52 protein-coding genes (2 of these 52 cut by a window edge) are annotated in these 57,671 nt (G+C 39.4%); 39 read left to right on the forward strand and 13 right to left on the reverse strand.

Annotated elements, in window-relative coordinates; translation table 11 throughout:
* Positions 1–196 carry the 5' portion of a catalase/peroxidase HPI gene (gene katG / locus B9A18_RS22365; protein WP_084291784.1) on the reverse strand. The gene continues 2,081 nt to the left of window position 1, outside the view, so only the first 196 of its 2,277 coding nucleotides appear in the window; it begins with the start codon at positions 194–196; its stop codon lies beyond the left edge, outside the window.
* Positions 197–465: 269 nt separating this feature from the next.
* Here katG and B9A18_RS22370 point away from each other — a divergent pair, with 269 nt between their 5' ends.
* The 6 genes from B9A18_RS22370 to B9A18_RS22395 all read left to right on the forward strand — a co-directional run bounded on the left by B9A18_RS22370 (position 466) and on the right by B9A18_RS22395 (position 9,776).
* On the forward strand, positions 466–1,038 hold the full coding sequence (locus tag B9A18_RS22370; RefSeq protein ID WP_084291785.1) for an RNA polymerase sigma factor: 573 nt from the start codon (positions 466–468) through the stop codon (positions 1,036–1,038).
* Positions 1,039–1,119: 81 nt separating this feature from the next.
* Positions 1,120–2,268 carry a FecR family protein gene (locus B9A18_RS22375; RefSeq protein ID WP_084291786.1) on the forward strand — a complete coding sequence of 383 codons (1,149 nt, stop codon included), beginning with the start codon at positions 1,120–1,122 and terminating at the stop codon, positions 2,266–2,268.
* 184 nt (positions 2,269–2,452) lie between these two features.
* The gene (locus tag B9A18_RS22380) at positions 2,453–5,845 is read left to right on the forward strand and encodes a TonB-dependent receptor (protein ID WP_144009591.1); all 3,393 of its coding nucleotides are present in this window, start codon (positions 2,453–2,455) and stop codon (positions 5,843–5,845) included.
* A 17-nt stretch (positions 5,846–5,862) separates the two neighbouring features.
* Positions 5,863–7,692 carry a RagB/SusD family nutrient uptake outer membrane protein gene (locus tag B9A18_RS22385; protein WP_084291787.1) on the forward strand — a complete coding sequence of 610 codons (1,830 nt, stop codon included), beginning with the start codon at positions 5,863–5,865 and terminating at the stop codon, positions 7,690–7,692.
* Positions 7,693–7,709: 17 nt separating this feature from the next.
* Complete coding sequence (locus tag B9A18_RS22390; RefSeq protein WP_144009592.1) at positions 7,710–8,930, forward strand: BT_3987 domain-containing protein; 1,221 nt, start codon at positions 7,710–7,712, stop codon at positions 8,928–8,930.
* 21 nt (positions 8,931–8,951) lie between these two features.
* Positions 8,952–9,776 (forward strand): endonuclease/exonuclease/phosphatase family protein, encoded by an 825-nt coding sequence (locus tag B9A18_RS22395; RefSeq protein WP_084291789.1) that lies wholly within the window; start codon positions 8,952–8,954, stop codon positions 9,774–9,776.
* A gap of 70 nt (positions 9,777–9,846) precedes the next feature.
* Here the strand turns inward: B9A18_RS22395 and B9A18_RS22400 are convergent, their stop codons facing one another.
* The gene (locus B9A18_RS22400; protein ID WP_084291790.1) at positions 9,847–10,167 is read right to left on the reverse strand and encodes a lipoprotein; all 321 of its coding nucleotides are present in this window, start codon (positions 10,165–10,167) and stop codon (positions 9,847–9,849) included.
* A gap of 136 nt (positions 10,168–10,303) precedes the next feature.
* Here B9A18_RS22400 and B9A18_RS22405 point away from each other — a divergent pair, with 136 nt between their 5' ends.
* From B9A18_RS22405 to B9A18_RS22455, 11 genes are all read left to right on the forward strand, one after another.
* Positions 10,304–10,867 (forward strand): RNA polymerase sigma-70 factor, encoded by a 564-nt coding sequence (locus B9A18_RS22405; RefSeq protein ID WP_084291791.1) that lies wholly within the window; start codon positions 10,304–10,306, stop codon positions 10,865–10,867.
* 54 nt (positions 10,868–10,921) lie between these two features.
* Positions 10,922–12,094, forward strand: a complete 1,173-nt coding sequence (locus B9A18_RS22410) for a FecR family protein (RefSeq protein ID WP_084291792.1) — start codon at positions 10,922–10,924, stop codon at positions 12,092–12,094.
* A 36-nt stretch (positions 12,095–12,130) separates the two neighbouring features.
* On the forward strand, positions 12,131–15,709 hold the full coding sequence (locus B9A18_RS22415) for a SusC/RagA family TonB-linked outer membrane protein (protein WP_084291793.1): 3,579 nt from the start codon (positions 12,131–12,133) through the stop codon (positions 15,707–15,709).
* Between the two features lie 10 nt (positions 15,710–15,719).
* Positions 15,720–17,225: a RagB/SusD family nutrient uptake outer membrane protein gene (locus B9A18_RS22420; RefSeq protein WP_084291794.1), complete on the forward strand. Its 1,506-nt coding sequence runs from the start codon at positions 15,720–15,722 to the stop codon at positions 17,223–17,225.
* An 8-nt stretch (positions 17,226–17,233) separates the two neighbouring features.
* On the forward strand, positions 17,234–18,139 hold the full coding sequence (locus tag B9A18_RS22425; RefSeq protein ID WP_084291795.1) for a hypothetical protein: 906 nt from the start codon (positions 17,234–17,236) through the stop codon (positions 18,137–18,139).
* Between the two features lie 17 nt (positions 18,140–18,156).
* On the forward strand, positions 18,157–19,302 hold the full coding sequence (locus B9A18_RS22430) for a TlpA family protein disulfide reductase (RefSeq protein ID WP_084291796.1): 1,146 nt from the start codon (positions 18,157–18,159) through the stop codon (positions 19,300–19,302).
* 28 nt (positions 19,303–19,330) lie between these two features.
* Positions 19,331–20,983, forward strand: coding sequence for a S8 family peptidase (locus tag B9A18_RS22435; protein WP_144009593.1), 1,653 nt, complete (start codon positions 19,331–19,333; stop codon positions 20,981–20,983).
* 5 nt (positions 20,984–20,988) lie between these two features.
* Positions 20,989–22,206 (forward strand): aspartyl protease family protein, encoded by a 1,218-nt coding sequence (locus B9A18_RS22440; protein WP_084291798.1) that lies wholly within the window; start codon positions 20,989–20,991, stop codon positions 22,204–22,206.
* 51 nt (positions 22,207–22,257) lie between these two features.
* A complete protein-coding gene (locus B9A18_RS22445) occupies positions 22,258–22,623 on the forward strand; it encodes a DUF6122 family protein (RefSeq protein WP_084291799.1) in 366 nt (121 codons plus the stop codon).
* A 110-nt stretch (positions 22,624–22,733) separates the two neighbouring features.
* Complete coding sequence (locus B9A18_RS22450; protein WP_084291800.1) at positions 22,734–22,913, forward strand: hypothetical protein; 180 nt, start codon at positions 22,734–22,736, stop codon at positions 22,911–22,913.
* A gap of 13 nt (positions 22,914–22,926) precedes the next feature.
* Complete coding sequence (locus tag B9A18_RS22455) at positions 22,927–23,109, forward strand: DUF6496 domain-containing protein (protein WP_084291801.1); 183 nt, start codon at positions 22,927–22,929, stop codon at positions 23,107–23,109.
* A gap of 65 nt (positions 23,110–23,174) precedes the next feature.
* Here the strand turns inward: B9A18_RS22455 and B9A18_RS22460 are convergent, their stop codons facing one another.
* Together B9A18_RS22460 and nudK are read right to left on the reverse strand one after the other, a co-directional pair.
* The gene (locus B9A18_RS22460; RefSeq protein WP_084291802.1) at positions 23,175–23,537 is read right to left on the reverse strand and encodes an Hsp20/alpha crystallin family protein; all 363 of its coding nucleotides are present in this window, start codon (positions 23,535–23,537) and stop codon (positions 23,175–23,177) included.
* A 278-nt stretch (positions 23,538–23,815) separates the two neighbouring features.
* Complete coding sequence (gene nudK, locus B9A18_RS22465; RefSeq protein WP_084291842.1) at positions 23,816–24,394, reverse strand: GDP-mannose pyrophosphatase NudK; 579 nt, start codon at positions 24,392–24,394, stop codon at positions 23,816–23,818.
* Between the two features lie 72 nt (positions 24,395–24,466).
* Between nudK and B9A18_RS22470 the strand changes: the two genes are divergently transcribed.
* Both B9A18_RS22470 and B9A18_RS22475 read left to right on the forward strand, forming a co-directional pair.
* Entirely contained in the window at positions 24,467–25,210 is a 744-nt protein-coding gene (locus B9A18_RS22470) for a DeoR/GlpR family DNA-binding transcription regulator (protein WP_200816424.1), read from the forward strand.
* 37 nt (positions 25,211–25,247) lie between these two features.
* Complete coding sequence (locus B9A18_RS22475; protein WP_084291804.1) at positions 25,248–25,628, forward strand: RNA recognition motif domain-containing protein; 381 nt, start codon at positions 25,248–25,250, stop codon at positions 25,626–25,628.
* Positions 25,629–25,678: 50 nt separating this feature from the next.
* On the opposite strand, the gene B9A18_RS22480 is transcribed toward B9A18_RS22475, so the two are convergent.
* Positions 25,679–27,130, reverse strand: a complete 1,452-nt coding sequence (locus B9A18_RS22480) for a sulfatase (protein ID WP_084291805.1) — start codon at positions 27,128–27,130, stop codon at positions 25,679–25,681.
* A 357-nt stretch (positions 27,131–27,487) separates the two neighbouring features.
* On the opposite strand from B9A18_RS22480, the gene B9A18_RS22485 reads away from it, so the two are divergent.
* The gene (locus tag B9A18_RS22485; RefSeq protein WP_084291806.1) at positions 27,488–28,660 is read left to right on the forward strand and encodes a FecR family protein; all 1,173 of its coding nucleotides are present in this window, start codon (positions 27,488–27,490) and stop codon (positions 28,658–28,660) included.
* Between the two features lie 77 nt (positions 28,661–28,737).
* Here B9A18_RS22485 and B9A18_RS22490 read toward each other — a convergent pair whose 3' ends face one another.
* Positions 28,738–29,823: an acyltransferase family protein gene (locus B9A18_RS22490; protein ID WP_084291807.1), complete on the reverse strand. Its 1,086-nt coding sequence runs from the start codon at positions 29,821–29,823 to the stop codon at positions 28,738–28,740.
* Between the two features lie 189 nt (positions 29,824–30,012).
* On the opposite strand from B9A18_RS22490, the gene B9A18_RS22495 reads away from it, so the two are divergent.
* Both B9A18_RS22495 and B9A18_RS22500 read left to right on the forward strand, forming a co-directional pair.
* Positions 30,013–30,861, forward strand: a complete 849-nt coding sequence (locus B9A18_RS22495) for a bifunctional helix-turn-helix domain-containing protein/methylated-DNA--[protein]-cysteine S-methyltransferase (RefSeq protein ID WP_084291808.1) — start codon at positions 30,013–30,015, stop codon at positions 30,859–30,861.
* Between the two features lie 42 nt (positions 30,862–30,903).
* Positions 30,904–31,410 carry a GNAT family N-acetyltransferase gene (locus B9A18_RS22500; protein WP_084291809.1) on the forward strand — a complete coding sequence of 169 codons (507 nt, stop codon included), beginning with the start codon at positions 30,904–30,906 and terminating at the stop codon, positions 31,408–31,410.
* A 7-nt stretch (positions 31,411–31,417) separates the two neighbouring features.
* Here B9A18_RS22500 and B9A18_RS22505 read toward each other — a convergent pair whose 3' ends face one another.
* From B9A18_RS22505 to B9A18_RS22520, 4 genes are all read right to left on the reverse strand, one after another.
* A complete protein-coding gene (locus tag B9A18_RS22505) occupies positions 31,418–31,684 on the reverse strand; it encodes a hypothetical protein (RefSeq protein WP_084291810.1) in 267 nt (88 codons plus the stop codon).
* An 18-nt stretch (positions 31,685–31,702) separates the two neighbouring features.
* The gene (locus B9A18_RS22510) at positions 31,703–32,365 is read right to left on the reverse strand and encodes an HAD family hydrolase (RefSeq protein ID WP_084291811.1); all 663 of its coding nucleotides are present in this window, start codon (positions 32,363–32,365) and stop codon (positions 31,703–31,705) included.
* A gap of 251 nt (positions 32,366–32,616) precedes the next feature.
* Entirely contained in the window at positions 32,617–33,423 is an 807-nt protein-coding gene (locus B9A18_RS22515; RefSeq protein ID WP_084291812.1) for a phytanoyl-CoA dioxygenase family protein, read from the reverse strand.
* Between the two features lie 291 nt (positions 33,424–33,714).
* Complete coding sequence (locus B9A18_RS22520; RefSeq protein ID WP_235005415.1) at positions 33,715–34,494, reverse strand: SDR family NAD(P)-dependent oxidoreductase; 780 nt, start codon at positions 34,492–34,494, stop codon at positions 33,715–33,717.
* A gap of 177 nt (positions 34,495–34,671) precedes the next feature.
* Here B9A18_RS22520 and B9A18_RS22525 point away from each other — a divergent pair, with 177 nt between their 5' ends.
* The 7 genes from B9A18_RS22525 to B9A18_RS22555 all read left to right on the forward strand — a co-directional run bounded on the left by B9A18_RS22525 (position 34,672) and on the right by B9A18_RS22555 (position 42,029).
* Positions 34,672–35,178 carry a GbsR/MarR family transcriptional regulator gene (locus B9A18_RS22525; protein WP_084291813.1) on the forward strand — a complete coding sequence of 169 codons (507 nt, stop codon included), beginning with the start codon at positions 34,672–34,674 and terminating at the stop codon, positions 35,176–35,178.
* A gap of 38 nt (positions 35,179–35,216) precedes the next feature.
* A complete protein-coding gene (locus B9A18_RS22530; RefSeq protein WP_084291814.1) occupies positions 35,217–36,038 on the forward strand; it encodes a DCC1-like thiol-disulfide oxidoreductase family protein in 822 nt (273 codons plus the stop codon).
* Positions 36,039–36,040: 2 nt separating this feature from the next.
* Complete coding sequence (locus B9A18_RS22535) at positions 36,041–36,967, forward strand: TIGR01777 family oxidoreductase (RefSeq protein ID WP_084291815.1); 927 nt, start codon at positions 36,041–36,043, stop codon at positions 36,965–36,967.
* Positions 36,968–37,027: 60 nt separating this feature from the next.
* Positions 37,028–37,456: an SRPBCC family protein gene (locus B9A18_RS22540; protein WP_084291816.1), complete on the forward strand. Its 429-nt coding sequence runs from the start codon at positions 37,028–37,030 to the stop codon at positions 37,454–37,456.
* A gap of 120 nt (positions 37,457–37,576) precedes the next feature.
* Entirely contained in the window at positions 37,577–39,922 is a 2,346-nt protein-coding gene (locus tag B9A18_RS22545) for a TonB-dependent receptor (RefSeq protein ID WP_235005416.1), read from the forward strand.
* Between the two features lie 5 nt (positions 39,923–39,927).
* Positions 39,928–41,064 carry a PepSY-associated TM helix domain-containing protein gene (locus tag B9A18_RS22550; RefSeq protein ID WP_084291817.1) on the forward strand — a complete coding sequence of 379 codons (1,137 nt, stop codon included), beginning with the start codon at positions 39,928–39,930 and terminating at the stop codon, positions 41,062–41,064.
* A gap of 263 nt (positions 41,065–41,327) precedes the next feature.
* Complete coding sequence (locus tag B9A18_RS22555; RefSeq protein ID WP_084291818.1) at positions 41,328–42,029, forward strand: GDSL-type esterase/lipase family protein; 702 nt, start codon at positions 41,328–41,330, stop codon at positions 42,027–42,029.
* A 68-nt stretch (positions 42,030–42,097) separates the two neighbouring features.
* Here B9A18_RS22555 and B9A18_RS22560 read toward each other — a convergent pair whose 3' ends face one another.
* The 3 genes from B9A18_RS22560 to B9A18_RS22570 all read right to left on the reverse strand — a co-directional run bounded on the left by B9A18_RS22560 (position 42,098) and on the right by B9A18_RS22570 (position 44,545).
* Positions 42,098–42,529 (reverse strand): GtrA family protein, encoded by a 432-nt coding sequence (locus B9A18_RS22560; RefSeq protein WP_084291819.1) that lies wholly within the window; start codon positions 42,527–42,529, stop codon positions 42,098–42,100.
* On the reverse strand, positions 42,529–43,257 hold the full coding sequence (locus B9A18_RS22565; protein WP_084291820.1) for a CDP-alcohol phosphatidyltransferase family protein: 729 nt from the start codon (positions 43,255–43,257) through the stop codon (positions 42,529–42,531). The genes B9A18_RS22560 and B9A18_RS22565 overlap by 1 nt, the downstream gene beginning before the upstream one ends.
* Before the next feature lie 103 nt (positions 43,258–43,360).
* The gene (locus tag B9A18_RS22570) at positions 43,361–44,545 is read right to left on the reverse strand and encodes a metallophosphoesterase (protein WP_084291821.1); all 1,185 of its coding nucleotides are present in this window, start codon (positions 44,543–44,545) and stop codon (positions 43,361–43,363) included.
* 220 nt (positions 44,546–44,765) lie between these two features.
* Between B9A18_RS22570 and B9A18_RS22575 the strand changes: the two genes are divergently transcribed.
* From B9A18_RS22575 to B9A18_RS22620, 10 genes are all read left to right on the forward strand, one after another.
* Positions 44,766–47,717 (forward strand): endopygalactorunase, encoded by a 2,952-nt coding sequence (locus tag B9A18_RS22575; protein WP_084291822.1) that lies wholly within the window; start codon positions 44,766–44,768, stop codon positions 47,715–47,717.
* 101 nt (positions 47,718–47,818) lie between these two features.
* A complete protein-coding gene (locus B9A18_RS22580; protein WP_084291823.1) occupies positions 47,819–50,047 on the forward strand; it encodes a heavy metal translocating P-type ATPase in 2,229 nt (742 codons plus the stop codon).
* Positions 50,048–50,105: 58 nt separating this feature from the next.
* Positions 50,106–50,318 (forward strand): heavy-metal-associated domain-containing protein, encoded by a 213-nt coding sequence (locus tag B9A18_RS22585; protein WP_084291845.1) that lies wholly within the window; start codon positions 50,106–50,108, stop codon positions 50,316–50,318.
* A 106-nt stretch (positions 50,319–50,424) separates the two neighbouring features.
* Positions 50,425–50,823, forward strand: a complete 399-nt coding sequence (locus tag B9A18_RS22590) for an HYC_CC_PP family protein (RefSeq protein WP_084291824.1) — start codon at positions 50,425–50,427, stop codon at positions 50,821–50,823.
* A gap of 128 nt (positions 50,824–50,951) precedes the next feature.
* Positions 50,952–51,302 (forward strand): heavy-metal-associated domain-containing protein, encoded by a 351-nt coding sequence (locus tag B9A18_RS22595; protein ID WP_084291825.1) that lies wholly within the window; start codon positions 50,952–50,954, stop codon positions 51,300–51,302.
* Positions 51,303–51,334: 32 nt separating this feature from the next.
* The gene (locus B9A18_RS25580; protein ID WP_084291826.1) at positions 51,335–52,633 is read left to right on the forward strand and encodes an efflux RND transporter permease subunit; all 1,299 of its coding nucleotides are present in this window, start codon (positions 51,335–51,337) and stop codon (positions 52,631–52,633) included.
* Positions 52,630–54,567, forward strand: a complete 1,938-nt coding sequence (locus B9A18_RS25585) for an efflux RND transporter permease subunit (protein WP_084291827.1) — start codon at positions 52,630–52,632, stop codon at positions 54,565–54,567. The genes B9A18_RS25580 and B9A18_RS25585 overlap by 4 nt, the downstream gene beginning before the upstream one ends.
* Positions 54,533–55,804, forward strand: coding sequence for a TolC family protein (locus B9A18_RS22610; protein ID WP_235005417.1), 1,272 nt, complete (start codon positions 54,533–54,535; stop codon positions 55,802–55,804). The genes B9A18_RS25585 and B9A18_RS22610 overlap by 35 nt, the downstream gene beginning before the upstream one ends.
* Complete coding sequence (locus B9A18_RS22615; protein WP_084291828.1) at positions 55,782–56,990, forward strand: efflux RND transporter periplasmic adaptor subunit; 1,209 nt, start codon at positions 55,782–55,784, stop codon at positions 56,988–56,990. Before B9A18_RS22610 ends, B9A18_RS22615 begins: the two co-directional genes overlap by 23 nt.
* A gap of 4 nt (positions 56,991–56,994) precedes the next feature.
* Positions 56,995–57,671, forward strand: the 5' portion of a protein-coding gene (locus tag B9A18_RS22620) for an efflux RND transporter periplasmic adaptor subunit (RefSeq protein ID WP_084291829.1). 544 nt of this gene lie beyond the right edge of the window; 677 of the gene's 1,221 nt are visible here — the first part of the coding sequence; it begins with the start codon at positions 56,995–56,997; its stop codon lies off the right edge, out of view.

Here is a 57,671-nt window from a genome sequence, read left to right on the forward strand (position 1 = left end):
CGAGGCTTTTAAAAGCTTCGGTATAGTTGAAATCTTCGGCCATAGGATTGGATAACGAGGAGTGCTGACGCAGAATGTTTAACTTTAACTGGTTAGGCCACCAGTCGCGGTTTTTGGTGCCACCACCGCCAACATTGTGTTTCATACTGCCATTATGAAATGGGCATTTGCTGATATCGTTTGATTCTTTATCCATATTTATAAGTTTAAAGTATTGAACATGTTTATAATAGGTGTTCTGCTTACTTATAAAATTATGGTTTTGGAACTAATAATCACAATCATTTAATTCTATGTTCCGATAGCTAAAATCTATTAATTCATCATTTTGATAACTCCATAGCTTTGAGTTTTATGTTAGCAGTTTTTACTTTATGGAAGTATAACATGAGATAATACTGATATTAATAATATTCTTTTATATTGCCGGCGTATTTCAACAGGAATGCAGTAGTGTAAAAAACGATGTCAGCTAGTAAAACATGTACTGATCTGGAATTGATAGATCTCATTAAGTTGGGAGATGAGCAGTCATTTGCTGAGGTTTTCAATAGATACCAATCTTTATTGTTTAATTTCGCTTATAAAAAGTTACATGATCAGGACAGGGCCAAGGACATTGTTCAGGATCTGTTTATTAAGTTGTGGAGTAACCGCGCAACGCTTAAAATAAAGACAAGCTTGAATAGCTATTTGTACCGCTCGGTATTAAACAACATTCTGAATATCGTTAAACATGATCTTATTAAAGAGGAATATGTCAATTCCTTACAACAAATGATAGATCAATCCGCAGAAGAATCTGACTACAAGATTCGTGAAAAAGACATTGAAAAGCTCATAGAATTGGAGATCGCAGCATTACCACAGAAAATGCGGGAGGTATTTATGATGCGAAGAAACGAGTTCCTAAGCAATAAGGAAGTTGCTGAAAGGTTAGACTTGTCTGAACAAACGGTAGAAACACATATGAAGCGTGCACTTAAAGTCTTGCGCCAGCGGCTAGGTAAACTGAGCTATTTTCTGTCCATTATATAAATTTTTTTTCCTTCGTTACCCACTCGTTCATTTAGGATTGTCATAGTTATAAGGACCATTGATAAAAAACCTTTGCAATGAATGAAAAACGCTAAAGAGATCTTGTCAGCTTATAAAGCCGGCACCTGTACAGAAGAAGAAAAGAAACTTATAGAAAAGTGGTTCCTTTTAAATGGTGCTGGGATAAACAGCGACTTGTCTGACAGGGATTTTTTGCATGCTGGAGATGATATGTGGGAAATGATCAGTCAAAATAAAGGCGAAACACTTGTGCCTGTAAGGAGGAATTTATTTGTGCGAATTAGCATAGCAGCTTCTATTTTGCTGGTAATGAGCTTTTCTGCTTATTATTTTCTTTCAAGTTCCTCAAAAAATGCTAATCAGCAATTGGTAAATAACGTTGTTCCGGGTGGTAATAAGGCGGTGTTGACATTGGCCGACGGAAGAAAAATTAGTTTAACAGATGCCGGTAATGGAGAAGTTGTTGTACAGCAGGGTTTAAGGATTGTAAAAGATACTACCGGAAGAGTAGTTTACGAATTACCTGCGAGTGAAGAAAGTATAGGTTTGCCGGTAAAGTATAATACGATAGCTACTCCAAATGGTGGTAAATACGAGGTGCTTTTGCCTGATGGAAGTAAAGTTTTTCTAAACGCCGCTACTACTATTACTTTTCCAACATCATTTGCTGGTTTGAAGGAACGTAAAGTGAAGTTAAATGGCGAAGCGTATTTTGAAGTTGTACATAATAAGTCCGTCCCGTTTAAGGTGGAAATGAATACTCAGGAAATTGAGGTGTTAGGAACACGATTTAACGCAAATAATTATGCGGATGAACCGTCCGTAAGAACAACCTTACTGGAAGGTGCTGTTAAGGTTTTTGTTTCTGGAGGATTGTCTAAGGAAAAGGGACCAAATGTAATTCTAAAACCTGGACAGCAGGCTCAGTTGATGAAAGGCAATTTAAATGTTAAAGAAGTAAATGCACAAACATTTGTGGATTGGAAAGATAATGTCTTTTCTTTTTATGAAACGGAGTTAGAAGAAGCAATGAGACAGTTGTCCAGATGGTACGATGTAAAGATCGAATATAAAGGTAAAATCCCGAGAGAACATATTACTGGTTATATACCCAGAGCTGTTCCAATTTCAAAAGCCTTTTTGATGCTTGAAGAAGTAAGTGATATGAAATACAGTTTAGAAGGTAAAAAAGTAATTGTTTCTTTTTAATCTAAAAGGCAAACCAAATAAATTAAACCTTAAAATTTAAAGATGATGGAATAGACGACTACAAAAATAGAAGATGGAACAACTTAAATAATCTGCCCCGGTTGCAGCCGGGACAGATGGAATGTTTAAGTCGTTATGGAAAATTGATTCAACCAATAAATACAAACTCAAACAAAACAAATGTATGAAACATGCTTTACATTCCTGCCTGCTATGGGGGAAATTCAGTATTGGCTTTTTAAGCTGGCCAGAACTGCGAAAAATTATTTTCATTATGAAACTTACTGTTTTTATTATTTTGCTCATCAGTCTGAAGGTAAACGCCACTGCCTATTCGCAAGAGGTAACCTTAAATGAACGCAATGAAAAAATCGAGAAAATTTTTCAGCTGATTCGTAAACAGACCGGGTATAATTTTTTATACAAAAATGAAGTGCTAAGCAAGCTGCCGAGGGTAAGCATTGTTAAAAGTGGAACCCTGGAAAATGTACTCGAAGAGTTGCTGAATAAGCAAAGCCTGAATTTTAAAATCATTGAGAAAACGATACTTGTGAGTAAAAGACGTGCCAGTTCAGATAATAAACCGGCACCGTTCAAAGATGTATTGGGTATCGTAAAAGATTCTACGGGTGTAACACTAATCGGGGTAAGTGTAACCATAAAGAATAAACCCGGAAAAGGAACTGGTACTGATGTGAACGGTAAATTTATTCTTAATGTAGAGGATAGCGATATCCTCGTGTTTTCTTATACAGGGTATGTCACTATGGAAGTGCCCGTTAAAGGTAAAACGGTAATAAACGTGGTAATGAAAGAGAACAACTCTGTTTTAGATGAACTGGTGGTAGTTGGTTTCGGTGCTCAAAAGAAAATTAGTGTAGTTGGCGCGCAAGCGAGTATAAAGCCTTCAGATTTGCAAATTCCCGTAAGAAGTTTAAATAATGCGCTAGGTGGACGGGTTGCTGGTATAGTTTCCGTACAGAGAAGCGGCGAACCTGGCGGAGGTGACAATGCGGATATTTGGATTCGGGGAATCTCTACGTTTAGCAATAACCTGAGCAAACCTCTGGTATTGGTTGATGATGTCCCGAGGTCTTTTTCTGATGTTGATCCGGAAGATATTGAAAGCTTTTCTATCCTTAAGGATGCTTCAGCCACTGCCGTGTATGGGGTAAGAGGAGCCAACGGTGTAATTATCGTTAAAACCAAAAGCGGAACACCGGGTAAATCGAAGTTCAATTTCAGGTATAATGAGGCCATTACTTCTTTTACAAAATTGCCGGAATTTGCTGATGGGGTTACCTACATGCGGATGTCTAATGAGGCTTTGGCAAATAATGGTGCTCCTGCAAGGTATTCTGACGATGCTATTCAGTTAACACAGTCAGGTGCCGATCGTTACCTTTATCCTAATGTAAACTGGTATAAAGAGTTGTTTAATGATTTTGGAAGTAACAGAAGAGCAAACCTGAATATTAATGGAGGATCTGAGCGTGCGGTGTATTACGTAGCAACCAGCTATTATGATGAAAAGGGAATGTATAAAACCGACGAGCTGGCGAATTATGATTCTCAGGTAAGGTTAAAAAGGTACAATTTAACTTCAAATATTACGCTAAAACCGAGCAGCACTACTACAATAAAATTGGGTGTTCAAGGCTATCTCTCTAATGTTAATTTTCCAGGATCTAACTCAGAAGATATTTTTGAGAAAGCATTTTTTATGACACCCATTTTGCATCCTACAAAATATGAAGATGGTAAAATTGCTGATGTCGCCACCTCCAGTGTACAAAATCCCTATGCTTTATTAACACAAACAGGATATGCGAATCAATGGAGGAACCAATTGTTCTCTAACCTAAGGTTAACGCAGGAACTGGACTTCTTAGCCAAAGGTTTATCTGTAACCGGCATGTTCTCTTTCGATGCCTATAACTATGTGAGTTTAAGACGAACCAAAACTCCGGATACCTGGCTGGCAAATGGGAGGGATGCGGATGGAAATATCATTTATCAAGCGGTAAGACAGGGAACAGAATACCTTGCTTATGAAAGAGTAAACACCGGGTCGAGAACCTTTTACAATGAGGCTGCATTAAATTACAGCAGAACTTTCGGTAAACATAGTTTGGGGGCCATGACCTTATTTAATCAGAGCGATGAGATTAATACGCAGGCGGGAAGTCTGGAGACTTCTTTACCTTATCGTTTCCGAGGTTTGGCCATGAGAACGACCTATGGTTTTGACAACAAATATTTTGCGGAGTTTAATTTTGGATACAATGGGTCAGAAAACTTTCTTCCTGAAAAAAGGTACGGATTCTTTCCTTCGGTAGGTTTGGGCTATGTGATATCTGAAGAAGGATTTTTTAGCTCAATAAAGGATCATGTTCAGCTGCTAAAAATCCGGGGATCTCATGGTAAGGTGGGAAATAGTAATATAGGAGGCCGAAGATTCGCCTATTTGGGTACGGTAAAAAGTACATCAGGTGTTTACGGGTTTGGACGCACGCCTAAAGCTTTTAATGGTTTGGATATAGATGAATTTGCCGTTGATGTGACCTGGGAAACTTCTACTAAAACAAATCTGGGACTTGATTTAAATACATTCAACAACAATCTTGTTTTACAGTTAGATGTATTTAACGAGCATAGAGAAGGGATATTCCTGCGTAGAAATTCACTTCCTTCCTATGTAGGGATACTAAACAATCCATATGCTAACGTTGGAATAATAGACAATAAGGGGATAGACGGTTCAGTTACCTATAACGGAAAGATAGGTAAGGATTTCAGTTTTCAGCTGATGGGGAATTTTACCTTTAACAGGAATAAAATAATTGAAGATGATCTACCTGATCCTGCTTATCCATGGCTGGCTACAAAGGGCTTAAAAGTAGGACAACGCCAGGGTTACCTGTCACTTGGTTATTTTCAATCTCAGGAGGAAATACAAAATAGCCCAAGACAATCAGGTACGATTGCTCCAGGAGACTTGAAATTTAAAGACCTTAACGGTGACGGGGTAATTGATGCATATGATAAGACTGCTATTGGGTATGGTCAGGTTCCAGAACTGATGTATGGTTTTGGTTTTACATTGGGGTATAAAGCATTTACGATTTCTACGCTATTCCAGGGGGTTGGCAATATGGATATCTGGCTGAATGGTGAGGGACTTGTACCTTTTCAACAGGGTTTATCAAGGGGGAACCTGTTTAACAACATTGATGATAGGTGGACTAAGGAGAACCCAAATCCAAATGCTTTTTATCCGCGTTTAACGCCGGGGACCATTAATGAGAATTATACCAGAAGTACGCACTGGATTGCCAATGGCAGATATATTCGTTTAAAAACCTTACAGCTAAATTATAAACTTCCAAAAAGCTTTGTAAACAGGGTTAAGCTTAAAAATGCTGATATCTTCTTTTCCGGTGTAAACCTGCTTACTTTCTCTCCATTTAAACTTTGGGATGCAGAATTGGGTGATGGAAGTGATGCCGCTTATCCCGGAGGTGCAAAGTATCCTAATACGGCTACCTATAGCATGGGCATAAACGTTAATTTCTAATTGTAAACTATAAAGAGATGAATAAAATCAAATATATATTACTGTTCTGTATTGGATTAACGTGTGTTTCCTGTCAGAAGAACTTTTTAGATCAGGTGCCTGATGATCGTTTGACCATTGAGCAGGTTTTTGAACGGGAAACAACATCGGAAGAATACCTGGCTAATGTTTATGCTTTCATGAAAGATGAGACTTACATTACCGGTAGTTCACCATGGATAGGTTTATCTGATGAAGGGGATGTGACCTATGACAGACCAGGATATTTAACCTTTTTGATGAATGTTGGTAACTGGAATCCTGCATCCGGATACTATGATAATTATTTCAAAGATTTTTACGTGGGCATCCGTTCAGCAACCACTTTTATCAATAATATAGGAAAGAATAAGCAGATGAATGCGAATAAAATTGTGCTCAGGACTGCTGAGGCACGATATGTCCGCGCTTATTTATACTTTTCTTTATTGAGAATGTGGGGACCTGTAACCATCTTAAACGAAGATGTTTTACCACCCGACCTGCAGGCTGGAGATGAGCCTTTAAACTTGCCGAGAAACTCATATGATGAATGTGTAGATTATATTACCAATCAGCTTGATCTGGCAGCCCAGGATTTGCCGTTACATTTTACAGCTCAGGGTGATCCTGAACTTGGACGCGCAACTAAACTGGCTTGTATGGCACTTAAAAGCCGTGTATTGCTATACGCTGCAAGTCCGCTTTTTAATGGTAACATCGAATATTCCAGCTTCAAAAATAAGGATGGGAAGAACCTGGCCAATACACAATACGACCCCACTAAATGGAGTAAAGCAGCAAAGGCTGCTAAAGACATTATAGATTTAAATATTTTAAGCTTATATAAAAAGAACAATGTTTCAGGACAGTTTGATCCACTCTTGTCTTACAGAGATGTTTTTCTTGAGCCATGGAACTCAGAGGTTATTTTTGCAAGGGTAACTAGTAACATCAATGGTTATGAAAGGGCACTTACACCAAGGCTGGCAAGTGGATATGCAAGTACAGGCCCGCCACAGTCTATGGTTGACTCATACCATATGGCGAATGGTTTACGTCCTATTACCGGTTATAATGCTGATGGATCTCCGATAATTAATGCGCAGTCTGGCTATGTAGAAACAGGATTTACGGCAGCTGCAAAACCTCCTTATACTTTGGCTAATACTTACAATATGTATGTAAACAGAGAGCCAAGGTTTTACGCAAGTATAAATTATAACGGTGCACAGTGGATAAATACAACTGAAGGTGTAAAGATTATTCAAACTTATAATACTGGTGAATCTGGGCCTGCAGGATCATGGGATCATCCAAGATCCGGGTATTTCATCCGGAAAAATGTTTCGCCATCTTCAAATCCGAGAACTTCTGTTTGGACACCCCGGCCATACTTGTTGTTCAGATATGCAGAGGTATTGTTGAATTACATAGAGGCGCTGAATGAATCTGATCCGGGGAACACTGATATTTTGAAGTATCTGAATCAGATCAGGGAACGTGCCGGAATACCTCAATTTGGGGTAGGAACGAATCCTTTACCTGTTCCTGCATCACCAGCAGAAGTTAAAGAACTCATCCGTCAGGAACGCAAAATAGAACTTGCTTTTGAACATTTCAGATATTTTGACACCCGCAGGTGGAAAATAGCAGAACAAACTGATGGGGGTAACTTTTATGGGATGAACATCAATGCCAATCCTCCGGAATTTTATAAAAGAGTAGTTTTTGAAAAACGTGTGTTTAGAAAAAGCTATTATTTATTCCCTATACCTCAGTCGGAAATTAACAAGAATAAAAACCTGGTTCAAAACCCTGGTTGGTAACTTTTAAGGCTAATGACATGAAATTAAAATCATATTTATATATAATTGCTATTTTCCTGACAAGTGGATTATTTACGTCTTGTAAATACGATATGGCTATAGCAAATCCTGATGACTATGTTAAAATATATATGTCTCAGGCGGCAGAATCGCCGGCAAGCAGAACTTTTATAATGGCGGATACATTGAACACCATTATTTTTGGTGCCTCTTACGGCGGGCCAGCCGACCTGGAAGAAGATGTGCAGGTATCCTTCAAAGCAAGTCCGGAGTTGGTGGCGGGATATAATCAGGCTAATGAAACCAGTTATGCCGTTTTACCTGCAGACAGCTATACGTTTGAAGGGACCGCCGGTATAATCAAAAAGGGACAAATATCCACGGCTCCACTAAAAATAAAGATCAAAACGAAAGGTGTTTTACAGCAATTTAAGCAATATCTGCTTCCGGTAAGTATTGCTGAGGTTAGTGGTAATAAACCTGTAAACGAAGCGCTGAAAACTACCTTTTTTAGGGTAGAAGCGCAACGTGAGGGGATGTCGTTTAAGGTATTGAGTGTAGGTAAGGGCGGTACCGCATTGGATATGAATGCGGTTGCAAATATTGTTAATGCCCAAGGGCCTGACATTGTATTGGTGAGAGAAATGGATATTAAAACAACCCGCAGTAATGGAATGGATCAGGCTGAAGTGCTTGCAGGATTAATCGGAATGCCTAACTATGTTTTCGCCCCATCTATAGCAGCCTATCAGGGAGGCCAATACGGAGCAACAGTTTTTTCTAAATATCCGATTGTAAAGCAGGAAACATTTATACTCCCAACAGGAAATACGAACGTAGAAAAAGGACCGCTTGCGGTAGTTGAATTGCAGGTTAATGACAGTCAGAAAATAATTTTTGCAGGTACGCATCTTAATGCCACTGTAGCAGTTAGGGATGTACAGCTTGCTGAATTGATCAGAATTACGGAAAACTATAAAGACAAACCAATGATCCTTGCCGGAAATTTTAACGACAGGCCAGTAAATGGACCTTTGTATTTAACTATGGCTGGAAAAAACTGGGAGTATCCTTGTACCACCTGTCCGGCGAATACACCCATTGCAACACCTGTAAATTATTCTGATTTTATCATGTACAGGACATCTCAGGATTTCAAGATTTTGGGGTATACTGTAGGTACTGCATCTACCAGTGCGCACTTGCCGGTAATCACTCAGTTTACCTTATATAAGTAATCAAAACAGCGAATCATAATTATGAAGTTTATTCATTTTACACTATTATTTTTACTGACAGCAGCTTGTGGTAAAAGTAAACAAGAACCGATAGTACCTGTGGATCCGGTAAAAGGAAGTCCTGTGATTAAAGTTATGACCTATAATATTCACATCGGTAATCCTCCGTCTGAAGTCGCTTCGGCAAGGAATCTTCAGGCAATAGCAAATGTGATTAATTTACAGAAACCTGATTTGGTGGCATTGCAGGAGGTAGACGTGAATACGACGAGATCTGGCAAAGACGTAGATCAGGCGAAGGAATTGGCAAAACTTACCGGGATGTACTATTTTTATACAAAAGCAATTGATTACCAGGGTGGGCAATTTGGTGATGCGGTTTTATCACGCTTGCCTATTATTGAAAGTAAAAGGTATGAACTTTCAGTAACCCCAGAACTCGGTGGTGAACTTAGATCTGTAGCTATGATTGTTGTTGAAAAAGAAGGTATAGGATTTAATTTCGCCTCTACGCATCTTGATCATTTAACCTCTGATGCGAATAGAGATCACCAGGCAAAGGAGCTTGTAAATCATATTAAGGTTTTAGATAAGCCTTTGATCATTGCCGGAGATTTGAATGCGCAGCCAACCTCAAATACGATCAAAATATTGCAGCAGCAGTTAACTTATGCATGTGCATCTAATTGTCCGTTTACTTTTCCTTCTGTAAATGCTAATCGGACCATTGATTACATCATGTTGAATAAACCAGAAAAGTTTACTGTGAAAGATTACAGGATTATAAACGAAGGATATGCTTCTGATCACCTTCCGGTATTGGCAACTATTGAACTAAAGAAGTAAATTCTTGATTTAGTATTTCAGGCTCTTTTTATAGGTAGAGCAAGGCCCTGATGACCTCAGGGCCTTTGTATTATTTTACGCCTTCTGACAGGTTTTTCATTTGATCTTGTAATTTTTGAAGTTCAGTACCCATAGATTTCATACTGTCCTGGACAGATTTTAAATCCATCACGACTCTTAGTACGGTATCGCTGTGCATTACGATTACCTTATTATCTGTAGGATACATCCACCATTCGGCAATAAACATTGGCATTTTCTGTTCAGGTTCACCGATCAATTCAATTACTTTATCCTTTGTCATTCCCTTCGAAACAGATTCAAAAGATTTTGTTTTTGAACATGCAGCTAGTCCAATCGCTGCAACTAATATTAGTAGCGTTTTTCTCATGTTGTAAAGATAAAAATATTTAAACTGCTAAGAACAACCAATTTACCATCATCTCTTGCGACTTTATTGTATTTAAATCTTATAATTGCATGGATTATTGCGCTCCTTAAATAGTTTATGCTTGGTTAACAGATAAATGGCACAGGAAAATGGGGGGATAATTACCCCAGTTCAGTTCGAAAGCTTTGTGAGAGATAACTATCGTTTCTTGTGTTTGATGGCATTCAGACATGTGGGAGACATGGATGTCGCAAAGGACATGGTACAGGATTTTTTTCTTGATTTTTGGAACAGGAGGGATAAGCTGAACATTCAATCATCGTTGGAAGCGTATGCTGCCCGATCGGTCAAATATCTGTGTATGGCACATCAGAATAAGCAAAAACTGACCATTAGCCTGGATGATCACGCTCTGGAGATAGAAAGCCTCGATCCGGAAGAGGAATTAAATCAGCTGCTTAAAAATGAAACCATGCACGATCGCTTAGCCCTGGCTATTGAGAAATTGCCGGTAGAGCGGAAAAAGATCTTTGTTTTAAGCAATAAAGAAGGGTTAACCTATCAGCAAATCGCTGATCAGTTAGGTATATCTATTAATACTGTAAAAACCCAGATTAAAAAAGCCTATGCTTTTATCCGTGAGGATATGAACGACCTTACCATCCTGGTCATTTTACTATCGTCAATAAAAAACTTTTAATTTTTTTTCATTTCCGATCACCCGTTTTCATTTTTTTATCACATACCTACAGATATGGACAACTACGATCAGTATAATTCTTCTGAAGTGCAGGCATTCGTTGCTGAGTTACAGCAAAAAGAGGCTGTTCTGCTGCATAAACAGGCAGCAGATATTTTGCATGCAGATGAAGAAGTTCAGTTGGAAGAAATCAGGGAAATACTGCTTTCTCAGGAACTTTTAATTAGGGCTCCTCAAATACATGTGGAAGAAGGATGGTTGGCCATACAGGAGAGAATGGATGTGCCGGTAAAGGTTCGTTTAAATCCGTTTGCGCGCTATATGGCTTATGCAGCGTCTATTATTTTAATGGTAGGATTAGGATGGTTCGCTTTGCGAAATACGCTAAAAAGTACAGATCAATCGAACGTTGCTAAGCACATAGTGGATAAACATAAAGCCATTCTGATCCTGGAAGATGGAACATCTATCTCCCTTAATAATAAAACAAAACAAAAAATAACTGATGGGACAGCGGTATTGTCAGATTCTGCAAGGGCAATCAGCTACCAATCGGCCAAGGCAGCAGTTAATGTTTACCATACCCTGGTAGTGCCGAGGGGCGGAGAGTATAAACTGGTGATGAGCGACGGAACAGAAGTTTGGCTGAACTCTGAAACCAGGTTGCGCTACCCGGCGGTATTAAACGGAGCGGGAGAAAGGATGGTTTATCTGGAAAGTGGAGAAGCCTACTTTAAAGTAACCAAAAATAAACATGCACCATTTATGGTGAACCTGAATGGAATGCAGGTTGAAGTGCTGGGAACATCCTTCAACATCAATACCTTTAATCAAAAAATCAGCACTACTCTGGTAGAAGGAAGTATCAGCGTAAACCGCAAAGGTAAAGCACCACTTTTCCAGGTTCCGGGTGAGCAATCTAATTTTGATCCGCTGACACAAAGTCTTAGCAAATCTGAAGTGGATGTATATCCTTATACTGCATGGAAAGATGGCTGGTTGGTGTTTAACGACAATTCACTTGAAGAGGTGTTGGAGCAGGTGGGACGTTGGTATGATTATCAGGTAGATTTCGAGTCGCCAGACCTTAAAGCACTCAGATTTGGCGGTAAACTTCGTAAATCAAAAAATATTACAGACGTTTTATCAGTTATAGAACGATCTAATGAACTTAAATACAAAATATCAGGTCAAACGATATACATATACAATAAGAAAAATAAATAACCACCACAAAATCAACTAACCACAAAAGCTTATTCAATGAGAGAAAAATTTACTAAACCGATTATCGGAGGGAAATTGCTTTGCCTAAAAAAACTCGTTTTTACATTCATATTCCTACTGCTGATTAGTCAGACTAGTTTTGCGCAGAGTAAGAAAATTACGCTGAACATGAAAAATGCAAAGCGTACCGCTATACTTAATGAGGTTAAAAAGCAGGTTGATATGGAGTTTTTTTACAATGTAAAGGAGCTGGATAAATACGGCCCACTATCTATCAATGTAAAAAATGAATCCATAACAGAAGTGATTAAGCTTTTGATTAAGGATACCAATTTAAAATATACCATTGACAACAATGTGGTAAATATTCTGCTTGTAGGGGAGACTACCAAAGCAGGCGAATATTTAGGGCTTATGCTGAATGTTTCAGGAAAGATTACTGATGAAGATGGTAACCCACTTCCAGGTGCTAGCATTAGGGATTCAAAGAATGAGCATGCAACCACCAGTAACAACAATGGGGATTACAGCATCAATGTAAGGAGAGGGTCAATGCTAATTTTTAGCTATGTAGGTGCTGAAGCATTTAAAACTTCCATTAACGCAGTTGGAGTTACAGAAGTTAAACAAAATGTACAACTGAATACCTCAGCAAATGTGTTGAACGAGGTAACGGTCTCTACAGGATACCAGGATATTACAAAACGTAATATGGTAGGTTCGATAGCAACTGTAAAGGCTGATGACATTAAGGCTGCGGGTATCAGGAGTATTGATCAGCTATTGCAGGGGCAGCTTGCCGGTGTTTCGGTAGCCAACCAGACAGGGATAATCGGTTCCTCGCCAAAAGTAAGGGTAAGGGGAACGTCTACTTTACTGGGTAACCAGGAGCCTGTTTGGGTAGTGGATGGCATTATCCAGCAAGATCGTCTACCTTTTGATTATTCGCTGATCAATACCACCAGCAGCAACGGGATAAGGGACTTGATTGGTAGCTCGGTTTCTTTTTTAAATATTGAAGACATCCAGGATATTTCTGTTTTGAAAGATGCTTCGGCAACAGCTATTTATGGAACTAAAGCTGCGAATGGGGTAATTGTGATTACTACTAAAAAGGGTAAAGCTGGTCCTGCCAGATTTAACTATGTGACTAATTTGTCTATCTCAGGAGCACCATCTTATGATGATTTTAACCTGATGAATTCCAAGGAGCGTATAGATGTTTCTAAAGAAATTTATGCCAGAGGCTTAAGCTTTCAATTTACACCGGATAACCTTTCGTATGAAGGGTATTTAACCAAGCTACTTAATAAAACCATTACCCAGGAACAGTTTAACACCCAGGTGGGGAAATTGGAAACCATGAACACGGATTGGTTTGGTTTACTATACCAGAATCCATTTAGCCAGAATCACTCTTTAAGCGTATCGGGAGGAACCGATAAGATCAGATATTATGCCTCTATGGGGTATGCAAATAACCGTGGAAATACCATTGGTAATGGGCAGGACACCTACAACGGGAACCTGAGTATTAATGTAGATGTATCCAAAAAATTAAAACTGGGCTTTAGGTTAGGGGGCAATATGGGGAAGACAACTGGTTTTTACCAGATCAATCCTTTTAATTATGCTTTCAATACCAGCAGGACCATTCCAGCTTATAATGAAGACGGTAGCTATTATGCCTATAAAAAGAGCAATGATTTTGCGGCTTTTAGTATCCTTAATGAAAGGGATCATACAGGGAATAAGAATAAATCGACTAACTTTTCTGCCACTACAAACCTGGATTACAAATTTTTGAAGGACTTTACCTTTCAATCGCTTCTAGGTATAACTTATACCCAAACGAATGGAGAAAGTTACGCGGCAGCTCAATCTTACTATATCGGGCAAAATTTCCGGATGAATGCTTATAACTCTGCAGTTCCGGGTACACCTGCTTATGCTGCTTCCTATTTGCCGCAAGGTGGTGTGCTGAATACCACAGGAGTTAACAACCAGTCATATACTTTCAGGAATACCATCGCTTTTAACAAATCTTTAAGGGCAAAGAAGGATAACCTGATGGTACTTGTCGGATCTGAATTAAAGAGTTCTATATATGATGGCCTTACACAAACCAATTTCGGTTACATGCCCGAGCGTGGACGTACTTTTGCAGAGATTCCAATTACTTATCTTCCAACCAATATAGGTTCAGTACCGCTTCAAAGTCCCTTACTCTACAGGAGCATACCTGGCATAACAGATCAGAAAGCTAATTTCGTGTCTTACTTTGGTACAGCTACATATAACTGGGACAATAGATATGTGGTTAATGCTACCATCAGAACCGATGCATCCAACAGGTTCGGCCAATCTACAAACAACCGTTTCCTTCCCATCTGGTCTGCAGGCATAAAGTGGAATGTAATGGAAGAGGGGTTTTTTAGTGACAAGCTGAAATGGCTGAGCCAGTTCTCTATCAGGGGAACTTATGGCTTCCAGGGAAATGTGGCTGAAAACTTCGGACCTGAACTGATACTGCGGTATCCAACCAGATCCATTAGTACCGTAACAGGAGAGGGACTGCTGAATATAAAAAGCCTGGGCTATCCTGACCTACGCTGGGAGAAAACAGCAACGGTAAATTTAGGGCTTGACTTCGCTTTCTTGAGTAACCGTATTTCGGGAAGTGTAGACTATTATAATAAAAAGACCACTGATGCACTTGCAGAAGTTGTAATTCCAGTTGAATATGGAGTGGCCACCATGCCTGTAAATGCAGGGAATATCAACAACCATGGTTATGAACTTTACCTGAATTTTGTGCCTGTTAGTTCAAGAAACTTTACCTGGGCGGTTAATTTCAATACAGCAAGGAATTTTAATCAGGTTACGAAATCTGGAAACAACCAACTTGAAACCTGGAACGCTCTGGCCAATGGTACCGCTTATATAGAGGGGTATGCCGCCAGCAGTTTTTTTGCTTTTAACTACAAAGGATTGGATCCTGTAACTGGCTATCCAACCTTCAATATCCCAACATTAACAGATGCCAGCAAAAAGAATGTTTCGCTGTTAATGGATTATGCAGGACAACTTGATCCAAAATTTACAGGTGGATTTGGTACGAATATCCGCTATAAGAGTTTTAGTCTGAACTCGAGTTTTACGGTTAGCGTCGGGGCACAAAAGTTTCTGGCACCATTGTACAACAACAGCAACCAGTCTGCACCATACCCAACGCAAAACCTGTCTTCGATATTAAACGATCGCTGGAGGAAACCTGGGGATGAGGCATTTACCAATATTCCTTCATTGCCTACAGCGAATATATCTTTTACCTATATCGGTAATTCAAGCTATCCAATATATAGCCTGTATGATTATTCAACAGTAAGGGTTGTTGATGCCGATTACCTGCGCTGCAGGAATATTGGTCTGACTTACGCCATTCCACCAAAAATGCTGGCTAAAGCAGGTATACAGCAGTGTAGTTTACAGGCATCTGTAACCAATCTTTTTTATATCGCGTCGGGCAAGCTTGAAGGGATAGATCCTGAGGTATCAGGAAACAACCTGCCAATTCCAAGAACGTATTCGCTAACCTTAAACGTAGGTTTTTAATCAGACAGTTATGAAAAAATATATAACCTTAGGTTTACTCTCATTTACTTTACTATTGGGATCTTGTAAAAAGTTTCTGGAAGAAAGCAATCAGAATTTATTGCGACCTACTACTGCATCCGACCTGGCACAAACGCTGCTTGGTGAAGGATTCCCATTGACCGATCCATTCCATACTTATATAGATGTGATCACAGATGATGTTGAAGCCAACTATCTGAACGATCCATTTCAAATTGCGGCCTTATCCAGATGGGCACCCGCCTTTCTGTGGAAAAAAACAATGTTTGAAGATATGCCAGTTTCAGGTATATCCGGAAGCGATAGTTACACTACCTATTATTCAAGAATAAAAGGATGTAATGTGGTGTTGGATTATCTGGATAAGGTTTCGGGATCGCCAGCTGAAAAGGCCAAAATAAAGGGAGAAGCTTTATTTCTTCGTGGCTTCTATTACTTTAACCTTGTTAATCTATATGGTAAAGCATACGGAGCAAATGGAAGCGACCCGGATAGTGATTTAGGGGTGCCTTTGGTACTGAGTTCGGACGTGACCAGAGAATTGATTAAAAGAGCAACGGTTGCCCAGGTTTACACCCAGGTAGAGAAAGATCTGCTGGAGGCCCATATCTTATTAAGTTCCACATCTGCTTCTAATATCTATCATCCGGGTGTGGGTGCAACCTGCCTGTTGCTTTCAAGAGTTTATTTGTATTCAAAGCAATGGGACAAGAGTATAGATTACGCCACAAAGGCACTCGCTGTTAAATCAACCCTGAAGAACCTGAATGAAGTAGCGGCCAATCCTCCATCTGGCTTTGATGGACCAAGTCCTGCATACCAGATGGCCAATGCCCTGGTTAGTCCGGAAGTATACTGGGGATATGGATATGATGGGGATTATGCGAATGCGCCTTTAGGTGCTGGAGTTCCGGGGATTTTGTTTGAAAAGGCTGCTTTTACAGTGTCTGCTGCCCTTTCCGATGCTTATGGACCTGATGACAGACGAAATGTGTTGTACTTTAATTATGCAGGACAGTACAATCAGAATACAGGAGTTTTGAATTGGTACAAATTTTATGGCTTTAAATACGGATCATTAACTGCCATTGTACAGAATAGTAAGGCATTTAGAGTGTCTGAAGCTTATTTGAACAGGGCAGAGGCCAATATCCAAAAAGCTTTTGTTGGTAATGTACAGGGGATTAGTGAAGCGCTGGCTGATCTGAATTTGTTGCGTTCCAAACGCATTACTACTTCTAAATTCCAGAACATTAATATTACTGATCCTGCAGCACTGTTTGAGTTTTACAAGGCAGAACGTCGTAGGGAATTGTGCTTTGAGGACCAGAGATGGTTTGATCTGAGAAGATGGAATTTGCCGGTTAGCCATTCCATACAGCTGTCGGCTACCGGAACAGACTCAAAAAGCATCTCACCGGGCGACAGTGAGTTTACTTTGCAGATTCCGCAAACCGCGACTCGTGCCAATTCTGAACTTGTACAAAACCCTTAAACTTTTAGATGATGAAATACATAGCTTTAATGATAGTTTTCCTGGGATTTGTTTTGCCGGGATGCAAAAAAAAGGAAGTGCTTGAGCCCAGTGTATCCAAAATTGAATACAAGCTTCCGCAGGGGACAAATGCTTTTGATACGGACCTGGTTAACATCTATCAAAATTATGGTAGTTACTTTCTTTATAAATTTAACCCTGCTGTAGATTTTGCCTGGGTGCCGGCTGCCGTTGGTACAGATAATTTATTCAGCACTAGATTTTCTTGTGAGCAGGCTGATGAAGCGGCTGTCGCAAAAGTTTTGCCCTTTATGCAGAAAAACTGGCTGAGTCTTTATCCCGATACCTTTTTGAAGAGGACACTGCCTTTTAAAGTTCTTTTAGCCAAAAATCTGAAAAGACTGGTAAATCCAAATAGTGCTGATAATACTTTAAGCAATACCGGGCTTACTGCAGGAACGTTTCCGAATACAATTTTGGGTTATTATCACATTACGATAAGCAACTTTGCGCCTTCATTTGATGCGATGAACACAACGCAAAAAGCGTTGTTTAAAGGCGATATGCACATTGAGTACTGGAATTACATGCTTAGTACCGGTAAAGTCGCCATGGCAACCAATTTTGCTTCTGTTAGTAATTATACGCTGACAGTTTCAATATCGACGATGTATGCAAATGGCTTTTTAGATACCAGGGCAAAATCTCAGAATAATCCACAACTGTATGACCTTAGGACTTATGTTAAAGCGATAACGAATAATTCTAAAGCAACACTAGACAATACCATCCTCAAACCAACAAATGATACAAAAGGACTGGTAAAACAGAAATATAACCTGGTGATCAACTATTACAAAACTGTTCACAATGTTGATTTGCAGGCCATAGGCGATGCAGTATTGGTACCATAATTAAATATAAAACACAAATGAAATCATTTATCATAGCGGCCTCATTCCTACTTCTTTTTTCGGGAATGGTATCCGGACATACTTTAACGTCAGGTCACTCAGTCTTTGAACAAAGGGAGAATCTGGCAGTTGATACCCTAAAAAGGAAAATTTTAAAAGCCTGGAACAGTGAACTGTTTTGGAAAGGTGACATCAACATGGAAAACTTTGAAAAAGAGGTGCTAAACTGTAGGGAAAGGGCTGCCGTGCTGGTCAAACAACAACCTTTGAAGGCTACCGAAAATAAAGTATTTGCTGATTTTGTAGAATTGTCTGCCCGCAGGAATTTTGTGAGGAACCAAAAAGACAGATCGGCCTTGCCGCAAAGTTTTTACGACTTGCTAAAAGTGTTGAGTATCAATGATCCTTTATTTCAAAACAAGGAAACCAGAGAGTTCTCAAATTTTTTCAATGCTTATGTGGCAATGCTGCATTATCGGTCGGGAAAACCTGAACCTACTATGTACGACCAGTCAAAATATGCTTTGAACCATTTGAAAAATGAGGAATTGAAAACCGACTTTGTTGGAATGAACATTTTTTCGAGTAACAATTACCACATGATGGGGGCTGAAATGGTAGATCTGATCAGAGATGTAAACCGGTTGTCTAAGGACGAAAGCTTTAAGAAAAAAGTGAATGAGCAACTGGCTTTATACTCCCCGATAATGGCAGGTAAACCGGTACCGGATTTTGAACTCCCAGACCAGCATGGGAAAATGATGAAATTATCTGATTTCAAAGGGAAAGCCGTAATCATCGATATGTGGGCCACTTGGTGCAGTGTGTGTATCAAAGAGATGCCTTATTTCGACGCTGTTAAAAAGGAAATGAAAGGCCGTAAGGATGTGGTGTTCATGACTATCGGCTGGGAACAAACAGATGCGATACCAAAATGGAGAAAATTTGTGAAAGAAAAGAAGCTTGAAGGTATCCAACTCATTTCGGAGCGTAAAAAGAATGAAGCAGATAACAGGGATAACCTGGAACAAAAGCTCATGCTTCATGTAATGCCACGCTATATTTTTATTGACAAGCAAGGCAAGTTTGTAGATTCTTATGGGCCATATCCAAGTAAACCGGGCTTTAAAGAGATGCTGTTGAAGACCATTGCCAAAAACTAAGAACAATCATAAAAGAACCAAGATCAAGATGAAATTTTCAAAATTATACATTGCTTTATTATTAGGCACAGGCTATGTTGTAAATGTAGATGCACAGGTTGTAGTACCGACCCCGGGAATGGCGAACCACACTGCCGAAAAAGCAAAAAAACCGGTTGCTCCTCAAAACTGGGAACACCTTTCCTTCGGCAAAGACGGAGTACATGGCATAGAACTGGATAAAGCCTATCAGGCATTTCCTAAAAGTAAAACAAAGAAAAAGCTTATTGTGGCCATTATAGATTCGGGAGTGGATACTGCCCATGCTGATCTGAAAAATATCCTATGGACTAATAGGAAAGAAATTAAAGGTAATGGTAAGGATGACGACAAGAACGGTTACATAGATGACATTCATGGCTGGAATTTCCTTGGCACTGCTGATGGAAAAACCAATGTGGTTAAAACCAATCTGGAAGCTGATAGGGAATACCTACGGTTAAGGGAACAGTACCTAAACATTTCTTTTGACGATTACCGAAAAAATCCTAAGTATGCTTATTTCCGTTCTGTGGTTACAAAATCGGTTTTGGGGAGCAAAGAGTTTGCTGTTACAGTGGCAAAGCAGTTGGCAGAAGAAAATAAGAAACTGGTTCAGGAAATTCAGCAGAAAAACCCGGGAAAGGTGTTACATATGGCAGATTATGCCGGTTATAAGCCAACGGACAGCATGCTTATGTTGGCACAATCGGCCGTGATGATGGGAGTGATGTTTAAGAAAGTACCGGATACTATTTTACTGACTCCTTTTATCCAGAAGTATTCGGAGGGTATGATTTCTTCAAATGAAAGGGAGTACCTGAGTGTTAAAGCTTCTGCTGTTGATAACAGATTTTTAATGGGAGATGATTTTAAAGAAAATTCATCTCGTTACTACGGAAACAATATACTTTCCTTAGCTCATATTGACCATGGAACACACGTAGCCGGTATTGTTGCTGCAGAACGTAATAATAGGCTTGGGATAGATGGTATTTCCGACAATGTTTCGATCATGGCCATACGCGCTGTGCCAGATGGAGACGAGTATGATAAAGACATTGCCAATGCTATCCGATATGCTGTTGACAATGGTGCCAAAATTATCAATATGAGTTTTGGTAAGCCCTTTTCACCACAAAAACAATGGGTAGATGATGCATTTAAATATGCCGAACAAAACGGGGTATTGATTGTGAAGGCGGCTGGTAACGATGCGAAAAACCTGGATGTCGATAGGACTTTCCCAGATGCGGTATTTTTAGATGGTACAAAGGCTCGAAACACAATTACTGTTGGTGCGTCTAGCCCCGAAGCCAAAGCAGCCTCTTTTAGCAATTATGGGAAAACAACGGTGGATCTGTTTGCGCCGGGCACAGAGATCTATTCGACTGTTCCGGGTAGTGAATACAAGAACATGCAGGGTACCAGTATGGCTTGCCCTGTCGTGAGTGGAGTTGCAGCGTTGGTTTGGTCTCGCTTTCCAGACTTAACTTATCTACAGCTGAAGGAGGTCCTGCTTAAATCGGTAACCCAAATACCTGGTGCCATTATGTTGCCGGGAGCAGAGAAACCAACAGAGGTGCTTTTTTCTACGCTTTCTGCTACGGGCGGAATTGTAAATGCCTACGAAGCCTTAAAACTGGCTAAAACCTATAAATAGCAGAAATGAAAAACAAATTTTACCTAGCAGCATTTTTTATGCTGCTAGGTTTTTCATGTGCTGATGCGCAGGATGCGATAGTAAGTCCAGACACTATACCTTTTCAGTATCAAAACAATATGATTATTGTTAAAGTAGACATAAAGGGTAGGCCTCGCAATTTCTTCTTTGACACGGGAGCGCCCACGCTAGTCTCTAAAGAATTACAGCAGGAGATGAACCTGGTTTTAGATTCGGGTAAGGCTGTAACAGATGCCAGCAGCAAAACTACTGAAATGAAGGGGGCAAAGCTTTCCTCTTTAAAGATTGGGAACTTAAAGCTGCACAATGTGCCCGTTACTGTTTTTGATATGCATAGGACCATTCCGCAACTCGCTTGTCTGAATATTGAGGGCTTTTTAGGGCTGGATGTGTTTAAGCAAAATATTGTACAGATAGATTTGCAAAATAAAAGACTGATTATATCGGGTAGTTCTGCAGGGCTGAAGCCGGATGAAAGGTTTGGGAATAAAATGATTGTGTTGAAAGCGCAGAACTCCGTGTTGGTAGAGCTGAAGTTTGGAAAAGTTTTTATAGAAAATGCATTGTTTGATACGGGAATGACCGGGGGGCTATATAGCATTGCGAATCAAACATATAAATACGTAAACCAGGCAACGCCATTAGACCCATACATTGTGGCCAGAGGTTACGGTGCAGCCTCTAAGGTGGCTTCTGGTACCGAAGCTGAAAGCGAGAAAATTAAACTAAAGTTTGAAGAACTGAGTATTGGACAGGCTATAATTAAGCACCCTATAGTCAATACCGGAAACCATCCTTATTCTTTATTGGGTGTGCAGCTGTTAAAGTACGGTAAGGTTACATTGGATTTTATCAATGAACGCTTTTATTTTGAGCCGCTTGTTCAAAATGCTGTAGCTTTAATTGGAAAAACAGCAGGTTTTGATCTTAAAATAGAAGGGAATGATTTTTTTGTTGGAATTGTCTGGAAAAATTCTGTTGCGGAAAAGGCAGGGGTTAAAACAGGTTATAAGATTATTGAGTATGGTAGCAAAAAAGTGGAGAATTTAACTCAGGAAGGGGTATGTAAAGTCTTGCTGGGAGATACCAAGGACGGAAGAATTAAAGAGAAAAAGACATTAAGACTTAAGTTTTTAGATGATAAAGGGAAAGTAAGATTAGTTTCATTGCCCATGGTTGAGGTGGTAAGTTTGAAGGAATAAAGTGGATTTTATTCAAAAAGGAATAGCCTTAATGTTTAGATTTACGGAAATATGAGCGCCGATTTATTACACATCCTAAAGCCTTTAGTCCATTACAGTTTACATTTTTTAGCACCTGGTTTAATCGCATTTATTTTTTTTAAAGATAAATGGAAACAAGCATGGCTGATCATGATCGCTACTATGTTGGTAGATGTTGACCATTTATTCGCCACGCCAATTTTCGATCCCGGAAGATGTAGCATTGGTTATCACCCTTTGCATTCTTATTACGCTATCGCTGTTTACTTTATACTATTGTTTTTCCCTAAAACACGGATAATTGCTGTTGGATTGCTCTTCCATATGTTTACAGATTGGCAGGATTGCCAATGGGGCTTATTTTCAACGACTCATTTAGGTCATATTCTCTGGTAGAAAGTTTTTTTGCCTGAAGAAAGGCAGAAAATTAATAACAAAGAGAATGTAAATTAAATCGAAACCTTTCCAATATGCGTTTGTTTAAGAGATTCACAAATACTTATGTTATGAAATCGGATAGGGGTAAATCAAAGAAAATGAGGCTACCTGAGGATGATAAAATAATAAACAAAAAAGGATATTATTTTCATTCTGATGAGGACTTTAAAGAAGATTTTGACTGGGGAAAGCAGAAAGTTATAGCCTCCAAAGCAATTTCTAAACCTTCAAATAAATTCGAAATATGAGGGGGATGATGTTATGGCAAAGTATTCGAAAAAAGCAAGCGAAAAAGTAGAAAAAGCTATGCATGAAAAAAAAGAAGGAACGCTGAAAACCGGAACGGGTAAAAAGGTAACTTCTACGAAACAGGCGGTAGCAATTGGGCTTTCCGAAGCACGAAAAGAAGGTGCTAAAGTGCCTAAGAAAAAGGCGTCTGATTAGTCTATTACCTTAAATTTCTAACTCTTCTATCCGCGTTAACTCAGGAATAGAAGAGTTATTTGGTGTTATTTATGCTTCTTTGCCTGTCCACTATTTTTCCTTTTTGTTTTAGCGACATTGAACTTCAATACTCCCTTTGTAAATCTTGTTTTAATATTGCTGTCATCAACGGAATCGGGTAGCGCAAAGAACTGTACATTCCCGATTTCTTCCGATTTTTCAACAGAGATTTTTAAGAGCTTTCTATCGAGACGAATCATAAGGTCCCGTTTTCTCAAACCTTTAGTCTCAAGCTTAATATAGTAATGAGAGTCTGTTTCACTAATGCTGACAGTCGGTATCCCTGGGATTTTACTGTCTGGTATAATATTGTCGTTAAAGATGGGATCGAAAATATTGTTTCTTTTGTTAAATATTAAACGTGTCATTTTTATTCCCTCCACATAATTATAATCTGTCAGCAAATTCCAACAGATTAGGAACGTTTTCTAAAAAGAGCGATGACGTAGACTGCTATGACTAAAGGGTAAAATTTAATCAATGCAAACAAGCGCTATTTGTAGATGTGAGGTGGTATTTTTGAAATCACTAGTGTACTTGCGTAATGATTGAGATTGATAGTAATAATTTAACATATGGTATTTGAATAGGTTTGTCATAATATCAATTTCTAATCATGGAAAAGATGCAAATAGTCATAATTCCTTTACCCCATTAGCTTGTTGATTAAGGCATGTTGTAAAAGCATAATCGTTTTACCATCTTTAATTTCTCCGGTAGTGATCATGTCAATCGCTTTGCCAAAAGGAAGCTCTAAAACTTCAATATGTTCATTTTCCTCTATCAAGCCCCCGCCTTCATGTACCTTCATCTCATTAGTGTATTCAGCCGTAAAGAAATAGACGATTTCGGTAACTGAACCGGGCGACATATAAGCTTCAAACACTTTTTGAACCTTATCTATTCTGAAACCAGTCTCTTCCTCAGTTTCTTTTTTGATGCAATCTTCAGCATTGTCTTTGTCGAGCAAACCAGCACAAGATTCAATAAGATAGCCGGTTTCATTTCCATTAATAAAAGTCGGCATTCGGAATTGCCGGGTTAATACAACTGTTTTATTTGACCTATTGTACAACAAGATGGTAGCTCCATTTCCCCGATCATACGCTTCACGTTCCTGAGTAGATTTTGTGCCATCATTCGCGGTGATTTCAAATGATATTTTCTTTAATGTGTACCAGCTGTCGGATAGAATTTCAGTACTTGTTATATTTATAGCATTCATGTGTGATTGTTTGTGATTGTTTATGATTATTTTTGACCAAATTAAGGTGTTGATATGACTTTTCAAAAGAGAATGCAAAAGATTCTTCAGATTATTGATGAACTTGGAGAGGTAGATAATCGCCGGTTGGCCGATGAATTAGGGGTTTCTGAGATTACTGTAAGGCGAGATCTGGCTAGAATGGCTTCTGATGGCCATATTTATCGTACTCACGGCGGAGCGATGAAGGTGGAACAATTGATAAAGCCGGTCTCATTTGTGAATAAGACCGCTGTAAATATAAAAGCTAAGGATGAAATTTGTAAACGAGCGGCCGAAGAGATCGTAGAAGGTGATATTATCTTTATCGACTGTGGTAGTACCGCATTTAGGTTGTGTCAGTTCATTAAAAATAAAAAGATAAAGGTGATTACCAATTCATTGCCAGTGGTTAATGAATTGAATGGTACTGCAGTATCTCTTAATCTGATTGGCGGTGAAATTGATCAGAAACGACAGGCTATACATGGTTCAATAGCGCAAGAACATATTGCAAGATATAGGGCATCGAAAGCATTTTTAGGCATTGATGGCATTTCAGGAGCGGGGCTTTTTGCCGGAACTGAAAGCGAGGCCTCAAATACATTGGCCATGACAAAACAAAGCAGCTATACTTACATTCTTTGTGACGCGAGTAAAGTAGGTAAGGAAACGTATTTGAAGTTTGCTGATTTGAATTTGATTAACGCAATTATTACTGATTATAGTGGACCGGAAACTGAGAAATTCGAATTAAGTGGAATAAGGGTATTGAAGAGTTCTAAATTCTTTTATTGAGGTATTAAACCTTAAATTTGCAGCTTTAAATAGATTCATGATTAAATTATTTGTGGTGGGTTACCCACTAGATATACAGGAAGCTGAACTGGTTGACATATTCAGCATCCATGGGATGATACACAGCGTAGATTTACTGAAAGATAAAGTGACCCATAGACATAAAGGCTTTGGTTTTATCGAAATGGAGGATCAGGCAGGTGCTGATAGGGCAATTGCCGCTATCAATGGTATGGTGTTGAAGGGTAGGAAGATCAGTGTTAAACCGGCCGATGAGAATAGAGCAGAGAAACCGAGAGTGTTTAAACCTAACCGTTTCCATTCTGAAGAATTACAAAGTAGTGCAAGCAGTACTGAGCCGTTTAAAAATAAGCGTCCTAGAAAATTAGTGTCAAATACATTCAGGGCTGAGAATTAATCATCAGCCCATCAGATGCTAGCTGAGCAAACACTGATGTGAAGCTAGTATCATTTTTCTTCAATCCCATTCATTCGAACAGCTTTAAGCTTATCTGCCAACCGTTTTTGTAACAGCTTTATGGTTTGCGCATAGTCTGTGTTTTTGGCTAAATTATTAAACTGTTTGGGATCTTTTAGCATATCGTAAAGTTCAATCCCCTGTGAGGCATCCTCTTTGTATTGGATATAAGCCCATTCATTTGACCTCAAAAGAAATGCATCTCCATTAAGAGAAACACTAAATGCTTCATCTCTGACCGCATATGTAGGTTTGCTTAGCGTTTTTACAAGACTTTTTCCCTGAATATGCTTGGAATGCTTTAGCCCTGCCAGCTCGGCCAATGTAGGATAAAGATCTACCAGCTCAGTAAAAGTATTGCAAACAGCAGGCTTTTTCCCTGGTGCTTTAATAATCATTGGAACACGTACCGATTCTTCATGCAGACTTACTTTCATCCAGAATTTATGTTCCCCAAGATGGAAGCCATGGTCGGAAGTGAAAACAACGATCGTATTATCTTCCAATCCTTCTTCTTTTAGTGTTTTTAACACTTTTCCTACCTGATCATCCATAAAGGATACCGATGCATAATATGCAGCAATTGCCTTTTGTTCCTGAACAGGATTCATCATGGCATTTTTACTGGTTACATAGTTTATGCCATTTGCAGGAATATCATCCCAGTCATTTTCTATAACATCCGGAACGGTTATATCCTGATAGGGATATGAATTGAAATATTTTTTTGGTGCTACAAAAGGTACATGCGGACGAACAAAACCAACAGCAAGAAAGAAGGGCTCAGCCTTATGCTTACGGATAAGGGCGCTGGCGGTTTCGGCTGTTTTTCCATCTGCATGAACCAGATCATCACCATCAGCCTTCACAATGGTCATTTTATTTCCGCCAATTCTTTCAATTTTTCCATCAGGGTTATCTTGTACCAATTCTGCTTCCCCAGGGGTTTTCCACTCTGCTGCCTTGCTGTTAAATCTCTCTGTCCATGATGCCTCATCGTCGGTTCCGTTTGTTCCTTTTTCAATATCCGATGGAATTCCCATATGATATATTTTACTTACGCGGGCTGTATAGTAACCGTTGTTTTTAAACAGTTCTGGAAGTGATGCGTTTTGATTTCCTACATTCTCTCTTCCGCTCACATAGCCATAGGTTTTTGTGGCTGTTGGATAATAACCGAACATAAGGGATGCCCGGGAAGGTCCGCAAACAGGGTATTGACAGTAACTTTTAGTATACCGCGTTCCTTCACTGGCCAATTTATCAATGTTCGGGGTTTTACATGCCTTGTTTTCATAGGAAGATAAAGCAGTAGCTGTCAGGTCATCTGATATGATGAAAAGCACATTGGGTTTTTTATTTGATTGTGCTTCGGATGTATGGGCCATCAGGGCCAGTAGGGAAAATACAATTACTTTTTTTAAACCCAATGTGCTTTTCATTTTTGCTTTTTTTAAGGGGAGAAAGATATGTAAAATTAGAAATCTTCTCTACTTAATTACATCTTTCCACCAGTTTTTATAGCAAAGTGTCTTTTGCAAACATGTCCAGATTGTATCTCCTGGTACTTTTTATGAAGATGGCTATTCGAGATTTGGGATGCGGTCGCTTATTTTTCTCTTTTTAAAAAACCTATAGCCTTATTTCTGGTTTATTAGTGTATTTAGCTCATCTTTTGATAGCTGGTTTTCTTTGTCGAGTGCTTTTGCGATAACACTCAAAAAAATACTTGGAATTTATTTTTTTTTGGAGCAGATGCTTGTCAGTTTTCAAGTGTAATAGTATTAAATGAATAAGCTTTGGAAAATTTAGAAGAACTGAAAGCCACTTTTAATAAATACCTTAACAATCAGTTGGGGAAAGAGGAAGCACGGCAGTTTCTTGAGCGTATGCAATCCGGCAGCGAAAGAGAAACCTTTTTAAGTTTGATTGATGAAAGTTTAGATGGTCCTTTTGCTGATCAGCTGCTAAACAGACCGGAGCTTTTGGCCTTGTTAAATCAGTCTTTTGCAAAAGTGATCAATACCACCATTGAGGTTGAGCCGGCTGAGAAACCGGTTAGGTTATGGCCGCGAATTGTTGCAGGTGCAGTCGCTGTTATTGCCTTAATTGCTTTTGGTATTTACTTCTTTGATTACAGTAAACATATAATTCTGACGGATCCCCTGGTGACGCAGGATTTAGCTCCCGGGAAAATGGGTGCCACGCTAACACTGGCAAACGGGAAAAAGATTAAGTTAGCTGAAGCGCTAAAAGGTGAGATTGCTCAGGAAGCGGGCATCAGTGTAATTAAATTGGAAGATGGAGAATTGGTTTATCAGATTGGCAATGGCAACGGAGACCCGAACAAAATTAATACGCTAACTACCGCCAGGGGCGAAACTTATATTTTAACCTTGCCAGATAAATCAAAGGTGTGGATGAATGCGGCTTCAAGTTTAACTTATTCTGCCAGCTCAGAAGAACGTAGCATAAAACTTGAAGGAGAAGCTTATTTTCAGGTGGCGGAAGATAAAGCCCATCCTTTTATAGTGGAATCCATGGGGCAGAAGATTAAGGTATTGGGGACTCATTTCAATGTTAACGCTTATATGGATGAGGAAAAGGTAACGACTACACTTTTGAAAGGGAGTGTAAGGGTGTCGGCAAAGGCCGGATCTAAAATCTTAAAACCCGGTAATCAGTCGCGGGTTAATGAAAATTCAATCTCGATTACTCCGGTTGATACGGAATGTGCTGTAGCATGGAAGAACAACAAGTTTCTTTTTGAGAATGATGATATACAGTATATCATGCGCATGATTGCGCGATGGTATGACGTGAATGTTGTTTATAAAGGGGAAATACCTACAGAGAAATTCGGCGGGGGTGTATCACGTTTGGATAATGTTTCTCAGGTACTGAAGATTCTGGAGTCTACAGGAGGCGCGCATTTTAAAATTGAGGGACGGACAATTTTTGTATCAAAATAATAATCGCCAAAGGCAGCAAGAGATTTATTCGCAGAGGCAAATGTCAACAAAGAATTAATCGGCTAACGCTCAAATCCTCAACCTTTTTTCCTTTTGTTGGTTAAATACTTCCTTACAGGAGTATCATAAAATCTCATTACCAGATAAGCTAAGCCTACCAATAGTATTGTTCCAATGGTGATAATGAAGAATAATTGACTAGTTCCCGGTTTGTTAATTGTGTAATAATTTAAAAACATCCACATTACGGAATAATGAACCATATATAGGGGATAGGATATATTTCCTGAGAATTGGCAAAGCTTTTTAAAACCTTGTGTTAATTTACTTCCCGCTCCCAATGCAACGATTAAAGGGAAATAGAATAATACAACAAAGGGCTCGGTAAACCAATTCCATGCTGAATAAGGCATCAGGAAGGATAGTAGCAATAAAATAGACAGACCGATAAAGCCCAATTTATTTTTAATGATCCAGTTGGAACGATAAATCAGCATACCCGCTAAAAAGGAATAGGAAATACGGGCACAGCCGTCCCAAAAGTTGTCTTTACTCCATCCGCCCAGTAACGATCCGCCAGCTTTATGGCTGACATAACAGAGTCCTACGGCAGCAATAATGGTTAATAAAAATAAATAGCGGCGACTGAGTTTGTAGAGGATAGAAGCGTAAATAATATTGGCAACATATTCCCAGAACAGTGACCAGGCAGGGGCATTAAGACCAAAGAGGTTAAATGCGCGTTCGCCGATAACAGGATAAGGAATGAGTAAAATTGAACTAAGAAATATTAAAAGAAGTTTGCCGATCCCATATAGTTCAGATTGATTGCCAAAGGGGTCGAACACAAAGGCCAGCAAACCTAAAACTGAGCCCAAAATAACTAAAGGATGCAGTCTGATTAGTCTTGATTTTAAAAACTCTATCATGCCCATTTTTACCATGCGGTCGTCATAAGCATAAGCAATTACAAAGCCCGATAAACAGAAGAAGAAGTCGACCGCCAGGAAACCATGTGCAATGAAATTTTCGCTAAATGGATAAACCATTTCCATAAAATGAAAAAGTACAATTGCCAAGGCTGCTATTCCTCGTAATCCATCGAGAATTTCAAAATGCTGTTTCGTTTTTAAAAGGTCTGCGCTTGGTGCTGTTGTAATCATTACCTATGGAATGTTATAATTTAGTTATTGATGGTTCGTTTTGTTTGCAAGAAGGATCAAGATTACCAAATATTAAGGGCTCTATCAAATTTTTAGTACCCTAAAATATGGATAGAAAAATCACAAAAGCAAGTTTCGGGTTTTTTGGCTTGAAAAGAATTCGATATTTGTATGGTAAAATAAAGGATCATGAATACGCAGGACACACTCAATTATAACCGCATTGCATTGGCAATCGACTATATCAAAGAGAATTTTAAGGAGCAACCTAACCTGGACGTAATTGCCGAGAAAGTGCATTTGAGCCCTTTTCATTTTCAGCGGCTCTTTACAGAATGGGCAGGTATCAGTCCGAAAAAGTTTTTGCAATACATCAGCGTAGCACATGCTAAAAAGATGCTAAAGGAAAAGCAATTGACCCTTTTTGATGCTGCATTCGAAACCGGACTTTCAGGAACGGGCAGGTTACATGATCTATTCGTGAATATCGAAGGTATGACTCCTGCAGAGTATAAAAATGAAGGCAAAAATCTTGTCATCCAATATAGTTTTGCTGAAAGTCCATTTGGAAAGCTTATTGTAGCCTCTACGGCTAAAGGTGTATGTTATATGGCCTTTAATGATGATGAAGATAAGGCTGTTGAGCTTTTACAAGCGAAATTCCCTAATGCTTCCTTTAATTGTAAATCTGATGTTATTCAGCAGAATGCTTTGTTTATTTTTCAGGATGACTGGAGTAAATTACCTGAAATAAAGTTGCACTTAAAAGGTACTGATTTTCAGTTGAAGGTTTGGGAGGCATTGATGAAAATTCCGATGGGCCAGCTTTCTACCTATGGTGAAATTGCCAGACAAATTGAAAAACCTAACGCATCAAGAGCAGTAGGCACAGCGATTGGCAGTAATCCGATCGCGTTTTTAATTCCCTGTCACCGTGTAATTCAGTCGACCGGTGTGTTTGGCGGTTATATGTGGGGAAATACCCGTAAAACAGCTATAATTGGCTGGGAAGGGGCAAAGTCATCTGCTGTACTTTGATAAATTGATTAGATTTGAATAAAAGAATAGAAAATTAGACCGATGGAGATTGTAAAAAGCACTAATCAGGATGTAGATGCCATATTTAAGCTTTATGATGCGGCTACGGCTCATCAGAAAACTGTTGGATCATTGCAATGGCAAGGATTTGAAAGAAGCATGGTGGAGCAGACCATTAAAAATGGTTTGCAGTGGCAGATTGTGATTGATGGAGAAGTAGCCTGCGTTTTTACATTGGCTTTAAACGATCCTTTAATCTGGGAAGAAAAGGATGAAGATCCTGCAGTGTATATCCATCGTATAGCCACTAATCCTAAATACAGGGGTAAGCATTTTGTAAAGCACATCGTAGACTGGGTTAAACAATATGCCGCAGAAAACAACAAAGCTTATGTCAGATTGGATACAGGAAGTGGAAATGACAAACTGAACAATTATTACATGAGTTGTGGCTTCACTTATCTTGGCGTAACAAAATTAAAGAACACCGAAGGTTTGCCTTTGCATTATAAAGAAGGGTCATTCAGTTTGTTTGAAATTAAGCTTTAATCAGCTATTATTCGTCTTCTTCAAGGTAAATCTCATGCACTAAGAACTTCACTTGTTTTAAAGGTTCTAAAAGCTCAGTGATGTCTTCGGAATCGATATGATAAATGGTTTCTCCGGCATCTGGGATTTCTGAGTTGGGAATCAATTCAAAGAATTTCACAGGAAGATCGGTGTCTAATTCAACCAGTTTGATATAGATAACGCCATTCTCTTTCCAATCCTTTAATATTTGCTCATTGAATTGAACATAAGGATTTCTGTTTTCATTTTCCATGGTGTAAAGCTAAGAGAATTATTGCTGGAACAGTTCTGTGATCTTTTTGTATGATAAATCTGTGTAATTGTCGATATATAAATTACAAGGGGGAAGTTCCTCTTTAGTATGAGAACTCAATACACCTACCACACGCATTCCGGCATTTAAACCTGCGGTAACACCAGAGAAAGAATCTTCAAATACCAGGCATTGTTCAGGCTTCATACCTAAATTAATGGCTGAGGTAAGGTAGACTTCAGGATCAGGCTTGTGTTTTTTTACATCTTCACTAGCCATTATAGAACCCATTTTTTCGCGGATATCAACTTTACTTAAAATCAATTCAAGGTTGGCGTATGGAGCTGAGGTGGCTACCCCAAGGTTAACATTATTGCTTTTTAAATCCGACATAAACTCAATAATGCCAGCTATGGGCTCAATATGAGGCTCATATATTTTACGGAACAATCCTTCTTTTTCTTCTTCCATTTCCAGAAGCTCGGTTCCGGCAATAGGACGTTTTAAAAAATGACTTAGAATATAGCTATTGCTTTTGCCATACATATGCTGCGCAAATTCTTCGTCTGTAGGATTAAGACTTCTTGTTGAGAAAAATTCACGAAAGGCAAGGGAATGGTAAGGGTTGGTATGGCAAATTACGCCATCCATATCGAATATAACAGCTATTTCAGTATTCATGCCGCAAATTTAAAGAAGATTCTTCGTACTGCAGCACATAATTGCGGTAAAAGCTTCTGGAATTCGGTCATAAAAAAGCCAGGCTTTTAATGGCCTGGCTTACCCACACAATTTAGATCTAACCAAACATCTAAAATCTTTTGGTACTCAATTTAATGAATTGCTGTACTTGCTGCGTGGTTTTCTGTAAGAAAACCAATTTTCCTGAACGTATCAGGTAGCTTATAATTAACGCGATCAACATATGCCCTTTATTTAACCAGGTTTGCAAAACGCTGATAGAAAGCGGTAGGACTATTTTCATTTTTCGGTTCATATTTACCGGCAATAATTGGAATATAGATGACCCTTCTGCGGCTTTCTTCTCCAATTACTGATGATTGCGCAACACGATGCCACAAACGGCCATCATGTATGGTCAGATCACCGGCATCCGGTATAATTGCGGTTTCACTTGCGTCGGCTTTGTTGTCTAAAAAATATTTTTTACGGAAAAGCATTTGATATAAACTCTGTTTGTGCGTTCCGGGTAAAACCCTTAGTCCGCCATTTTCAGGCTTTAGGGTATTTAGGTGAATACCTACATTCAGCATTGGGTTTAATTTTTGGCCATGAAAGATGTCTCTTAGACCATCTGTATGCCAGCCCATTTGTGTAAACTTACTTTCATGCCCGTTTACATAATGGTTTAGTACCATTCCGTCTTTTTCTTCAGTACCTAATCTGGCGCCCTGTCCAATGAGTTCCAATAGTGTTTCAAACCGAGGGTCGTGCGTAAGCTCTGCAAATAGGGGGTGGTGCTGATTTAAAAAGGCAAAGCGTTGTACAATAGCAGAGCCATCAAGATCTTTTCCATATTTAATCGGGATCCCATTTACTTTTACCTTTTCATTTTCTATCCATTGCTGCTGCACCTGTACCGATGCCTTTATAATGTCATTTACCGTTTCTGGTTTAATGAAACTTTTAAAGTGGATAAAACCGTTTTGGTTGAAAAAGTCTTTTTGTTCGGCAGTGATTTTGTTGCCCAGGGTGAATTTTATATAGGAGTTGCCCATGATCTGGATTTTAAAGATTAGAAAATGTTAAATAAGCTCATCTGCGGAGGTAGGCAGATGTTGAAGGAGGTTAATCAGTAAATGAGAATCTGATTAGCAACAACAGCAACAACCTGTGCCTTTTAGGAGACACATTCGCATGGTAAATGCGGTAAGGCTATGGTTACTTTTAGTCATTTAAACAAAGTCTATCTTTTTAGTAGACTTTACAAAAGTATGAAAATATTTCTATTATCAAATTTATTTGTAAATAAATTGAATTATTTCTTGAACAGCCAGATAACGATTGAGTTATCGATTATATAATCCGGCGGTAATCCGTTCAATGAGAGATTTATTTAGGTACTGTGCACCAAATGCAGATAGCCTATTTAGAAAGCCTGGTATGATCTCCGCTTTTTTGTTAAACATTCCTTTTATTCCAATGCTGGCTACGTTTTCGGGCGACATGTTAAATTTCTTGGCCAAATCTGCCAGTGCATCTAATCCTGCGCGATTGGCAAAGCCCGTATCCGTGGGGCCGGGGCAAAGGCAGCTTACTGAAACTGCTGTATTTTTCAGCTCGTAACGTAAAGCTCTGCTGTAGGAAAGTATAAATGATTTACTTGCTGCGTATAATGCGAGAGTTGGTACTGCCTGGTAGGCTGCGGTGCTTGACAGGTTTAATATATAACTCTGCTTTTGCTGTTTTAATAGTGGAAGTAAATGATGTGTTAAGCTAAGCACGGTATTGATATTTAATGCCAGCATATTCATTTGTGCATTAAGATCAAGTTGCTCAAAATCACCCCACAGACCATAACCTGCGTTATTAATTAATACTGATAATTTGTCTGTATGCTGACGAGCCCATTCGGCAACTTCTAAAGGCGCAGTCTCTGTCGACAGGTCGGCCTGAAGATAAAATACTTTATTGTTGTATTTATCTTGAATTTGAGCGGCAAGCTGTTGCAGTTCATCTTCTGACCTTGCAACCAGGAGTAAATGATAGCCAGCTCCAGCAAGCTGCGATGCCATAGATTTTCCAATGCCTTTGCTGGCACCGGTTATTAATGCAAATTCATTTATCATAAAACACGGTATTTTGCGCATAAAGTAAGTTATATTTTATGAATTGAATTGCCTGCTGAATACTTTTTTAATTGTTGCCGCTGAATTCGTTACATGAGTTCAATGATCTATAAGGATGTGTATGTATTAAACTTTCAGTAATTATTGAAAGTTTAATAATGTTTATTATATTTGTTCATGGAATTGGCAGAAGCAAAACAAAAATTTATTGAGGCATGGGGTAAGTTAGGCTCCGAATGGGGGATTAACCGTACCATGGCACAGGTTCATGCTTTATTGTTGATATCGCCAGAGGCGCTGACAACAGAAGAAATTATGAAAGATTTGAGCATCTCAAGAGGGAATGCGAACATGACTTTAAGGGATTTGATTGGCTGGGGATTGGTAGAAAAGCAACATAAAGCCGGTGAGCGGAAGGAGTATTTTTACGCAGATAAGGATACCTGGAATATAGCCCGGCAAGTAGCCAAAGAACGAAGGAAAAGAGAGCTGGATCCTGTCCTGAAAATTTTAGATGAGTTATCCAATGTTAAAGGGGATGTGAAAGATCCTGAGTTTGCTACTTTCAATAAATCTGTAACAGACATCAATAAATTGGCTAAAAATGTGGATAAAACATTAGATACCATGCTGAAAGCAGAAGAAAGCTGGTTTTGGGGATCAATCTTTAAAATGTTCAAGTAGCCTGTCTTTTTGAATGAATTAATATTAACTCTGATTATATGAAAACGCTTAAAAATCACCTGATCTTGTTTGATGAAGAATGTCCGATGTGCCGAATGTATACCAATGCTTTTGTAAGCACGGGACTTTTAGACCAGGACGGTAGGGCTGCCTATCAGGAATTGCCTGCTCAGGCTTGTCCAATGGTCGATAGGCAAAGGGCCGCCAATGAAATCGCATTAGTCAATCAGGAAACAGGAGAGGTTACTTATGGCATTGAAAGCCTTTTTAAAATCTTTGCGCTGATGATGCCTTTTTTAGGTCCGCTTTTTAGGTTTAAGCCTTTCATTTGGTTAATGAGCAAAGTATATGCTTTTATAGCTTACAACAGACGTGTAATTGTGCCCCCTGCAAAAGGCGAAGGCTTCCAGTTCCAACCAACATTTAAATTGCATTATCGTATTGCTTACCTGGTTTTTACCTGGTTTGTTACTTCTTATATCCTTTCTTCTTATACAGGATTGATGGGAGATCTGCTTCCTGTTGGCCATGCTTACCGTGAGTACTTTATTTGTGGTGGACAGATTTTATTCCAGGGGCTAGTGATCATTTTGGTTAATAAAGAGAAAACCTGGGCCTACCTGGGAAATATGATGACAATCTCTTTTGCAGGTGCTTTGCTGCTGTTGCCGGCCATGTTATTATCCGTATGGTTTGCCATTAGTCCTGTTTTTTATGTTGTCTGGTTTATGGCAGTTGCGGGTTTAATGTTATTAGAGCACATCCGTAGATGTAGTCTTTTAAAAATAGGATGGGTGTTGACGATTACCTGGGTGTCGTATCGTGTTGCCATTCTTTTAGTTATCCTTTTAAACGCATAGATATGAGATACAATAAGATAGTTCTGGCAGGAGGTAATGGTTACCTTGGACAAGTACTTGCAGATTATTACCGTAATCTGGCAACAGAAATTGTTATTCTAAGTCGTAAACCAGCATTGCCAAAAGGGAATGTTAAAACGATAGTTTGGAATGGAATCGATGAAGGAGAATGGAAGGATGCTTTAGAAGGATCTGATCTTTTGATTAATCTCTGTGGCAAGAATGTAAATTGCAGGTATACAGAAAAGAACAGGCAGGAGATTATATCTTCAAGGATAAATCCGACTTTGCTTTTGGGAAATGTAATAGCCAAGCTGGAAAGTCCACCGGAACTTTGGATAAACATAACTTCTGCAACTATTTATCGTCATGCAGAAGATCATCCTCAGGATGAAGAAACTGGTGAAATTGGCTATGGGTTTTCTATAAATGTTTGCCGCCAGTGGGAGCAAGCTTTCTTTGAAACAAATACCCCTCGCACAAGGAAAATAGCCTTACGTATGGGCATTGTGTTTGGAAGAAGTGACGGTGCTTTTCCGCGTTTACTTAACCTTGTGAAATTTGGTCTCGGTGGAAGGCAAGGGGATGGACAGCAATATGTATCCTGGATACATGAACAAGATGCAGCAAAATGTACGGAGTGGTTATTGGAGCACAAGGAACTTAGTGGTGTCATCAATTGTACAGCACCTGAAGCAGTCAAAAATACAAAGCTGATGAAATTAATTCGTACTTCGTATGGTGTTCCATTTGGGCTTCCATCTCCTGCATGGTTGCTTGAACTAGGGGCTGTATTTATTGGGACAGAAACTGAGCTTATTTTAAAAAGCCGATGGGTTGAACCAAGGCATCTTACTGATTCTGGTTATTCTTTTATTTTTCCAAAAGTCGAACATGCAGTAAAGGATATTATAAGTTTAAGAATCTGATACGGAAATGGATGGGAACTTTATTTTTTTTACATTGTTAATAATCATAAAAATTACGACATGGAAACTAAAAATAAAACGACCATTACAGTTGAAGCAGTAGTGAACGCCCCGGTTGATAAAGTTTGGGAATTCTGGACTAAACCTGAACATATTATCAAATGGAATAATGCCTCAGAAGATTGGCACACGCCTAAAGCAGAAAATGATTTACGAGTTGGAGGAGCATTTTCATCTCGTATGGAAGCTAAAGATGGCAGCTTTGGGTTTGACTTTGGAGGCGTTTATGATGAAGTGAAAACCAATGAACTGATTGCTTATACACTTGGTGATGATCGAAGGGTGAAAATATCTTTTGCAGCTGATGGGCAAACCACAAAGGTGACGGAGGTTTTTGAAGCCGAAGCTATTAATCCTGTTGAAATGCAACAGACCGGTTGGCAGGCCATTCTGGATAATTTTAAAAAATATGCGGAAAGCAATGCCTGATTTATAATCAGGCATTTTAAATAAGCTGGTTAAATTCCAGCTTATCGTATAATTTTAATACTTCTATCTTTATTTGTATTAAATCTAAATAACTATATATTTGCGCAAAATATATAGTTTATGACCCTTAAAGATTTACGATTTTTTATTCTTGCTTTAATGATGTTCCTACCATGGAGCCTTTTTGCCCAAAGCGGTAAAGGAACCATAAGCGGAACTGTAACCGACTCTCTCAAACAAAATATTGCTTTTACAAATATTCAGATCAGAAAGTTGAACATTAAAACAACTTCTGATAAAAATGGTAAATTTCTATTAAAAGGGGTTCCGGCAGGCAATCACCTGATGCTTATTTCTATAACTGGTTACGAAAAGCAACAAAAAGAAGTATCGGTTGTAGCAAATGATACCTCTTATATTGAGGTCGTGTTAAAAGATCAAAGTGCATTATCTGAGGTGATTGTTTCTGCCAGTAGGAGAGCTGAATCTTTAGCGCAAACACCATCTTCGGTAACTATTCTTACCGCAAAAGAGATCAATACTCAATCTATTATAAGTCCCAATCTGGCAAATATATTGTCCTACAGTGTACCTGGCCTGGGTTCATCAACAAACCAAACCGGTAATTCCGGACAAACTTTAAGAGGGCGAAATGTCCTTGTCCTTATTGATGGTATTCCTCAATCTACACCACTTAGAGCAGGAGGAAGAGACATCCGAAGTATCGATCCATCTGTGATTGAACGTGTAGAAGTAATCAAAGGTGCTACAGCTATCTATGGAAATGGAGCCGAAGGAGGTTTGATCAATTACATTACTAAAAAAGGGAATGCAGGAAAGCAATTTGGAGGATATTCGCAAATTGGATTAACTGGTAATTTAGAAGGGGATAGTACAATAGGCTACCGCGCTGTACAGCAATTTTATGGAAGAGCTAAAAAATTCGATTATGTAATTAGTGGAGCTTATGAGAAAACGGGTGTATACAGGGATGCAGAAGGTTTAGTAATCTCACCTGAGTATGGACTTGGCGAAACCCAGGCATATAACGGATTTGCAAAGCTAGGTTATGATATCTCTGCTAAACAACGATTGGAATTGATGTATAATTACTATAGCTCACGTCAGGATTCACGTTATGTGACTAAAATTGGTGTGTATGGTCAGACTCCGGCAATTGGTGTTTATGGAAACAGGGTTGGTGTTGATGAAGGTACCCGTTACAACCACAATTCAAATCTTCAATATACCAATCAGGAGATCTTCGGGAAAACAGATTTAACGGCTAATGTTTATTATCAGGATTTTTATACCATTTATTCAAACTCAGCTTCATTCTTTGGAAGCGGACAATCAGCCATTACTTCTACTAAAAAGGGAGCCAGGTTAAATTTAAATACCCCATTCAAATTAACATCTCAAGTGCCAATGCAGGTAAACTATGGATTGGACTTCATGAATGATAAAACCGCTCAGAACCTGGTTGATGGAAGAGAGTGGGTGCCAAAAATGAACATGATTAATTTTGCACCTTATTTGCAGGCTACAGCAAACTTATTTACTGACCTGACCATTAAAGCAGGGTTAAGATCAGAAAATATCAATATTGATGTAAAGGACTTTAAGACATTAGCTACAGGCGCAAATGGTGCGGGTAGTATCGATGTAAAGGGAGGTAAATTAAATTATAATGCGTTTGTGTTCAATGCAGGAGCCAGGTATTCTAAATTCAAGGAATTCAACCCATTCATCAGTTATGCACAGTCTTTCTCTGTATTTGAACTGGGAAGAGTATTAAGAGCGGCTAAAAGTAACACTTTGTCGCAATTGGAAACCAAACCTATTATTGTAGACAATTACGAAGCTGGTTTTAGTAGTTCATTGGGTAATTTGAATTTAAGTTTCGCATATTATTACAGTACATCAAAATTAGGAGCTAATCTGTTGGAAGTTAATGGGGTTTATATTTCGCAAAGAATTCCTGAGCGCGTAGAAGGATTTGAAGTTCAGGCCGACTATCAATTACTTCCGTCCTTAGCTATAGGGGGTAATTATGCTGAAGTAGGGGGTAAAGGTGACGTGGATAATGATGGGGAATTTGATGGAGATTTAGATGTTTATTTAAATACCACCCGTATTCCTCCTTCAAAAACCACTATTTATGCAAAGTACTCAGGTATTAAGAATTTACTGATAGATTTGAACTGGATGAAGATTGGCAGCAGAGAACGTTTTGTTCCGAAAAAGGGTAAATATTTAATTGGTGAAGGTCCGGTAAAAGCATACGATTTGTTTAATTTGGCGGCTTCCTACCAGATCATAAAGCCATTAAAGGTAAACCTTGGTATTGAAAATGTGCTTAATAGAACCTATTATCCAAGTATTTCACAGTTTTATGGAAGTGATATTAACTATGTTAGAGGAAACGGCCGCAGGTTCAATCTTGCACTTGGTTATTCCTTTTAATTAAAATGATTAAAACATTTAAAAAAATAACGAGACAAATACATTTATGGCTGGGCTTAGGCACCGGCCTAGTTGTATTTGTCGTTGGTATTACAGGCTGTTTGTACGTTTTTGAAGAGGAGATCAGGGATTTTACCCAAAAGGATCGTTTGTATGTTCAAGCGCAAGAAAGGCCATTTATAGGTCTTGAAAGTATCCTCAGAAATTTTGAACAAATCACCTCTGGAGAAAAAATATCGGGGATCAGAATTACAGAAAGAAAGCCAAATGCCACTGTACAGCTTTCTGCTAAAAAGGGTGTAGTATATTACTTTAATCCATATGATGGAAATCTGGTGTATAAGGGGGGGACTGATTGGTTGGATACGGTAAAAGAAATCCATATGACCTTGCTGTTGGGTGAAACCGGTAAATTTATTCAGCGCTGGTCGATAGTTATTTTTGTAATCATGCTAATCACGGGACTAGTGTTATGGTTTCCACGTCAGATGCGCATGCTCAGACAAGCCCTCACCATTAAATGGAGTGGATCCTTTAAAAGGGTCAACTACGATTTGCATAATGTACTGGGTTTTTATTCCTCAGGAATTTTAATCGTTATCGCATTAACCGGATTGTTTTTTGCATTTAAAGAGGTTAAAACAGCTGCTGCGTTTTTTACCGGAACGAAACTTAGTGATGGGGAAAAACAGGTGTCGGTTAAACCTGCAGTAATTGATTCACTCCCGGTAAGATATGGCAATATGTACCGCAATATGTCGGTTAAGTATCCCGGTGCAGAATCAACAAGCATATCCATCAGGAAGAGCGGCGAGTTGCGTTTAAGGATGATCTATCCCTATGAATGGGCACGCAATCAGAATACTTTTTATTTCGATGCAGCAACAGGTATGTTATTGCGGGCTAAATTTTATAAAGCCTATAATAAAGCCGATTTAGTTGAGGCCACAAATTATGATTTACATACTGGTAGGTTGTTTGGCCTTTTCGGAAAAATTATAGCCTGTATAGCTAGCTTGATCGCTGCAAGTCTCCCGGTAACAGGTTTTATAATATGGCTTAAAAAGAAAAAAAAGAAGAAAGGGAAAAATAACCGTTCTTCCCGGAGTCTGGCATCTGTAGCGAAGAGCTACAGCGCCTAAGGCCTCCTCAAAGAAGGTAATTTTTCTGCTCAAATAGCAACAGAAAATGAATTGGACCCGCTAATCATTAATCCGGAGAACCTAAAGGATATTAAGGTATTGGAAACAATAAAAGAAGGGAAAACAGTTTTTAAAAGAAGCCTCTGAATTTCTATTCAGGGGCTTTTTGATTTTATAGTGTAGACGTTATTATAGCGGATTTTTAATAACTTTAGGATATATTGGAGTAACCAATTGTTTAAATCACTAAAATAACTCATTAGATGAACCGCTTTAATTCTTCGTTCCGTTTCCTGACTAAAATTTGTTTACTAGCCTGTTTTATTTCTTTGCCTGTTGCGCTTTCTGCTCAGGTTTATAATCCTAAAACATTTGAAAAGAACATTAAAGCATTTGACAAAAGAGATTTAATTGAAAATGTGCAACCAGGAGCCAATTTATTTGTAGGCAGTTCTTCTATCACCAACTGGAAGGATATTGCGACTTATTTCCCGGATGCTTATGTGATTAACAGAGGTTTTGGAGGTTCGAAATTTGTAGACCTGCTATACTATGCAGATCGGGTGATTATGCCTTATAAGCCTGCCAAGATTTTTGTTTATGAAGGTGATAACGATATAGCCTCCGGTGTAGATACTGAAACATTGATCAAACAGGCTAAGGAACTAAGAAAAAAGATCGCAATAGCTTTTCCTGAAGTGCCTGTAGTTTTTATCTCAGTAAAACCAAGCGTATCCCGCTGGAACCTGAAAGATAAGTATGTGGAGTTTAATAAAGCGCTTAAAAAGTACACTAAGAAAGAAAAGTTAACTGATTTTGCAGATGTTTGGACTCCAATGATTGATGAAAATGGTGAAGTGTTTAAAGATGTCTTTTTAAAGGATAACCTGCATATGAAGCCTAATGGTTATCAGATATGGCAAAAATCATTACAGCCATTTGTGTTAAAAAACAAGAAAGTTTAATTTATACGAATAGGGTGTATCATGATGTACACATAAAAAAAGCTGTGTAATTATACGCAGCCTTTTTTTTAATCCGGATTATTCATTTCCTGAACCTGTCTCTTTCTGAATACCCAATATTTTTGCAATACATAGTTGAAACCCAGGGAAACAATAATGTCGACCATAATCCTTGTAATCTTGTAATCAAGCTTTAACCAGGTAGTAAAAAGGTAAGTACCTGATGACTTTAAAGCGATGCTGCCTGCTACTACAAAAGCAAACTTCAGCAACTGAGTACCAACAGCCAATTCGCTGGCTTTATTCCCATTAAATGTCCAGTATCTGTTTAAGGAGAAATTAAGTATAGCACCAATAATACCGCCGATTGCGATCGAAATGGTGTAATGAATGTGCAGCAGTTCGGTGCACAAAATCATGACAACGTAATCAAGCATCCCTCCAGTAAACGCCGAAACCTGAGCTTTAGCAAATACAAAAACAGATTTCTTTTTACTCATTAAGCAGCGCTATTTTTAACCTTACGTTCCATATCATCCCTGATATCCCCAAGTTTTAAAAGTTTTCGGGTGTCGATGATGTTGATGATGAAAAGGGTAATACATATGCCTGTAGCAAAATATTCTATCAGACCACCAAAGGCAACTTCTAAAACGAATATCAAGGCCAGTATAATTCTTATTTCGGTAGGACCAACCAGTCCTGAATCTATGCTGTAAATGTCAGTTATTTTGTATCTGAGTTGCGAAATGATCATGGCCCAGCCATAAAGCACTACAAACGCAAAGGCAATTAATTCATAAGCTTTTTGTGCGTATACCAGATAACCCAGGCCTATAAGTACAGTGCTCACCCAGTCCATGATGATATCCAGTGAAAAACCATACCATTTACGGGGGGTATTGCGGTAATAGGCTATACGACCATCCAATGAATCTCCAAACCAGTTAACTGCCAAACCGAAAACACCAAGTAAAAGATAATTTCTATCATTTTGGTAATTAGCCAGTATAAATCCTGCAAGAACCATCATCGAACCAAAGGTTCCGATATAGGTTAACATATCTGAAGTAATAGACTTAGGGATTCTTGTAACCAAAAAAGACAGCGTTTGCTGCTCTATCTTATGTAAAATATTAGTTCTCTTTCTGTCCTGAAATATTCTTTTTAAATCATCAGTACCGGCTGCTGCTGTCAAGGTTGCTTCTCTTAATTTGTTTTGTTCCATTAAGGCTTCGTAGATATAATTAATCCTACTATGCAAAAGTATAGAATTAAAACAATTCAATTCCGATTTTGTTGGAAAACAACCGTTCTGTGATAAAATTAGCTTAGGATTTTTTAAGTTTTATTACTGTAATTTCCGGCCAGATGCCTATTCGGCCCGAAAAACCAAGGAATCCGAAGCCTCTGTTAATGTTCAGGTACCTGCCATTTTCACTTGCTATACCTGCCCAATGTGCATATCTGTATTTAACCGGACTCCATTTAATACCAAAAGCTTCGATACCAAACTGCATACCATGGGTATGACCGGAAAGTGTGAGGTTTATTTTTGAAGGATGTTTTTTTACCTCAGCATCCCAATGGGTCGGGTCGTGAGAAAGCAGGATTTTAAAGTCATTTGGATTTACATCAGTCAAGGCTTTTTTAAGGTCGCCACGTTCTCCAAAGCCAATGCCCCAGTTTTCTACACCGGCAAGGACTATTTTTTCACCATCTTTATGCAGTTCTACGTGTTCATCTAACATGAGCTTGAAACCCAAATCAGCATGGTGCAATTTTAATTGCTCCAGATTAGCCCTCTTATGGCTTTCAGTATCCCATTTAATATAGTCGCCATAATCATGGTTTCCCAGGATAGAAAATTGCCCATATGGCGCTTTGATCTGCGAAAAATAACTAATCCAGGGTACTATTTCTTCAGCTTTATTGTTGACTAAATCACCCGTAAAAACAAAAATGTCAGATTTTTGTGCCTTGATCAGGTCTATGCCTCTTTGAACACCTTTAGGGCTTTGAAAACTTCCTGCATGTACGTCGGATATCTGGGTGATCGTAAAGTCTTCAAAACTATCCGGAAGATTATCGAAATATAAAGTGTGTTTTATTACCCGATAAGCATATTTTCCTTTGATAATACCATAAATAAAGATCAAGACTGTAAGTACAAAAAGGGACATGGCAAATTCAACCCAGTATACATTACGTGGTTTACCGGAAAATAAGCTATAGGTATCAGAAGGCAATAACATCACTACAAAAACGATTTCCGCCACAAAGAGAACAAGGAAAGCATGCGTTGCGATTTTAAAAAAGATATCCATGCCATTGTCGCGCATTCTCTGAATTGCATAAATAAGTGAGCCTGTTATGATGGCTATGAAAGTCCAGAATATCGGAGCTATAATTGGGCTGCTACTGAGCGTATGTATGCCCGACAGTACATAGGCGTTTAATAAAAAGAATAGGATGGTAACGACCACAAAGGGCAATAGGTTTATTTTTCGCTTCATTTATCTTGAAATTACAGCTTTGATGGTAAAGTGTTTGCCGTGTTACAGTATATGACAATACTATGAAGTTATTACCATTGCTGATATAGTTGATGAAATTGTAAATATTCAATAATTATCAATGTCTTTATTTGTCTAGTTTTAGGTTTAAATAAATGGATGGATATCTTATTCAATCATGTTTATAGGCGTGTTTAATTAAATGTTTTACTCGAAAATAATGAAGAAGTTTTTATTGTTAGTGATGGTAGGGCTAATGGGAATCACAGTACCTGTTATGTCCAATTCAAGCAAACTGACTGCGTTTAGTTCTGAAATAACTTTCGGTACGAGGGCAGCCAATATTGCTAAGATAACCAACGACAGTCTGATACTGATCGGCGGAAGTACTTATCGCTTTACGGTTGATACGCCTGAAGATAAAGGGTTGGTTGCAACAAATATTACTGTCAAAGATCTTCATGCTCAAATTAGAGCAAAGGATGGCTCAAACCAAAAATACACCGTTTTAAATAGCAATGGCATTGCGAAAACTGAAGGTGAGTTGGTAAGTGGCGATCGCTTAGTGGTATTGGCTGAAGATGGGAAAACCAGCAAAACTTATCAGATCAAAGTAAAGACTATGGCACTTAGTGGCCAGCTAGTCCTCCAAAAACAAACATTAACGGCTAATACCACAACCAATTTGACGCTTTATTTTACTGCTGGACAAAGAAGTCCTGATGCAACAGTTAAAATTTTTATACCCAAAGGAATCGTAATTACGCCCACAAATACCACAGTGAATGTTATAGGCCGTGGAGATGTAATGCTAAAAGATCTCGCAAGCCAGTCTATAGGTCGCGTAGGTACTAAATATTCATATAGTAAAGTAGGAGAATTTAACCTGTCGAAAGTAGCTGCCGATGGCACGATTCTTTCATTGGAGCATCTGGACCTTAGACCTTCAAATGGTGCCGATCTTAAAATTGTAATTGCGGGTGTGAAGCTGCTGAATGCTGGTAGCTATCCTTTTAAAGCTATCTATACCACTTCAAAGCCTGAAGCGTTGACTAGTGCAGGAACAGGCAACGAAACTGCAACGCTCGTGGCAACCAGTACAGTGTCGGACTTTGAACGACTGGTAGATAAAAGCCTTCATTACAAAGAAACTCCTGGTACCTATACTAAAGTGAACTTTAAGTTTTCACTAAGTAAAGCTCCTTTAAATATGCGTTTAATGCAATCACTGGACAAAGGGAAAAACTGGACTGCTTCATCAGCTGCTATAGATAAAACCAATGGGACGGCGGTGGTTTCAAATTTAAAGCCCGGTCAGTTTTATACTTTTAGATTATCTGTTATGGATGGCCCTCATAAAGGGTTGTCCAATACCACAAGCTTTTATTCCGGGAAGGTGGATGTAAAAAGATTTGGTGTAATTCCCTCTGAAAATGAAGATCGCACCCTAGCCATAAATAAGGCTATTGATGAGCTGAATAAAATTGGTGGGGGAACTCTGCTGTTTACTGAAGGAACTTATAATGTGCGAACTGTTCATTTGAAAAGCAATGTTTATCTATATGTAGATAAAGGAGCAGTTATTAAAGGAATGAAAGGTGCTGATGCTCCCGAAACAACCTGGTTTAGTGATAAAAAATACCGCTCCGGACTTTCACCAACGGCGCCAGGGCCATATGCAGATCCTGAAAACTACATGACCAAACAGGATGTTGGACACCATTATTTCAGAAACACCATGTTTTTTGGTGAAAGGCTGGATAATGTTAAGATTATTGGAAGTGGATTGATAACCGGCAATGGTAACCTGGTTAATGGTGATAATGTAATGAACAACACTCCGGATAACAGAGCCGATAAAATGTTTACCCTTAAACTATGTACCAATCTGGAAATAGGTGGGATACATCGCCAGGAAGATTTATGGTATGATGCGGACAAAGATGAACCTTATTATAGCTTAAAGGATGGTACAAAATCATTTGATCATGATGGAATGTTAAAAATAGAACGTGCAGGGCATTTTGTGTTGTTGGCTACCGGAACGGACAATATCAATGTCCATGACACCTATTTTGGTAAATTTAATTCGACCAATGCCCGTGATATTTATGATTTTATGGGCTGCAATCATGTTACGGTAACTAATATCTATTCAAAAGTAAGTTCTGATGATTTGGTTAAGCCGGGCTCAGATTGCGCTTTGGGCTTTACACGACCAGCCAGAAATTACAAAGTGCGCAACATTATAGGTGATACCAATTGTAACCTCTTTCAGATCGGTTCGGAAACCGCTGATGATATAAAAGATATTTGTGTGGATAATATTTATGTACTGGGCGCCAATAAAGCGGGATTTTCTATATCTACCAATGATGGTGCGCATATCAGCGACATCCACCTGAATTGCGGACATACTGGCAAGCTGCATTCGAGATCAAAAATGCTTAGGACCAGGACCCCTTTCTTTATTTCTATTTCTAACCGTGCACGTATTCTTGGTGCAGAAGTAGGCAGGTATGTTTTTATGGAAAACGGAATTAAACATGATGAGTTGCTGGTTAAAAATGTTAATATCGGGAAAGTAGAGAACATCATCCTTAATGGAATTGATATCTCTGAAGTATATGGAGGAAGTTCACATGGAGGGAAAAATGGTCGCTGGAACCCATATGATGGGAAACAAACTAAAGCTACACCGATAGTTGCGGGCTATAAACTTCCCGATACGGAAGTTGTTCAAGGTGGACTCGATTTTAAATTGCCTAATGGTCAGCATACCGGGTATATTAAGAATATTGTCTTTAATGACGTCCATGTATTGGTTAAAGGTGGAAATCCTTTGGCCGATAAGGAAAGCACCCCGCCTGAGCTTGGTGTAGGGCAGTATAACGTTGCCAATCTAAATATTCAACCTTCTTATGGTTTATGGGCCCGACATGTAAAAGAACTAACCGTTAAAAACAGCTCTTTCAATTACGAAAAAAAGGATAGCAGGTATGCGATTTTTCTAGATGACGTGTTGGGTGCGAAAATAACGGATGTAAAAATGGTGCTGGCGAAGGAAAATAATACTTTGTTGGGCTTAAAAAATGCAACTGATGTGGAGACTAAAAATATAGTGTACTATCAGGACGAATGGGGCAATGCGGCTACTGAATTCTCAAAATAAAAGCGGTTGGAGCAAAATTCTGTAAACTAATCTCTGAATCCTGTAAAACAATCGGGTTGTTCTCAACTTACCTTTGTATAGTCAAATAAACAAAGCGCGTTATGAACAACAATATAGAAAGGATTTCGATGCCGGTACTGGGGATGACTTGTGCCTCGTGTGCCGTGAGCGTTGAATCTATACTAGGTGCTCAGGAGGGGGTTGATAAGGCAGAGGTAAACTATGCAACTCAATCGGTAAAAGTGAGCTACCATCCTGATGCAATACAGCCGGAAGCTTTACAAAAAGCCGTTCAGTCTATAGGATATGATCTGATCCTTGAACAGGACGGAGCAAAAGAACTTCAGGAAGAAGCACAGAAAAATAACTACGAGGATTTAAAAAAGCGGATGATCTATTCATCCGTATTAGCTATCCCGGTAGTGATCATTGGAATGTTCTTTATGGATATGCCTAATGGGAACTACTACATGATGGCCTTAACAGCGCCAATACTATTCTTTTTTGGTAAAAGCTTTTTCATCAATGCATGGAAGCAAGCTAAAAATGGAACAGCCAATATGGATACCCTTGTTGCGCTAAGTACTGGTATTGCCTATGTGTTTAGTGCTTTTAATACCTTCAATCCTGAGTTTTGGCACAATAGAGGGCTACATCCTCATGTCTATTTCGAAGCAGCTGCAGTAGTGATTGTTTTCATTATGCTGGGTAAATTGCTTGAAGAGAAGGCCAAATCAAACACTTCTTCGGCCATCAAAAAACTGATGGGCTTACAGCCAAAAACAGTAATGTTGATTACGGAGCATGGCGAAAAAGAGATTCCTGTTGCCGATGTACATATCAATGATCAGTTGCTGGTACGTTCGGGTGAAAAGATCCCGGTCGACGGCGAGGTGTATGATGGTAGTTCTTATGTAGATGAGAGTATGATTACCGGGGAGCCCATTGCGGTTTCTAAAACCGCTGGCGATAAGGTTTTTGCCGGAACCATTAACCAAAAAGGCAGTTTTAAATTTAGAGCCGAAAAGGTTGGTGGCGAAACTATGCTTGCCCAGATCATTAAACTGGTACAGGATGCACAGGGTTCTAAAGCGCCCGTTCAGAAATTGGTAGATAAGATTGCAGGTATATTTGTACCTATAGTTATTTTAATAGCCATCATCAGTTTGGGTGCATGGTTGGTATTTGGCGGAGAACATGCTTTTACGCAGGGATTGCTGGCCATGGTTACCGTTTTGGTGATTGCCTGCCCTTGTGCGTTGGGTTTGGCAACACCAACGGCAATTATGGTGGGAATTGGTAAAGGCGCCGAAAATGGTATTTTAATTAAAGATGCAGAGGCCCTGGAATCCGGATATAAAGTAAATGCCGTTATTTTGGATAAAACGGGAACCATCACTGAGGGTAAACCGGAAGTAACCCATGTAGAATGGGCTAATGAATTACCAAAAGACAAAAAGGTATTACAGGAAGTATTGATTGCATTGGAGCAAACTTCAGAACACCCGCTCGCAGAAGCGATTGTGCGTAACCTTAAAAACGATGGTATAAAAGGAGCTGCGGTAACCGACTTCGAAAGTTTAACCGGTAAAGGCGTGATGGCAGTATTTGAAGGTGAAAAGTATTGGGCAGGTAGCCATAAGATGCTTACTGATCAAAATGTACAGGTTGCTGCTGCATTGCAGGAGCGGGTTGCAGAACTTCAGCAACTGGCCCAAACGGTAATTTACTTTACCAATGCAACGCAGGTGTTGGCCATTGTATCCATAGCAGATCAGATTAAGGCCGGTTCGGCCAAAGCTGTTGCAGCTTTAAAACATGCCGGTATTGAGGTGTATATGCTTACAGGCGATAATCAGCAAACTGCTGCATCTGTATCCGGACAAGTTGGAATTGATCATTTCCAGGCCGAAGTATTGCCTTCTGATAAGTCTGATTTTGTTAAAAAACTGCAGGCCCAAGGTAAAGTAGTAGCGATGATTGGCGATGGAATAAATGATAGCCAGGCTTTGGCTCAGGCGGATGTTTCAATTGCAATGGGTAAAGGATCAGATATTGCCATTGATGTGGCAAAGATCACACTGGTATCATCCGATTTGCAGCAAGTGCCTAAAGCACTACGCTTATCCAAGCTTACAGTGAGAACCATTCGTCAGAATCTGTTCTGGGCCTTTATTTATAACCTGATCGGAATTCCTATTGCTGCGGGCTTATTGTATCCGTTCAACGGCTTCTTGCTGAACCCGATGATTGCAGGAGCGGCCATGGCCTTAAGTTCAGTATCGGTAGTGAGTAACAGTTTACGCTTGAAATTCGCAAAACTAATATAAGTGCAGTATGCATGACTTAATCAATTATTTTATAAAAACTCTTAACAATAATCATATCATGGAAACTTTAAAATTCAAAACAAATATCAAATGCGGTGGATGTGTTGCCAATGTAACACCATTCCTGAACGAAATGCCTGAAATCGCAAAATGGTCAGTAGATACTGATAATCCTGAAAAAATTCTCACGATTGAAGTAGCAGGTCAGCTTGACGCTGAAAAGGTTGTTAATACGCTTGAAAAGGCAGGGTATGTAGCTACATCCTTATAATTCAAGGGGATAGTTTATATCGTTAAAATCGCGAACACATTAATCTTGTAAAAAAAGAACGGAATTTTATAAAAACATCTCCGTTCTTTTTGCAATCTTTGTTATAATGAAAAGGACACTACTTACCATTCTTGCCGTATTTTACCTGGGAATTTCCAGTGGGGCAACTATGCATTTTCATTATTGCATGGGCGAATTGGTGAGCTGGGGTCTGGTTAAGCAGTCTGATAAAGTATGTGAATTCTGTGGGATGCCTATGGCAGAAACAAAAAAGAACTCATGCTGTAAAGATGTAAAACAGGAAGTTAAAGTTGATAACTCTCAAAAGGTAAATCAGACTGTTTACAAATTTGCATCTTTATCCACTGCGATCATTCAGCCTGAATTGTACGTCAACTATCAGGTTCAGATACCTGTAAAAATCACAAGAGAAGCATTAAGCAATGCACCTCCTAATGGACAGAAAACGCCTGTCTTCATAAAAAACTGTACCTACAGAATATAATACCCTCTTTCTTTTAATTATTGTACGTCTGTGCAATACGAAGCTGCTATTGCCGATAATTTTCAGCGCCTTATAGCATCATTGCTTCAAACCCAATTTTATTTACATTTCTTTAAAATCTCATTAAGATGAAATCATTCAGATTCCTTTCGGTAGTCGCGTTGACTTTCCTTGGTAGTGCTGTATTCGCACAATCTAAAACAGAAAAAATCAAAGTATCAGGTAACTGTGGCATGTGCAAGAAAAAGATAGAAACTGCCCTTAAAGTTCCGGGAGTATCTTCTGCAGACTGGGATAAGGTTACAAAAATACTGACAGTAAGTTACGATTCTACTAAAATTACCAATGATCAGGTGCAGCAAAAAGTTGCTGATACAGGCTATGATACTGAAAAGTTCAAAGCTACTGAGGAGGCTTATGGTAAACTACATAGTTGTTGCAAGTACGACCGTACAGATAAAACCACTAAAGCACATTAATAAAACCAATAAAAGAAAGAGGGTTATTATAAATGGTACATAAAATTATAGAATGGTCGATGCGCAATAGGTTTATTGTGCTGATACTTTCTGCAGGGTTATTTGTATGGGGAGTATTCTCTGTGCAAAAGAATCCGATAGATGCAATTCCTGATCTTTCCGAAAACCAGGTGATTGTATTTACAGAATGGATGGGTAGATCACCACAATTAATAGAGGATCAGGTAACTTATCCGCTGGTAACCAACTTACAGGGGATTCCGAAGATTAAATATGTGAGAGGTTCTTCCATGTTTGGTATGAGTTTCATTTACGTGATCTTTGAAGATGATGTTGATGTGTACTGGGCAAGAGAGCGGGTGACGGAACGGATCAGTACCATATCCAGCACCTTACCCGAAGGGGTTACTCCGCAATTAGGGCCCGACGGAACGGGAGTAGGACATGTGCTCTGGTATACTCTCGATGCGCCGGATATGGATCTTGGCGAACAACGGGCCATTCAGGATTGGTATGTGAAGTTCGCTTTGCAAACTGTTCCGGGAGTGAGTGAGATTGCCTCATTTGGGGGCTTCCAAAAGCAATATCAAATCACTATTGACCCTAATAAATTATTGTATTACAAGCTCAGTGTGCCACAGGTTATTGCAGCAGTAAGAAGCAATAACAATGAATCCGGGGGGCGGAAGTTTGAGATGAGTGATATGGGGTATATCATTAAAACTTCCGGTTATCTTAAATCTCTGGATGAAATTTCTAATATTCCTATCAAAAACCAGAATGGTACGCCAATAAAAGTTTCAGATCTGGCTACGGTACAGATGACCGGCGAAACGCGGCTCGGGATATTTGATCAGGATGGCAAAGGAGAACGTGCGGGTGGTATCGTGGTGATGCGGTACGGAGAAAATGCAGCCGAAGTAATCGACAAGGTGAAGGCCAAGATGGAAGAGGTGTCAAAGGGATTGCCTAAAGGTGTAAAGTTTGATATCGTATACGATAGAGGCGAATTGATCAAAGAGTCAGTAGACTCTATAAAAAACACGCTGATTGAAGAGATGATTGTCGTGTCGATCATCGTATTCGTGTTCCTGTTCCATTGGCGTAGTGCATTAAGTATCATCATACAGATTCCGATTACCATTGCTGCCAGTTTTATTTTGCTCAACGCATTTGATATCTCATCCAACATCATGTCGCTAACCGGTATTGCACTGGCCATCGGGGTAATTGTTGACAATGGTATCATCATGAGTGAAAATGCTTATAAGCATCTGGCAGAACGATACGAATTGTGGGAGAAGGATCAAAATAAAACAACAGCATCATGATAACGTGGTTTAAAAATATATTTAAAAAATCTCCGGACTGGATTAGTGAGGAAGATCGCCTTGCGGTGATTACTAAGTCCAGCAAGCAGGTTTCAAGAGGAGTGTTCTTTGCAACAGTCATTATCATTACCTCGTTTTTACCGGTATTTATGTTAACCGGACAAGAGGGTAAATTATTTCACCCCTTAGCCTTTACCAAAACATTTATCATGATTGTAGATGCTTTGCTGGTGATTACGCTGGCTCCGGTGCTGATTTCCTTTTTTATGAAGGGAAAGTTTAAGCCCGATAATGTCAATCCGGTAAACAGGGTGTTGGAAAGGGTTTATGAGCCGGTTATCAGAGCGGTATTGAAATGGAGAAAAACAACCATTGCTATCAATATCATCGCCTTATTAATCACTATTCCTTTGCTTAAAAATCTGGGTACAGAGTTTATCCCACCGCTGGACGAGCAAAGTATTCTGTTTATGCCGGTGACTTTACCGGATGTATCCAATGCAGAAGCAAAACGGATATTACAGGTACAGGATAAGATTATTAAATCGGTGCCGGAAGTTGATAAGGTTTTAGGAAAAGCGGGCAGGGCCAATACGGCAACGGATAACTCACCCATCAGTATGATCGAAACCATCATTACGCTGAAGCCGAAAAGTGAATGGCGGGAAGGTATTACCAAGAAAGATATTGTGACCGAATTGGATGCGAAACTGCAGATTCCAGGTGTGGTAAACGGCTGGACCCAGCCAATTATCAACAGAATCAATATGTTGGCTACAGGTATCCGTACCGATGTAGGAATCAAAGTGTTTGGTCAGAATTTAGATACCATTGCTTCAGTATCAGAAAAAGTTAAAGCAGCATTGGAAGGCACACCAGGGGTAAGCGATTTATTTGTTGAGCCCATTACAGGTGGAAAATACCTTTCTATTGATATAAAGAGAGACGAACTGGCCCGTTATGGCCTAAATGTAGATGATGTAAATCAGATTGTTGAAAGTGCCTTGGGGGGTGCAACCATTGGCAATACCATTGAAGGGAGACAACGTTTTTCTATCAGTGTACGTTTGGCACAGGAATATCGCAATAGCGTAGAACAGATTAAGCGTATTCCGGTTCAATCACCTGCTTTTGGTGAGGTTCCTTTGTCGGCAGTAGCGGATATTAAATACGAAGACGGCCCGCCAATGATCAGTTCCGACAATGCTATTTTGCGTGGTGCAGTGATGTTTAATGTGCGCGATAGAGATTTAGGAAGTACCGTTAAAGACGCGATGGAGAAGTTGAACAAGGAAAAAGGGGTGCTTCCTGAAGGTTATTTCCTGGAGTGGAGCGGTCAATATGAAAACTTAATTCGTGGTAAACAAACCCTGATGTGGATCGCTCCGGTAGTTTTAGTTATCATTTTCTTCTCGCTGTATTTTGCTTTTCACTCTATCAGAGAGGCATTTTTAAGTCTGATTACGGTTCCTTTTGCCTTGATTGGCGGGGCCTATATGATTTATTTCTGGGGCGTGAATTTGTCGGTCGGTGTAGCTGTAGGTTTTATTGCCCTGTTTGGGATTGCCGTCGAGACGGGGATTGTGATGGTTATTTACCTGAATGATGCCATGGCTCAGTTGATTAAACTGAAAGGCAATTCAAGCGAAACCATAACCAGAGAAGACTTAAGAGAACACGTGATTTATGGTGCAGCGAAAAGGTTAAGACCAAAGCTGATGACTGTTTGCGTGTCGCTGTTCGGACTCGTACCTGTATTGTGGGCAACCGGAGTAGGGGTGGATGTAATGCAACCGATCGTGTTGCCAATGATAGGTGGGGTACTAACCTCTTCTACACATATTTTACTGGTTACACCACTGATCTTTTTAATGTCCAAGGAATATGAATTGAGGAAATATGGAAAATTGGAGGTTCATGATGTACATCATTAAAAAAATAACATGGGTATTGCTGTTGTTGCCATTTTTTGCTTCGGCACAGCAGAAACCGGTCCTTTCGCTGGATACAATTTTGCAGCGCATAGACAAAAATAATCTGTTTCTGCAGTCCTACGGTTTAAGAGCTGAAAGCTTTAAGCATACTGCAAAAGCGGCAACAGCCTGGATGGCACCAATGGTAGGTGTAGGTACTTTTATGACCCCTTATCCCGGTCAGATGATTATGGACGAAGGTGATAAAGGATCTGTAATGGTGCAGCTGGAACAGGATATCCCTAATGCGGTTAAACTGAATGCCAACAAGCGCTTTATCGAATCTAAGGGTAAAGTAGAAAATGAAACCCGCGGTGTAACCTTAAACGAATATAAGGCACAAGCTAAGCGTTTGTATTTCGGTTGGTTGGTTGCCGAGCAGAAGATTGCGGTTTTAAAACAGAACGAGAAAATTATGGAAACGATGAAAAAGATCGAAGAGATCAGGTATCCATATAACCAGTCGAAATTAGGTAGTGTGTACAAAACCACTGCCGGATTGGAAGAAAACCGTAACATGATCAGAATGCAGGAAGGTGAGATTGCTAAATCCCGCGCCTGGCTAAACAGTTTGATGAACATGCGGGGGGATGCTGATTTTACAATCGATACTTCATATCAGCCGGATTTTGTGGCTGCCCCTACAATTGACACCGCTAGTCTGGCATTGGCCAGAAACGATATTAAGAAGATGGATTACAGCATACAATCCATGCAGCTAAATATTGAAGCGATGAAAAAGCAAAGCAGGCCCGACTTTAGACTGCGATTCGATCATATGTCGCCCTTAACCAAGATGATGCCGAAGGCTTACAGTGTGATGGGAATGGTGAGTATTCCAATTGCCCCCTGGTCTGCAAAGATGTATAAATCTGAAGTGAAGGGAATGGAATACGAAATTGCGGCGATGGGAAAAGAGAAGGCGGCTATGTTGCAGGAAACCCAGGGGATGCTGTATGGTATGCAGTTCGAGATCCAGTCGATGCAGAAACGTATTGATGCTATGGAAGATAAAATCATTCCTACACTACAAAAAACACTCGACGTTAACTTTTTAAGCTACCGTGAGAATAAGATGGAATTGCCTGAGGTAATTGCTGCCTGGGAAGCATTAACCATGATGCAGGTCAGCGTATTGGACGAGAAGTTGAAAATTTATTTAATGATTGCCGATTATGAAAAAGAACTATATCGTTAAAAGCATATTTACCCCCGCTACTTTGATAATGATCGGTATGCTATTGATCAGTTCTTGCGGTAAGAAAAAGGATAATAATCACGATGCTCATGAAGATCCGGGAGCTGTAAAAATAGATAGTGATCTTGCGCATCTGTTGAAACCTACAAATGAGCAGGTGGTATCTACATTACCCTTAATTAAAGCGGAATATGGTACTAAAATATTCACAGTAGAAGCGCAGGGGATTATCAATTACGATACCCGGAATGAGAACAGTGTGGCTAGTAGAGTAACTGGGAGAATAGAGCGCTTGCTGATTAAATACAATTACCAGCCGGTTAAAAAGGGCCAGCTGATTATGGAGGTTTATTCTCCTGATCTGGCCGCTGCTCAGCAGGAGTTGCTTTTTTTAAGGAATTCGAACGACCACACTATGCTGGAAGGCGCTAAGCAACGTTTGTTATTGCTTGGAATGAGCGCTTCGGGTGTTAATCAATTGCTGAAGACAGGAAAGGTGAATTACCGTATTCCGGTATATAGCAATGCAAATGGGTATATACTGGAGAAATCGGCCGCCGCTGCACCGGCATCGGCCCCTTCGGCGGCTACGCCCGCTGCCGGTGGAGATGGAATGAGCGGTATGAGTGGAGGAGGAGCGGCAGCACCCGCGCCGTCGGCTGCCCCTGTAAGCTCTCCGGTAATGCTTCGGGAAGGTCAGTATGTTAGCGCAGGGCAATCACTTTTCACCATCTATAATGCCGACCGCCTTGTTGCCGAGTTTTCTTTAAAACCTGCAATGGCATCTCTGGTAAGAAAGGGCGATAAGTTTGCATTTTATAAGACGGCAGATAAAAGCACCATTCAAACCGCAACTATTGGTATGATACAGCCAGTATTTAAAAACGGAGAGAATTTTACCATTGCCAGAGTGTACCTCAATAAGCCCGATTTTAGGGTCGGTGAATTGCTTACAGCAAGGATCCCCGTATTGCTTGCAGCTTCGTGGTGGCTCCCCGAATCGGCAGTAGTGATGCTTGGCAATAAAACCATTGTCTTTAAAAAGGAAGGGAATGTAGTAATTCCTAAACCTGTAAATGCTGGCATTACCATTGGAGGAATGGTGCAGATTAAAGAAGACATTAGCAATTGGGAAATAAGTAAAAATGCGTCGTACCTCGTAGATAGCGAAAGCTTTATTAAATAGAACTATGGAACGGAAATTATTTTTAAAAGGATTGGCCATTGTGGCTGTGCTTCCATCGGTATTTATTGCGGCTTGCAGCAATGAAAAGAAACCTGAAGCAGCAGGTGCAGCAAAAGAAAAACAGCAAACTTTTACCTGCCCAATGCACCCGCAAGTAATAAAAAATGAAATGGGAACCTGCCCGATTTGCGGGATGGATCTGGTGCCGTTTGAAAAAAACAGCGATGATAAAGCCTTAAAGATTGATGCTACACGACAGGCATTGGCAAATATAACCACCATAGTAATCGGTGCAAATAGCTTGGCAGGTACCAAACAACTCAACGGAAGACTAACGGTGAATCCCGAACAAAGTAGTTACATCTCCAGTAGAATTGCCGGACGTGTTGAACAATTGTATGTAAGGGAAACCGGTGTTAAGGTGAGCAAAGGGCAACCTTTGTATAAGTTGTATTCTGAGCAATTGACTACCCTTCAGCAAGAGTACCTGATGGCAGTAGCTCAGGAAAAACAATTTCAGGGCGATAAAATAGAAAAGCAGATAGTGGCTTCGGCTAAGCAAAAACTACTTTTGTACGGACAATCTGAAAGTCAGGTACAGCAACTGATTAAAACACAAAAGAAAGATCCTTTTGTCGTGTTTTATGCTCCTGAAGGGGGTGTCATTGCCGAGTTGTCGGT

The sequence above is a fragment of the Pedobacter nyackensis genome, assembly GCF_900176505.1.
In the GTDB taxonomy this organism is placed as follows: Bacteria; Bacteroidota; Bacteroidia; order Sphingobacteriales; family Sphingobacteriaceae; genus Pedobacter; species Pedobacter nyackensis.

What these genes read in the sequence shown, in the direction of transcription:
- B9A18_RS22370 (WP_084291785.1), top strand. Translation starts at nt 466, where the DNA reads ATGTCAGCTAGTAAAACATGTACTGATCTGGAATTGATAGATCTCATT.
- B9A18_RS22375 (WP_084291786.1), top strand. Translation starts at nt 1,120, where the DNA reads ATGAAAAACGCTAAAGAGATCTTGTCAGCTTATAAAGCCGGCACCTGT.
- B9A18_RS22380 (WP_144009591.1), top strand. Translation starts at nt 2,453, where the DNA reads ATGAAACATGCTTTACATTCCTGCCTGCTATGGGGGAAATTCAGTATT.
- B9A18_RS22385 (WP_084291787.1), top strand. Translation starts at nt 5,863, where the DNA reads ATGAATAAAATCAAATATATATTACTGTTCTGTATTGGATTAACGTGT.
- B9A18_RS22390 (WP_144009592.1), top strand. Translation starts at nt 7,710, where the DNA reads ATGAAATTAAAATCATATTTATATATAATTGCTATTTTCCTGACAAGT.
- B9A18_RS22395 (WP_084291789.1), top strand. Translation starts at nt 8,952, where the DNA reads ATGAAGTTTATTCATTTTACACTATTATTTTTACTGACAGCAGCTTGT.
- B9A18_RS22400 (WP_084291790.1), bottom strand. Translation starts at nt 10,167, where the DNA reads ATGAGAAAAACGCTACTAATATTAGTTGCAGCGATTGGACTAGCTGCA.
- B9A18_RS22405 (WP_084291791.1), top strand. Translation starts at nt 10,304, where the DNA reads ATGGCACAGGAAAATGGGGGGATAATTACCCCAGTTCAGTTCGAAAGC.
- B9A18_RS22410 (WP_084291792.1), top strand. Translation starts at nt 10,922, where the DNA reads ATGGACAACTACGATCAGTATAATTCTTCTGAAGTGCAGGCATTCGTT.
- B9A18_RS22415 (WP_084291793.1), top strand. Translation starts at nt 12,131, where the DNA reads ATGAGAGAAAAATTTACTAAACCGATTATCGGAGGGAAATTGCTTTGC.
- B9A18_RS22420 (WP_084291794.1), top strand. Translation starts at nt 15,720, where the DNA reads ATGAAAAAATATATAACCTTAGGTTTACTCTCATTTACTTTACTATTG.
- B9A18_RS22425 (WP_084291795.1), top strand. Translation starts at nt 17,234, where the DNA reads ATGATGAAATACATAGCTTTAATGATAGTTTTCCTGGGATTTGTTTTG.
- B9A18_RS22430 (WP_084291796.1), top strand. Translation starts at nt 18,157, where the DNA reads ATGAAATCATTTATCATAGCGGCCTCATTCCTACTTCTTTTTTCGGGA.
- B9A18_RS22435 (WP_144009593.1), top strand. Translation starts at nt 19,331, where the DNA reads ATGAAATTTTCAAAATTATACATTGCTTTATTATTAGGCACAGGCTAT.
- B9A18_RS22440 (WP_084291798.1), top strand. Translation starts at nt 20,989, where the DNA reads ATGAAAAACAAATTTTACCTAGCAGCATTTTTTATGCTGCTAGGTTTT.
- B9A18_RS22445 (WP_084291799.1), top strand. Translation starts at nt 22,258, where the DNA reads ATGAGCGCCGATTTATTACACATCCTAAAGCCTTTAGTCCATTACAGT.
- B9A18_RS22450 (WP_084291800.1), top strand. Translation starts at nt 22,734, where the DNA reads ATGAAATCGGATAGGGGTAAATCAAAGAAAATGAGGCTACCTGAGGAT.
- B9A18_RS22455 (WP_084291801.1), top strand. Translation starts at nt 22,927, where the DNA reads ATGGCAAAGTATTCGAAAAAAGCAAGCGAAAAAGTAGAAAAAGCTATG.
- B9A18_RS22460 (WP_084291802.1), bottom strand. Translation starts at nt 23,537, where the DNA reads ATGACACGTTTAATATTTAACAAAAGAAACAATATTTTCGATCCCATC.
- nudK (WP_084291842.1), bottom strand. Translation starts at nt 24,394, where the DNA reads ATGAATGCTATAAATATAACAAGTACTGAAATTCTATCCGACAGCTGG.
- B9A18_RS22470 (WP_200816424.1), top strand. Translation starts at nt 24,467, where the DNA reads ATGCAAAAGATTCTTCAGATTATTGATGAACTTGGAGAGGTAGATAAT.
- B9A18_RS22475 (WP_084291804.1), top strand. Translation starts at nt 25,248, where the DNA reads ATGATTAAATTATTTGTGGTGGGTTACCCACTAGATATACAGGAAGCT.
- B9A18_RS22480 (WP_084291805.1), bottom strand. Translation starts at nt 27,130, where the DNA reads ATGAAAAGCACATTGGGTTTAAAAAAAGTAATTGTATTTTCCCTACTG.
- B9A18_RS22490 (WP_084291807.1), bottom strand. Translation starts at nt 29,823, where the DNA reads ATGATTACAACAGCACCAAGCGCAGACCTTTTAAAAACGAAACAGCAT.
- B9A18_RS22495 (WP_084291808.1), top strand. Translation starts at nt 30,013, where the DNA reads ATGAATACGCAGGACACACTCAATTATAACCGCATTGCATTGGCAATC.
- B9A18_RS22500 (WP_084291809.1), top strand. Translation starts at nt 30,904, where the DNA reads ATGGAGATTGTAAAAAGCACTAATCAGGATGTAGATGCCATATTTAAG.
- B9A18_RS22505 (WP_084291810.1), bottom strand. Translation starts at nt 31,684, where the DNA reads ATGGAAAATGAAAACAGAAATCCTTATGTTCAATTCAATGAGCAAATA.
- B9A18_RS22510 (WP_084291811.1), bottom strand. Translation starts at nt 32,365, where the DNA reads ATGAATACTGAAATAGCTGTTATATTCGATATGGATGGCGTAATTTGC.
- B9A18_RS22515 (WP_084291812.1), bottom strand. Translation starts at nt 33,423, where the DNA reads ATGGGCAACTCCTATATAAAATTCACCCTGGGCAACAAAATCACTGCC.
- B9A18_RS22520 (WP_235005415.1), bottom strand. Translation starts at nt 34,494, where the DNA reads ATGATAAATGAATTTGCATTAATAACCGGTGCCAGCAAAGGCATTGGA.
- B9A18_RS22525 (WP_084291813.1), top strand. Translation starts at nt 34,672, where the DNA reads ATGGAATTGGCAGAAGCAAAACAAAAATTTATTGAGGCATGGGGTAAG.
- B9A18_RS22530 (WP_084291814.1), top strand. Translation starts at nt 35,217, where the DNA reads ATGAAAACGCTTAAAAATCACCTGATCTTGTTTGATGAAGAATGTCCG.
- B9A18_RS22535 (WP_084291815.1), top strand. Translation starts at nt 36,041, where the DNA reads ATGAGATACAATAAGATAGTTCTGGCAGGAGGTAATGGTTACCTTGGA.
- B9A18_RS22540 (WP_084291816.1), top strand. Translation starts at nt 37,028, where the DNA reads ATGGAAACTAAAAATAAAACGACCATTACAGTTGAAGCAGTAGTGAAC.
- B9A18_RS22545 (WP_235005416.1), top strand. Translation starts at nt 37,577, where the DNA reads ATGACCCTTAAAGATTTACGATTTTTTATTCTTGCTTTAATGATGTTC.
- B9A18_RS22550 (WP_084291817.1), top strand. Translation starts at nt 39,928, where the DNA reads ATGATTAAAACATTTAAAAAAATAACGAGACAAATACATTTATGGCTG.
- B9A18_RS22555 (WP_084291818.1), top strand. Translation starts at nt 41,328, where the DNA reads ATGAACCGCTTTAATTCTTCGTTCCGTTTCCTGACTAAAATTTGTTTA.
- B9A18_RS22560 (WP_084291819.1), bottom strand. Translation starts at nt 42,529, where the DNA reads ATGAGTAAAAAGAAATCTGTTTTTGTATTTGCTAAAGCTCAGGTTTCG.
- B9A18_RS22565 (WP_084291820.1), bottom strand. Translation starts at nt 43,257, where the DNA reads ATGGAACAAAACAAATTAAGAGAAGCAACCTTGACAGCAGCAGCCGGT.
- B9A18_RS22570 (WP_084291821.1), bottom strand. Translation starts at nt 44,545, where the DNA reads ATGAAGCGAAAAATAAACCTATTGCCCTTTGTGGTCGTTACCATCCTA.
- B9A18_RS22575 (WP_084291822.1), top strand. Translation starts at nt 44,766, where the DNA reads ATGAAGAAGTTTTTATTGTTAGTGATGGTAGGGCTAATGGGAATCACA.
- B9A18_RS22580 (WP_084291823.1), top strand. Translation starts at nt 47,819, where the DNA reads ATGAACAACAATATAGAAAGGATTTCGATGCCGGTACTGGGGATGACT.
- B9A18_RS22585 (WP_084291845.1), top strand. Translation starts at nt 50,106, where the DNA reads ATGGAAACTTTAAAATTCAAAACAAATATCAAATGCGGTGGATGTGTT.
- B9A18_RS22590 (WP_084291824.1), top strand. Translation starts at nt 50,425, where the DNA reads ATGAAAAGGACACTACTTACCATTCTTGCCGTATTTTACCTGGGAATT.
- B9A18_RS22595 (WP_084291825.1), top strand. Translation starts at nt 50,952, where the DNA reads ATGAAATCATTCAGATTCCTTTCGGTAGTCGCGTTGACTTTCCTTGGT.
- B9A18_RS25580 (WP_084291826.1), top strand. Translation starts at nt 51,335, where the DNA reads ATGGTACATAAAATTATAGAATGGTCGATGCGCAATAGGTTTATTGTG.
- B9A18_RS25585 (WP_084291827.1), top strand. Translation starts at nt 52,630, where the DNA reads ATGATAACGTGGTTTAAAAATATATTTAAAAAATCTCCGGACTGGATT.
- B9A18_RS22610 (WP_235005417.1), top strand. Translation starts at nt 54,533, where the DNA reads ATGGAAAATTGGAGGTTCATGATGTACATCATTAAAAAAATAACATGG.
- B9A18_RS22615 (WP_084291828.1), top strand. Translation starts at nt 55,782, where the DNA reads ATGAAAAAGAACTATATCGTTAAAAGCATATTTACCCCCGCTACTTTG.